Here is a 57,671-nt window from a genome sequence, read left to right on the forward strand (position 1 = left end):
GTTCTTCTCTCTTAGTTTTATGAGTGTGTTTAAAAAACCTTCAATATTATTATGAAATTCATATTCTTTTATCTTTTTACCAAAATAAATACCAATAAAAATAGGAAAAATTGATACAATAATTCCTGCAACGATTTCAACAATGTAGTTATCTAAATTTGTTTTTGCTTCGGTATGTAAATATTTACATAAATTCTCACGGTAGTATATCACAAGACATAGACAACCAATTATAAAAGCAATGAATATAACTTTCCTGTGTTTTAGTAAATGACGCATATTCACTAATAAATAATTTAAAAATGAGGATACTGGTTATGTAACAAATGACCGTCTAACTTTTCAACTTGGCCCAGTTAGGCAGATTTACTCTGTCAGCCGAAACCCGGAAATGACAGGGTAAATCTGCCTAACTGGGACGTTTCTCGTGTCGCATAGAACCCCGAAATGTAAGCCTAAAGTTACCTTTTCGGGGTGTTTAAACTGTCCTACGGAACCCGCCACGCAAGCACATCTTGGCCGGTTCACCCAACACCCCTGAGTGTTGATGGATGAGCACGCTACATGCCTGAGCAAAACCAACCCGAAACCTTTACACACTCAGTAAGATGTACTGCTACTTTTTAACTTATTGATAACCAGCGCACTAAAAAGTAGCAGTTTTCGGGGGTTTGTTCGTGCGCGAACACGGTGGTGGTTGGGCTATCCACTTTCCTCCGGGACGGGCAACCTGTCGACGGATGACTAAGATTTATAAACAATTAGAGTATTCATTATGAGGTCAAAAAAGAGCGAATACATCTCTTTATACTTTGCCAAATCTATCTTATCTTTATTTATTTGAAAATTTACAATTAAATTATAATGTTTATCAGTAATAAAATAATGCTTACAATAAAAGTTAATATTAAACCCCATTCTCTCATATTCATCTTCATATTCTAAAACCAAGCCATGACATCTATCAATAATGATACGTTTATCACTAATTTTTTTTACTTTTTCTGTTGCAATTTTTTCAAGTAAAAAATCTGGTTGCAGTTGAAGATCAGCTATTTCTTTTGTTGTGGATTTTGTCCACTCATCATCGGGTATGTTCAAGTCTAGTACAACTGTATTTAACACAACCGTAAAAGCAGCCATAACGCTTTGATGAAAATTTTGAACGAACCATAAAACATGTGGTCGCTTACCTTCTCTGATAGACCAGCTTAGAGGAATTTCTATTTCAAATCCAAAACCTTGTGATTTTGTATTCTCTAAAGAATAGAGAGTTCTTTTAAAGCCTCGCCTGTATTCCTCTAAGGGATTTGAATCAAATTCAGGTTTATAGGCTAATAAGATTTCTAACATAGGAGAGGGAATGAATCCTTTTGCTCTAAGTCCAATTTCAATAATAAATTCTTTAGATGTATCAAGTGTAAAATCATCTTCATTAATAAAAGTATCTAAATGCTCTATTAATATTTTATTATAATTATCCCATCCATCTGCCAAAGTTTTTTGTAATGTATTGATAATATTTTCAACTGATGAATTAAAAGAAAGCTTCCATTCTAGCCTAGCTAACAATATGTCCTTTTTTAATTCCTTATATCTCTTTTCAATTATATCAAGCGATCTCTCTTGACCAAAATAAAATCCATAAGTTCTCATTAGACCGCTAAACATCTCTCTGGTTATTACCTCGTCATTCTTGGAGAAATCGTTATCGACGCTATGCGATTTAACCAAAACCATTTGTCCTAATTCATGATCAGGGTTCTTAATTTCTCCGCCAATTGGCTGCTGATTTGAGATATTACCAGTTCTTCTTACCACTTCCGTGATTATTTCTAAAACAGATATATAGGTATTTTCATTTTCCTTAAGATAGTTGATTAGTGAATTTGTAAACGGACTACCTTGGCCAGGTTTTCCATCAGATACTGTTTCTATGCCCCCTGAAGCTAAATACCACCTAGACTTCCTCGAATCTAACTTACTATAGTTTTTTTCATTTATGTTGTCTCCCTTTGTTAAAAACGTTCCTGAGAAACAAGAATCGGATATTAAAAAAATATGCTTCGCCTTAATGTCTTCGATAATATCTTTTAAAATCACATTTGGAATGTAATCTATAGCTGAGTCAGTAGCGTCGAATGGAATCCATGAGCCTTTACCGGTAGTATGATTAATTTGCCCATGACCTGCATAATAAATAATTAAATTATCCTCATCCGTAGATAAATATTGGAGAGAAGTTAATTTTTCAAGAATATTTCTTCTTGTAGCTGATTCATTATAAATTGGATCTACAATCGTTTGAAAATTATAATTTTCTGTAAGTTCTCTAATAATATCTTCACAGCCTAAAACTGAATTGTTTAGATTGTTATATCTATCATCTTGATATCTATCTATACCAACAACTAAAAGGTAATTAACTCTATCGCCAAGCTTAGACATTCCTGTAAAAGTAAATTAATACTTAAACTCAACTTAAAGGATTTTCTACTTAGAATAAATATGTTCTTGTCGCACGCTACGTGGCAAACCCACCTGTTAAACTGGCTCAGTCAGGGTGTTTCTCGTGTCGACCGAAGCTTCAAAACGAGCCAAAGCCGCCTTGTCGCGGGACGTATCGCCTGTCGACCGAAGCCCGACCGCTACGTTGTTTCTTAGCTTGACTAGTTCGCCCAACGCCAACGGGTATTGATGGTGAGCACAAAACGCAACTGAACACACGTACCTAAACCTTTACACACCCGTTCGGTTGGGCTGCCCAACTTTCCTCCGGAACGAGCGGCCTGTCAACGGAGAGTTACTCCACGCGGAACGAATCAAAAACGCACGCATCCCTGCTTTTCAGATCCGCGCGAAGCCTAGATACTTTCCGCTTTATTGGGTTAGCCCATTACTAAGTATCTCTATCTCATGCCGACCGAGTTCGTTTAAAGCTTGTCAGCGCCTAAGTACCCCTTGTCGCTCGGAATACCAAAATCAAGCAATCGAATCATTGTATTACCCCAAGATTATTTATGTTCACCAAAATTAATCTCGAACTGCCCGATAGCTGCAATCTTCTCTCTCCTGAGTTGAGAGCTTTGATTTGTTGCTGCTAAATCCACACCTCTTATAATTTCCTGCACAGTTAAAACTCTATTTTGGGTAACTTTAATGATTCCAGATTCATCAATTTGCCTGTTTTGCTGAAGTACACATCTTATCGCTGTTCCATTTATAAATTCAATTTTTTTATCAAGTACGTCGTTTTTGAACTGTTTATCAGACATTTCAAAACTTATTACTTTGCCGTTATACAAGCCCTTCCAATTGAAATTTCCTTTCTTCAAAACAGGAGATATAATTTCAATAATAGCATTGTCATCTATTAAAGAAGCAACATTATCACTATGCAAGATAAAATAAGCGAATGCAGACTTTTCTATTGTTTTGGCTTCTTCGACAGGTTTGTTATTGGAGTTTAATCGTTGAACTGATAATTTATCTATTTTGGAATACGTAACCAACCGCTTGTAAAAATTAGACCGTCGCCAGTTTACTTTATAATCTTCGTCAAGAATATCAAGTGCATTTTGCAGTGTGTCCTCTGAAACTAATTTATCATTACGTATTGTATCTCTTATTTTTCTAAGTTCTTCACGTTTCAATTCATTATCAAGTGTCAAATTTTCAATCTGAAGACGAGTTAGTTCTTTATTTTCAACAGGCATCCTCGCAATAAAGATGCCTATCAAAGTAATTAAAATTGTAATTTGATTTGAATTTTTTCCGATAAATTTCCAGACTTCTTTTAAACCACCTTCGTCAAAAGCTTCACTTTCTACTTCTACATCTATGTCGAAAATTGATGTTATTTCTTTATATATAGATAATAATTCTTTTTCACACTGGTTCCTTATAAAGGCATTCATCGAGTGTGAATTATCACGGAAGTAATAATGCAACTCTAATTTGTTCGCTTGCTCCGCCACTTTTAAACTATTTACTAAATATTTAGTTAAGCACTCGCACTATTTTAATTCACTATACTACCCTCTGCTAGGTAATAGAGTTCAGAATTGGGCTGCCAAGTTTCCTTATCTGCAAGCCCACTGTCACTATCATAGTGACAGCGCGAAGTGCAAAAATACCAATCGGATTCAAGACCAATCCGAAACCTTTCACCACATGATAAACCCGTCTTGTCGATCCTTAAAAACAGAGACGCTTACTTTGGCGGACCCAACCCACCTGATTCACTAAAGCTAAATCAGTGAGGCATTTACCCTGTCGCACGAACACCGACCATCTAATTAAACACTACTTGGCATGACGATTCTCATATCGTCAGGAGCGACCTAACGAGCCTAAAGTTAATCTGTCAGTACGTTTCTCGTGTCGCACGGAAGCCCAGCACTACTTTTCTGGCTGTTAGCACCACCCAACATAATATTGTACGTAAACTCAATTAATGACAAAGTGCTGGTGATCAAACAATTGACGTTAATTGCATGAACAGAAAACTCTTCCTTTTTGTAATTATCTTTACCACAACAGCAATCTGGTATAATAATAGACACATCGTGTGTACCGATCACTAACAAGAAGCCAGAAAACCAGACTCGTTGTGGTCGAATTTATTATCCGGTAGTAAAACGGGGATGGGCTGCCAGACTGGTTCTGGGCAACGGGGGCGGCAGATTTGTAAAAAAACGTTAGCCGGGTTTTGTATCTTGCCCGAAACTGCCCATTCATTCCTATGCGTCAACGGATCTACCTGTTACTCTGTTTCTGGCTGCCCCTGGCCGCGGCTGCCCAACCCACTACCATCCTGCCCGAACGCGAACGGGCCCGAATTGTCGATGAGATTCTCGAAGACCGGTTCAACAACCTGCTCCCGCAGCTGATGCGTCGCGAAGGGCTGGATATGTGGATCATTATCTCCCGCGAATACAACGAAGACCCGGTGCTTCGGACCATGTTGCCCAGCACCTGGCTCTCGGCCCGCCGACGGACAATCATGGTCTTTTACGACACGGGCAAGGAAGTAGAAAAGCTGGCCATTGCCCGCTACGATGTCGGCAACCTGCTCAAAGGCGCCTGGGATATCGATGTGCGGCCCAACCAGTGGGAAGCCCTGGCCAAAATCATCGAGGACCGTAAGCCGAAAAAGATTGGCCTCAACACCTCCACCAACTACGCCCATGCCGATGGCCTGTCGTCGACCGAACAACGGGAGTTTCTGGAAAAGCTGCCCGCCGATTACCGCAAACGCATCGTGTCGGCCGAGAAGGTAGCCGTGGGCTGGCTCGAAACCCGCACCGAGAAAGAAATGGCGATCTACCCCATGATCTGCCGGCTGTCGCACCAGATCATTCAGGAAGGGTTTTCGGAGAGCGTGATCCAGCCGGGCGTCACCACCACCGACGATGTGGTCTGGTGGTTCCGGCAGCGTATCACGTCGCTGGGACTCGACACCTGGTTTCACCCAACGGTGGATGTGCAGCGGGCCGACAGCCAGGATTTCGAGCACCTGCGTACGTTTTCGAAGCGGCCCGATAAGCAGGTGATCATGCCCGGCGATCTGCTCCACGTCGATTTCGGCATCACCTATCTGCGCCTGAACACCGATCAGCAGCAACACGCCTACGTACTGCGCCCCGGCGAAACGGATGTTCCCGATGCGATCAAAGCCGCGTTCAAACAGGGTAATCGCCTGCAGGATATCCTGACCGACCAGTTTAAGGCCGGCAAGACGGGGAACCAGATGCTGCTGGCCGCCCTGGATCAGGCGCAGAAAGAAGGCATCAAAGGCACCATCTACTCGCACCCCATTGGCGTGCATGGCCACGCGGCCGGCCCTACCATCGGCCTCTGGGACCAGCAGAAGGGTGTTCCCGGCACGGGCGATTACCCGCTGCTGGCCAACACGGCCTACTCCATCGAGCTGAACGCGGCCGTCGAGCTGCCGGCCTGGAAGAAAACAATCCGGATCATGCTCGAAGAAGACGGCTTCTTCGATGGACAGTCGTTCCGCTACATCGACGGACGGCAAACGGAGATCTACACCATTCCCCGCCAGCTGGGGTATGTGAAGTAGGGGCTAAACCAGAACGGGTGCCTGCCATAGACTGAGCGATGAAGCAGCAGGTCTACGGCAGGCACCCGTTCGTTTACCGGTATGGCTTAGGCCAGGCGGTTGATGCAGTTCAGATCTTCGAACGCGATTTTCAGGCGCGACACCATGCTTTCTTCTCCTTTGCGGAGCCATACGCGCGGGTCGTAGTATTTCTTGTTCGGCGAGTCGGCTCCTTCGGGGTTACCGAGCTGGCTTTGCAGGTAGCCTTCTTTCGCTTTGTAGTAATTCAATACCCCTTCCCACATGGCCCACTGCATGTCGGTGTCGATGTTCATCTTCACGGCGCCGTAGCGGATAGCCTCCCGAATTTCTTCCCGGCTCGATCCTGATCCGCCGTGGAATACGAAGTTTACCGGCAGCGGCCCCGTTCCGAATTTCTCCTGGATGTAGTTCTGGGAGTTGTTCAGGATGATCGGCGACAGTTTCACATTACCGGGCTTGTATACCCCATGAACGTTACCGAAAGCCGCAGCAATGGTGAAGTTCGGCGATATTTTGCTCAGCTCTTCGTACGCATACGCCACTTCCGACGGCTGGGTGTACAGCTTGCTGTCGTCAACGTCCGAGTTGTCGACGCCGTCTTCTTCGCCACCCGTTACGCCCAGCTCGATTTCGAGGGTCATGCCGATTTTGGCCATCCGCTCGAAGTATTTGGCGCAGATCTCGATATTCTCTTCGATCGGCTCTTCCGACAGGTCGAGCATGTGCGAGGAGAACAGCGGCTTACCGGTCTGGTCGAAATGTTTTTCGCCCGCCGTCAGCAGCCCGTCGATCCAGGGCAGCAGTTTTTTGGCGCAGTGGTCGGTATGCAGAATGACCGGAACGCCATACAGCTCGGCCACCTGATGAACATGGGTAGCGCCCGAAATCGACCCGGCAATCGCGGCCTGTTGTTTGTCGTTTGGCAACGCTTTTCCCGCGTAGAAAATGCCGCCCCCGTTCGAGAACTGAATGATCACGGGCGAGTTAACGACCTTGGCCGTTTCCAGTACGGCGTTGACGGAGTCGGTGCCAACAACATTGACAGCCGGCAGGGCGTAATCATTCTCGTTAGCATGCCGAAAAATTTCGGAGACAGCGTCACCGGTCACGACGCCGGGTGCAAATCGAGTGGCTACATCGCTCATAAGAAGGGTATTTTTGGATTCGTTCAAGATATAATTTGCCGGAAAGCAGATTTCCGCCTGTCACGGCCAACGGGGGGTAAAATTGCGGATAATCCGGAAATAATACTACTTCAGCCACCGCGGTTCCGCGCCCAGGCCCGTCTTATTAGTCGACCAAAGCGTCTGATCCGGTTTTATTTCTCCGGAACAACCCGCCTGATTTACAGCCAGTCGCTCCGGTAGTGCACCCTTGTTATCTGTTGCTATCAGTAGGCAATCGGGGCCGACGGGTTTGTCTGGTATAGCTTTTTCGCTCTACCTTGCATCCATTCGCTAAACCCAGACTCGTATGAAAACCGTATTCTTTTGCCCGATGTGGGGCATGGAAAGCCTGTCCTATCCTGAAGCCGCCAAACGGGTAAAAGCCGCTGGCTACGACGGCATGGAAATATCGGCCGGACCCGGCAAACGCAAAGAAGCCGTTCAGGTTATGCGCGACCAGGGCCTGGAGGTGATTCTGATGGCCTTTGGCGGAGGCAGCAACTTTACCGAGCATAAACAGAAATACCGCGATGACCTGCTCGATATTGCGGCCAACAAACCGCTCTTCATCAACGCGCATACCGGTCATGACTACTTCACCTTCGAGCAGAACGCCGAACTGATCCAGACCGCTCTCGACGTGCAGAAGCAGACCGGGGTCCGTATCCTGCACGAAACCCACCGGGGACGGTTCAGCTACAGCGCCCCGGCTATTCAGTACTACCTGCTCAAACTACCCGATATGCGCCTGACGGCCGACTATTCGCACTGGGTCAACGTGGCCGAGTCGTACCTGGCCGACCAGGCCGAGAACGTAACCCGGGCTATTGCCGTCAGCGACCATATCCACTGCCGGGTTGGCCAACCCGAAGCCCCGCAGGTGTCGGACCCGCGCGCCCCCGAATGGCAGGCCGCGCTGGAAAGCCACGCCAAATGGTGGGACGCCATCCGGGCCCGGCTCCAGAAAGCCAACGCCCCTACCCTGACCGTTACCTGCGAGTTCGGGCCGGCGCCGGGCTACCTGCCCACCCTGCCCTACACCAACCAGCCCGTAGCGAGCCAGTGGGACATCAACGTCTTCATGAAAGACTACCTAAAAAAGCGCTGGCAGGAAAATTGATACATCCATTCCGAATAGCGCAATATGCGTTGGCAAACGAGCTGAATCCTACGGCGTTATTTGTAACTTTACTTCATGCTCCGCTCTCTCTTCATCGCTTGTGTGTTTCTCTGCGTTTCCCTGCCACCGGCGCAGGCGCAACTGGCGCAATCGCTGCGGATTGAGATCCCCTCAGACCCCAACGAACCCGAAGCCTTCGACGTTGTTCCGCTGGCCGACCGGGGGGTACTGATGACCGTACGAACGGGCGGTTTTTTCGACAACAGCCCGGCCGAATTCACGTTTCAGAAGTTCGACACCAACCTGAAATCGCTGTGGAGCGTTCGGTTCAAACAGGACATCAAGTACAGACCGCTGCTGTCGTATAATGATCAGCAGTACATGTATCACCTCTTTCGGGAGTACGATACGAACCGGTTTCAGTTTCTGCGACTCCACCTCGACGATGGCGTTGTTGAAACGATTGACGGTGTGCTGCTCGACCAGTTCGACATTCAGCAGTTCAAGGTGATGGGGAGTCAGGCCTACGTGGGTGGCTACCGCCATCAGCGCCCGGTGGTGATGGCATTTTCCTTTTTCGACGGTTCAGCCAAAGTCCTGCCCGGTTTGTACGTGAACCATATGGACATCAGCAGCCTCGAGCTCGACGAAACCCGACGGGAGATCAATGTGCTGGTTCACTCCACCCGGCGCCGGTGCCGGTTCTCGATACGCACCTACAGTTACGACAGCAAACTCATTCGCGTAGTCGATTTCGACGGGGCTAAAAACAGCCTGATTTCCGGCAAGTTGCTGCCCGTCAACGAGCACGAATCCCTGCTGGTCGGTAACTACTCGGCCGATTGTACGCCTTATTCGCAGGGTATCTACGTGACGCGCGTACGGCACCCCGAGCCGGGCGAATCCATGGCCGAGGTCACCGCCGACGCCGTAGGGGCGATTCAGTACATCGAGTTTTCGGAACTACAGAACTTTTTCAACTACCTCAAACCCCACCGCCAGCAAAAACTCAGGGCCCGGGCACAGAAGAAAAAAGAAGAAGGCAAGGATTACAAGTTCCGCTACCGGCTGCTGGTGCATGACCTGCAACCCACCCCAACCGGCCTCACCCTCGTTGCGGAGGTCTACTATCCGCAATACCGGACCAGCACCCTGGGCTACAGCGGTTACCTCCGCGGAGCCGACCGGTACGACGGGTTTCGCTATACCCACGCCTTTGTTTGCGGCTTCGACAAACAGGGAAAACTGTTGTGGGACAACTGTCTGCCCATCAAAGAGCTGCTCAATGCCGAGCTAACCGAAATGGTACAGGTCTCCCAGCAGGGCGACCGGATGGTGCTGGCCTACCCGAACGACGGCGAAATAACGACCGAAGTGATACAGGGCAACAAAGTGCTTAAGGAAACGGAAAAGATAAAAATACAGACCAGCGATACCGACGAACGCGTCACCTACTCGGCGCAGGAAAACCTGATGGCCTGGTACGACCGCCACTTTCTGGCCTGTGGCTTCCAGAAGATTGCAGCTTCTAAAGCATTTCCGAACCCGCGCGAGGTCTTTTACCTGAACAAACTCACCTACGATCCCGATGCCCGCCCCGCCAGTACGGCTAGCCAAAAAACCGCCGGATCAGGGCGATGATCAGGTTCAGCAGCACACTGACCACCAGACAGGTGACGATAGGAAAGTAAAAGCCTCCCCCGTTTTTGCCCATAATCCGGATGTCGCCGGGAAGGCGGCCCAGCCAGCTGAGCCGATCGCCCAGGACATAAATAACGAGCCCGACCAGCAGCAGGGCTGCCCCCGCCAGCATGATGTATTTACCAACCGTTGCGTTCATATAAATAAGCGTCCCTTCCCGTCAACGAAAGCCCCCGCGGTTGCGGTTCAGTCAGGCTTATAAAATCAGGTCGTCCGGATTCTGAATCTCGCGCAGGTCGGTGGTCACCTCAAAGCGGCCCGCTCCGGCGCGGTGCAGCGGATCATGACTAAAGTAAGGGCTGAAGTCAAGCTCCGTCAGCGCCTGAATCTGCGACAGCGGCACCTGGTACGTCCGAAACGCCCCAAATCCGTCTTCGGCTATTCCTTCGCGCAGATCGACCAGCAGGCTTTTCTGACTCAAGAGATAACCCGTCATGGAGAGTTCACCATCTTTTTTGATCACGGCGGCTACTTTCCAGAACTGGAGCGGCAGCAACACCCCCCGGTAGGGTATATCGGCCTCGCCGAAAACCGGCCCCGTAAACACCGACACCTTCAGCTGGGCCAGCTTCGTATTGTTCAGGATATAATCTTCCAGGTCGGCCCAGGCTTTCTGGTTCAGGCCCGCATGTTGTGGGCACGAGTTCGTGTAATGAAAGGTGTCGTCATTGGCCTGCTGGGCCTGCGCGCCCCAGACCGGATCGAGCCGCCGAACCATGTGACCCCGGTCCAGGTCGTTGTTGGCATATACCTCCGGCCCGGTCTGGTAGGTTTCGCTCAGGCGCGGGTCCAGAATCCAAACGTCGGAGCGGCCCATCGACTGGGTTCGCTGACCGTCGATGTTCACCGCCGTGGCTACAGACAGTCGCCGGATCCGGTGCATCGCCACGCTGAAATTTCGATAGGCCAACACGGTTTTCTGGTCGATTGTCAGAGCCAGCCGGTCCGTGATCGGGGCCAGCAGCGACTCGAACGAAATGGACGTTCCGGTCAGAAAAGCCGGGTCGTAGCCGTTGCGGTCTGTGTAGGTCCGGGGTGCTGGCTTGCGCGTCTCGAACCCAACGGCTACCGGACCGAAGCCGACCGAGACAGCCTGTTCCACCCCGGCTGCGCCCAGCTCGATACGGATCCGGAGCGGAACGGTAAACTGAATAGTTCGTACCGTTGCATCGGTCGATACGGGTATAGCGGCCGCTACTGACGAAGATGTGTTGTTGTCTGACATGGCTGACGGAACGGTTTAGGGGCAGACGCTGACCGAATCGGACAGGGCGAACTGGGTGAGTGATAAAGTTAATGTACAATTTTGGGGTATAGGTCGACTGGGTTCACAAGCGGCTAACTAGCTTATTTAACGGCCGTTAGATTAACGTATGTCGTACAGCAGCAACCAGACGAATACAATTTATTTACGAACATCTCTTGACTTTGATAGATAATTTCTCTACTTTTGCACCAGATTTTACAAGCGGCATCCGTCGCGTCTCTGTTCTCTCACTATTTACACGCTGAGTTAGGTCTGACAGAGTCCGGTATGGACATACCACAGTACGGATGTACAGATGGGTTTTCTGGGTGGACGTCCCGCCGTGAGCGGGACATTTGCGCGTGGGCTAATCGGTCAATTTTCATTGTCTTCTCCCCTATTGACAGGCTGGGGGTTTGGTGGTCCTTGTTGGGTCGTTGGGCAATCGTTCGTTGGGCAATTCTCGCATTATCGCGCCGTTCACTGGCACATACTCGTCTTCGCTTGGAAAGTTTAAACAAAACTTTCTAAGAGTAATGAAAACGAAAAAAAGTAACACAGATGAGCAGGATCTTCTGCTCACACAGGATCAGCCTACTACCGACGTTGCCGCCGTTGACGTCCCCAAGGCTAAAGTTCCCCGCAAAAAAGCAGCTAAACCGGAAGAGGCTCCTGTAGCCGCAGCCCCGGTCGCTGATGACAATGACGCCGAAACGCCCGTTGCCAACACCGAGGTAGAACAGGCCGTTGCCGAGGTTATTACGGTTGATGAAACAACGCCGGCCGCAGCCCCGGCGCAACCCGTTGTTGATCCCAACCAGGTGCTTTTCTCGCAGCTGGATATTTCTGACGAGATTTTACAGGCCGTTACGGACATGGGCTTCATTAGCCCGTCGCCCATCCAGGCCGAAGCCATTCCGCCCATTCTGGCGGGTCGTGACGTAATTGGTCAGGCCCAGACAGGTACGGGTAAAACGGCCGCGTTTGGTATTCCTACCCTCGATCTGATCGACACCCAGGACCGCTCGGTACAGGCGCTGATTCTCTGCCCCACCCGCGAACTGGCCCTTCAGGTAGCCGACGAAATTCGTAAGCTGGCCAAATACAAACGCGGTGTACGCATCGAAGCCATTTATGGTGGCGACTCGATCGAACGCCAGATCCGGTCGCTGAAGAGCGGGGTGCATATCGTAATCGGTACGCCCGGCCGCGTTATGGACCACATGGAGCGCAACACGCTCAAACTCGACAACGTTAAGATGATGATTCTGGACGAAGCCGATGAGATGCTCGACATGGGCTTCCGCGAGGATATCGAAAGCATTCTGGAAGATATGCCCCAGGAGCGCCAGACGATTCTGTTCTCGGCTACGATGTCGAAACCGATCATGCAGATTACCCAGAAGTTCCAGAAAGATCCGGTGCTGGTGAAGGTCGTGAAGAAAGAGCTGACCAACGTCAACATCGAGCAGGTCTACTTCGAGGTGAAACCCAAGGCGAAAGTCGAGGTGATGTGCCGCCTGATCGATATGTATGACCTGAAACTGCTGCTGGTTTTCTGTAACACCAAGCGCAAGGTCGACGAGATCGTTGAAGACCTGCAAATCCGGGGCTACCAGGCCGAAGGGCTGCACGGTGACCTGCGGCAGGCGCAGCGCAACAACGTAATGGGCAAGTTCCGCTCGGGTACCACCAGCATTCTGGTCGCGACCGACGTAGCCGCCCGCGGTATCGACGTAGACGATGTCGACGCCGTGATCAATTTTGATATTCCCCTCGACGAAGAGTATTACGTACACCGTATCGGCCGGACCGGCCGCGCGGGTAAGTCGGGCCGGGCGTTCTCGATGGTCGGTCGCGATGAGAAATATCGCTTCCGCGAAATCCAGAACTACACGAAAGTACGGGTCGAGAAAGGCGTTATTCCGTCCTTCGAAGACATTGTCGGTATTCGTAAAGCCCGCTTTATCGAACAGATTCAGCAGACCATTCAGGACAGCAAAGACCTGAACCTGTACGAAGATACGCTGACCCAGCTTCACCACGCGGGCTTCTCGACCGAGCAGATCGTAGCCGCCCTGGTAAAACGCAGCATGGGTCTGGAGAAAAACGAATTTGCCGATCAGAACCTGGCCCTCGAAGACGATCGCCGTCGTGAGGATCGGGGCGGACGGGGCGACCGGTTCGAGCGCGGCCCGGGTCGGTTCGACGACCGGCGTGGCGGTTCACGCTTCGGCGACCGCGAGGATCGGGGCGGCTCACGCTTCGGTAACCGCGACGATCGGGGTGGTTCGCGCTTTGGCGACCGCGACGACCGCGGTGGCTCACGCTTCGGCAACCGCGACGATCGGGGTGGCGACCGGAAGCAATACTTCGAGCGCGATGACAAACGGGCGCCCCGCGAGCGCGAAGCGAACATGACCCGCCTGATGGTTACCATCGGTCGTAAGGATTACGTTCGGCCGGGCGATATCGTAGGCGCTATTGCCGGTGAAGCCAACATTCCGGGCAACACCATCGGCAGCATCGATATTTTCGACAAGTACACCTACGTTGATGTGCCTAAAGACGTAGCTAACCGGGTCGTTGATGCCATGGAAGGCAACACGATCAAAGGCCGTCGGGTCAACATCGAGATTGCCCGCTAAGCGCGAGCAACTCATCTATACACCAAAACGCCGGACGGTTTCGATCGTCCGGCGTTTTGTGTTATACGGGTTAGTCACCCTGCTGCGTCATGCCATACTCGAAGATCTTCTCCCGGACCTGACGGGCGCGGGCTTCGTCGGTTTTCTGCCTGAAGCGCTCGACTTCGTCGCACCACCGACGAGGCTCTTCGCTATCTCGACCAGTGCGATGGGCAGGCAGGAGTCCTTTCTAAGCTGGTGTTGCTGAAGCTGTACCTGCCCGATGCTGAACAAGCGTGGCGGTTTCTGACCCAGGGGAACGATCGTTCGTGGAAGCGCTCATTGTCTATTTTGGTACTCAGCCTGTAGAGTTCGCCCGCCGATGTAATTCAGGCCTACGAACTGGGCGCCAATTCATACATTATCAAGCCCGTTAACCTGGCATACCTATTTTTCCTCGCTGCGTCTGTACTGGTGGGAAACGGTTACGCTGCCCGTGGTAAGCCCCGCACCAAAGCCGTGAGAGCTACGGCAATTCGTAGTAATACCCGAAGATAATTCCCATTTCATCCTCACTGGTCAGGCCGAAACCAACGGCCTTGCTGGTGGTATTGTTGTAGGTAATTTCGGAAGTAAGCCCTTCGCCGGCCTTCAGGTCGATGGGTGTTTTGAAGGTAATAATGTCCGGATGCTCCCAGTCGGTCGAGGTATAGATAATCTCGCCGTCGCGGGTGCCGCCCTTGATCCGGATCACGAACTTTTCGCCCAGCTTGTGCATGTGCGACGTCAGCGTCAGAATACGACGCGGTTTGTTGAAGGTGAACGATCGGGTGGCGGTGGTGCGCTGATTGGGCGGCAGGTTCAGGCTGCTGTTGCCCAGATCGAGCGTCTGCACGACCTGTTTGACCTGCGCGGGGTCTATGCTGTAGAGATTGAACTGCGCTTCGCCCTTCATAACGCCATCGGTCTTGTTGACGTAATGCGAGTTCAGATCGAGCGACGCGCCGGCGGGCAGCAGCAAGGCCATGCCTTCAGGAAACGTGTAATCGATATACTGCGCCTGCGATCCGGCCAGGTACACGTGGTTCGACATGGTCAGGGCCGTCGCGAAGTTCAGCGAGTTGTCGGGGTTACGCAGATCGCGGATGTCGTTCAGGTTCGGCAGCAGGCTTTTGTTCCGAAAGTCGTAGGCTACAAAGTGATGGCTGCCGCTGCGCATCTTGATCTCGTAGCGGTTTACGTACATGGGGGCCGTGTTGCCCACCAGCTGACGGGTAAATAGCTCGCGTTCAAACTTCGGCTGGATATCGAAAGCCGCAATCCGCATCTGTATCCCCCGCCCGCTGGCCGGTGCCGCCAGGGGTTCGTAGGTGGCTCCGGTAGTCGTTTTATCATCCAGCAGAGCCGCATCGGCCACACTCCCCGTTTTTGGAGCGCCCGCTTCGATCCAGCGCCGAACAAACTCGACCTGACCATCGGGCAGTTGCGCACTCCCCAGCGGCATCAGGTTACCGTACTGACGGCCGCTATGGTGACCGGCGCTGGCGTTGAGTTTATGGTAAAGCAGGCTCTCCAGCGACGCAAACGCCTTTACCCGCTTCAGCCCGTCGGCTTTGGCTGAACTGTTTTTGGGGTCAACGCCCACCAGGTTCTGATACGCCAGCCCCGCAGCCAGTACCAGGCCGTGCTGCGCAAACGAAGGGTCTTTCTCCGACGCGTGGCAACCCGCCGTAGCACAGGAGGGGGTCAGAATTTTCTGCTGCATCAGGTCGAACGACGATACCGCCGTGGGGTCGTCGGTCGCGTCGGTGGCGGCATTCTGGCACGAAGCCATGGCCAGCAGCAAACAGGCAACTCCAATTCCTGAGGGCAAGAGCGTAGACGTCAGACGGTTCATACAGGTTTGGGAGGAAATGCGTTCGTTCTGATAACGAAAAAACAGCGGCTGTAATACCGCACAAGTTACCTGTTTTTTTGTTGCGATGGGCAGCTAATTCCCTGATTCAGAAACGGAGAACAAAGTCCTGCCGGGGCTGTTCGGTACGCATAAATACGAGCCCTACCCAGTACAGATCAACCGTTACGCGCACCGCCGGGTGGTTCTTTATGTACGCCCAGGCCTGCTCCATCTCCTCCGACCAGTGAATGTCGTCGAATACAAACACCGTATCGTTATGGGCGTGAGGCAGGCAGGTTTCGAAATAACGGACTGTAGGCTCGTAGCGATGGTTGGCATCGAAAAATACCAGATCGAGCGCGTCGAGGGAGGCAAGCCGGGCCGGCAGGGTTTCGTCGAGGTTGCCCACCACAACGGTTGTATTGTCAATATTGAGCTGCTCGAAGTGCTGACGGGCCAGCGCAGCCGTTTGCGGACAACCTTCAAACGTCCACACCTGCCCCTGGTTGAGCCGGGCGGCTTCGGCCAGATACGCCGTTGTCAGCCCCAGCGAAGTACCCAGATCGAGCACCGTTCGCGCCCGGAAGCGCCGAATCAGCCGGTAAAGCAACCGACCAAAGCGGGCGGGCTTCTGCGAATGCCGGGCAATATCGGCCACGCTGCGCTGCCGCGAGCCATTTACTTTCGAGCCTGCCCCGAAGTCGGTAATATCGATCCGGTTTTTGTTCCGACGTACTTCGTGTCGAAGCGAGCGGATTGGCGCAAAAGCCGGTTCACGCCGGTTGTCGGCCTGGATAACTTGGGTATACAGGGCAAATAAAAAGGGCGAATGCAGCGAGTGCTCGTCGCGAGCGCGGCCGAGGTAGCGGAAATAAGAACGAACCAACGGAGAAAGTAATGACTAATTTAAGCGGAATGGCACGACCATCGTAAACTCGGGAATATTTACCTGGAGCCGTTTTCCGTCAATAATGCGCTCGACCAGATAGGTGCCGGCCATCTTGCCCATACTCGACCGGAGGTTACAACCCGACACGTATTCGTGTACCTCACCCGGCTCCAGAACGGGTTGCAGACCAACTACGCCCTCGCCTTCGACCTCTCGGACGGTGCCGTTCGAATCGTAGATGAGCCAGTGCCGGCGAAGCAGCTGGATGGTGTAGTCGCTCGCGTTTTCGATCGTGATTCGGTAGGTAAATACGTAGTGTGCCTGAAGCGGGCTGGAGTAGTCCGATTGATACTCAGTCTTCACGCTCACTTTTACGCCTTCAGTGACTGACGATACCATAATTATCCTGTCGTTTGGCAACCTTACAACGAAAATACGGTTGATAAGTTATTTTACGCAAGAACCCATCTTAAAAATTTTCGGGGTATAGGTTCCAGCGGTTTTGGCCTATAATTCCCATTCACCCGTATCAGTTCCCGCAAATGAAAGTTTCCATAGCCGAATCCTGGCAACCTTACCTGCAACCTGAATTCGACGCGCCCTATTTTCAGCAACTGGCCGAATTTCTTAGACAGGAATACAGCACCCAGCGCATTTTCCCGCCGGGAAAACTGATTTTCAACGCATTCGACAAATGTTCGTTCGACGACGCCCGGGTCGTTATTCTGGGGCAGGACCCTTACCACGGCGAAGGGCAGGCCAACGGACTGGCGTTTTCGGTAGCCGACGGTATACAGAAGCCCCCCTCCCTGGTCAATATCTTCAAAGAAATTCAGGATGACCTGGGCAAGCCCGTTCCTAAATCGGGGAACCTCGAACGCTGGGCCAGTCAGGGGGTTATGCTGCTCAACGCTACGCTGACCGTTCGCGCCGGGCAGGCGGGGTCGCACCAGGGCAAAGGCTGGGAAACATTTACCGACTCGGTAATCAAACTGATTTCCGACCAGAAACAACACGTGGTCTTCATGCTCTGGGGAGCCTACGCCCAGAAGAAAGGGGCCGTGATCGATAGTAAGAAGCACCTGGTTCTGAAATCGAAACACCCCTCCCCCATGGCAGCCCAGTGGGGCGGCTGGTTCGGTAACAAACACTTTAGCCAGGCCAACGACTACCTCCAGAGCAAAGGCCTGCCTCCCATCGAGTGGTAAGACGTTTTTGTCATCCCTTCTGCCGCACCGGCGGACCGGTCGGGATGACAAAAAACGCGGGATAACAAAACGCCCTTATCAGGAGCTGGACCAGGCCCTGCCACCAGTCTCATCAATCCGAACAGCCGAAGGGGCAGGAACGGGAGAAGCGGATAGGTTTAGTATCCAGCTTTTTCCATTCCTGCCCCTTCGGCCGTTTTTCGGCTGTTTTCTTAATCGATCGTTCTGAACAGACGATTCCAGCGGATTTTGTTATACCACTTGTCCGGGTTCGGATCGAGCGACATCCAGACGAACACGGCTTTGCCGACAATATGATCGGCCGGCACGAAGCCCCAGAAGCGCGAATCCAGCGAGTTGTCGCGGTTGTCGCCCATCATGAAATAATAGTCCTGCTTAAACGTGTATGAGGTGATTGGTTTGCCGCCAATCTTGATACCGGTTGGACTAGACACTACGTTTTCGTTGCCTTCGTACAGTTCGATGACCGGGCCGTAGAGCGCTATGGTCTGCGCATTGATCGGAATCGTTACGCCCTGTTTTGGTACGGTAATCGGGCCAAAGTTGTCGTGGTTCCACTTGAACGTCGGGGTACCGTAGATACCCGGCGACATTTCGCCCGGCTTATCGCTCATCGGCTCGATTCCTTTCACCCAGTCGAACCCCTTCAGCTGATTGGTAACGGTTTCGGTCGTGTTGATGCTGTACCCCACCATGGTCGAACTCTTGGTCGAGTCGTTATACTGCTCCAGGGGCTTCCAGTTTTCGGTCGGCTGGCCCGGATCACGGTAGTCGTTCACGATGTCGTACTTACGGAAGAAGGCCGCGTCCAGCACCTCGGCTGTTTTCAGGAAATATTTCTGCTCCGAGCGGGGCGGCTTGGGCAGCAGGGTGCCGTTGACATACACTTCCCGCTGCCGTACTTCGAGCACATCGCCCGGGATACCGACGCAGCGCTTGATGTAATTCGTTTTCAGATCGACCGGGTAGTCGATGTTGTCGTTCAGGTATTTGGGTGGTACGTTGAACACGACGACATCGCCATTTTTCACACTCGTGAAGCCGGGCAACCGGTACGAGGGCAGCTGAATGGCCGTGCTGTACGACGGAATGTTGGTTCCCCAGATTTTCTGGTGAGTCAAAGGGACCTGGAGGGGTGTTGTGGTAGTACGGGTACCGTAATGGAGCTTGCTCACGAACAGAAAATCGCCCACCATCAGGCTGTTTTCCATCGATGGCGTCGGAATCGTGAAGGCTTCCATAAACAGCCACCGGATGAGGGTAGCTGCCACAACGGCGAACAGAATCGAATCGAACCATTCGCGGAGAGGTGATTTTTTGGCTTTAGCCGGTTTACGGTCGGCGCGGGTTTTAACTTCAGACACGTCCTATAACAATTAATGATGAATGATTACCGATGAATGATGGTCGATGAAAGGCAGCGCGGGCTCATCATTGATCATTCGTACCCAACAGGTCGTCCATCCCGAAAATGCCCTCGCGGCCAATGATCCATTCGGCCGCGACAACAGCTCCCAGCGCAAACCCCTGTCGGCTGTGGGCAATATGGGTAATTTCAATCCGGTCAACGTCAGAATCGTAGCGAACCGTATGCGTTCCGGGTACGGATCCTTCACGAAGCGACTCAATTTCAACCGCTTCGGTCGAATTGATCTGCGAATTGGTACTATCGGTCTCTTTACTGGCCCAACGGCGTTTGGTCGGCAAGTGTTCCAGAACCCCCTCAGCCAGCGTAATTGCCGTGCCACTGGGCGCATCTTTCTTTTCGGCATGGTGAATTTCGGTCATCGACACCTGATACGATGGGTAATTACGCATGAACTGCGCCAGCGTTTTGTTTAGCCTAAAAAACAGGTTGACGCCAATGCTGTAGTTCGACGCGTAAAAGAAAGCCCCGTTTTTCCGGCGGCAAACGGCCTCGATGGTCTGCCGCTGGCTCAGCCAGCCCGTTGTGCCACAAACGACTGGCCAGCCCCGTTCCAGACAATAGGTAATATTTTCGGCAGCCGACTCGGGTGAGCTGAACTCAATAACCACATCAACAGCCTCGTTGGGCAGGGTATCGAAATCGGCGCGGTTGTCGGCGTCTATGCGACCGGCAATCTGGTGGCCCCGTTCGAGCGCCAGCTGCTCGATGGCTTTCCCCATTTTACCGTAGCCAAGCAAAAGAATGTTCATGTTTTTTTCGGTGTTGTCAGCGACGGGTTCCGTTACTTGAATGTAAGGGCCAGGCGTATCCCCGGCACGGGCCCGGTGCCCGGCAAAGGTAGTACGGTTGGCTCAACACGCATGGAAATATCGTCGGATAGATCGAAGGTTTTCAGGTGGGCCGCTACGTTGGCCTCCACGGCGCTTACGGCGTAGAGCACAATAGACAAGAGTATATTCAGGTCCCGATAGCGCCGGTAGAAGTCGTACGCATTTTTGGCACCCGCCGTCGACCGGAAAATATTATCGCCAATCTGCACCTCCTCCACTTTCTCAATCACGGCCGGTACGGGAATCGGCTGGCTGATCAGCTGGGGTATGTTGGTGAGTTCGACCTGCGTTGGGCCAACTATCTGGCGCCCGTACAGAAGGAGTCGGTAGCCATCTTCGGCTTCGTTAGCCAGCCGCCGGTAGCGCAGGAAGTAGTAGCCAATAGCGGCATATCCGCCGTAGATAAACGGTATTTTGTAGTACTGCCGGTTATAGGCCTGCCCCAGGCCGGGCAGAATCAGCGACCGGATGGTAGCCTGTCGGGGAATAATTTTTCGGATTTCGGCCTGCTGACGGGCTCCTACCCGAATGGTATCCGCCAGCGACTGCACCAGCGAGTCGCCCTCCGGGGTCAGTTCCGACGAACCCACCCGAATCGGGCGACCTCCGTTGTTGGGCAACGTAGCCGGAATGGTGTCGGCGACCGACCGGATCTGCCGCGTCGAGTCAACGGCTGCCGGTGTCCTGGCGGGCACAATAGCGGGTTGTTGTGCAAACAGGCGTTGAACGGGTACGTTGAACAGCAGAACGGCTACAAATAGGACAATAAGCTGTTTCATGCTTACACAACGCTCAAAGTCGGTTGGTTGACCGGGCGCTGTATCCGTTTACGATAATTTAACACCACTAGGTTTGGGAATTGAGAACCTCCAGAATCTTGGTCAGCTCTTCCTGCGACGTGAACGGGATCTTGATCTCACCCTTATGCTTCTCATCGGCTTTGATCGATACCTTGGTCCCGAACAGCGACGAGAGCTTGAACTGCAGACTCCGCATTTCCTGTTTGGGCAGCGTCACGCGCCGGGTGGCGGTTAGCAGATCGTCATCGTCTGACAGGTTCCGTACGGCTTCTTCAACTTTTCGCACCGACCATTCTTCATCGACAGCCCGGTTAAAGAGCCGGATCTGCGAATCGGGGTTTTCGATGTTGATAATAGCCCGGGCGTGCCCCATCGATATTTTGTTGTCGCGCAGAGCTGCCTGAATAACGGGGGGCAGCTTCAGCAGCCGGATGTAGTTGTTGACCGTGGTGCGGTTCTTACCCACCCGTTCGCCCAGTTCTTCCTGCTTCAGGCTACATTCCGTAATAAGCCGCTGATAGCTCAGGGCAATTTCTATGGAATTGAGGTTCTCGCGCTGGATGTTCTCGATCAGCGCCATTTCCAGCATCTGCTGGTCGTTGGCCGTCCGGACATAGGCGGGAATGGTTGTCAGTCCAATCAGCTTGGAGGCCTGAAGGCGCCGTTCGCCGGAGATCAGCTGGTAGCGGTCTTTGCCTAACTGACGAACCGTAATGGGCTGAATAATACCCTGTACCCGGATCGACTCCGCCAGTTCCTGAAGCGCTTCCTCATCGAACCGGGTTCGGGGCTGAAACGGGTTTGTCTCGATCAGCGAGAGGCTGATCTCGGTCATGGTACTGATCGACTCAAACGGCGAGGTTTTGGTCTGGCGGTTTACCGCGTCACTGTCATGCAGCAGCGCACCTAATCCACGGCCCAGTCCAATCATCTTCTTATTCGGTGCTTTGGTGTTCGCGTTCTCCATACCTTGGATACGAGCCGAAGCCCGTTATGTTGGTAGAAATCACGGGGGTTGGCCCGTAGTACTAGGCTTCCTGCGGCATCATGCCGTTCTTGATCAGAATTTCGCGGGCCAGGTTCAGGTAACTGACGGCTCCTTTACTGTCGGCATCCTGAGCCAGGGCGGGTACGCCAAAACTGGGCGATTCGCTCAACCGGATGTTGCGGGGAATAATGGTGCTGAATACCATTTGCTGGAAATGGGTCGTCACTTCCCCTACTACCTGGTTCGAAAGCCGAACGCGCAGGTCGTACATCGTTAGCAGAATACCTTCAATGGATAGCCGGGTGTTGAGCCGTGACTGAATAATCTTGATGGTATTGAGCAGTTTACCCAGTCCTTCGAGCGCGAAGTACTCGCACTGGACCGGGATAATCACCGAGTCAGCCGCGGTCAGACTGTTGATTGTGATCAGACCGAGCGATGGAGAACAGTCGATAATAACAAAGTCGTACTCATCGCGGATGCTGTCGAGCGCGTTCTTCATCTTGTCTTCGCGGTTCTGAAGATTGATCATCTCAATCTCGGCTCCGACCAGATCAATATGTGACGGCAGCAGATCCAGATTTGGAAACTCCGTTTGTATGATCGCATCGTGAGGACGTACGCCCTCCACCATGCATTCATAAATGCTGTTCTCGATTTCTTTCGGATTGTAGCCCAGTCCCGAGGTCGAATTGGCCTGCGGATCTGCGTCAACAATGAGCGTCTGGAATTCGAGGGCGGCCAGGCTGGCGGCCAGATTTATTGTCGTTGTAGTTTTACCGACGCCCCCTTTTTGGTTGGCGATAGCAATGACTTTACCCATGGGTCTGTGCGTTGCAGTCCCAAATATGCCGGATAGTTTTCACGAATCCAAGCTATGTTCCACGACTGTTTCACAAAAAGTCGTGAAACAGCCTCAGCGGGTCAACAGGCCCGCATCCAGCACGAACTGCGAACCAGTGATGTAACGGGCTCCGTCAGAAACCAGATAGAGCACCATAGCCGACACGTCTTCGGGCTCTACCCAGGGTACGGGCAACAGGTTCCCCGCCGACCGTTCGGCTATTTCCTGCGTGGTGGTTCCCTCCAGCGCGGCCAGACCATCGTTCATGGGGGTGTTCACGCCGGTGGGGTGAATGGAGTTGACCCGGATGTTATAAGGCGCCAGTTCAATGGCCCAGGATTTGGTCAGCCCCACCAGTCCCCATTTAGACGCGGCATAATGGCTCAGCCGGTTCATGCCCCGCAGACCGGCAATGCTGGAGTTGTTGATAATAACGCCCGACTGCTGCTCCATCATAACGGGTATGACCCGACGGGCTACCAGCCAGGCCCCTTTGAGGTTAATATCGAGCATATCGTCCCAGGCGGCTTCGGTCAGCTCGTGGGCCAGCCCATACGCACAGATACCCGCGTTGTTGAACAGGATATCGATTTGGCCAAAGTGGGTCATGGTCTGCTCCACGGCCGCCGTGATATCGTCGTCGCGCCGGACATCGCCCTGCCAGATCAGGCAACGCGTACCGATAGCGTTGATTTCGCGCTGCAGCGAGTCGAGTTCGTTCTCAGACCCGAACGTATAGGCCGGATAGGTGAGATTGCGGGCTACATCGAACGCAACGATGTCGGCCCCTGTCTGCGCCAGTGCCAGCGCGACAGCCCGCCCCTGCCCGTGGGCTGCGCCCGTGATAAAAGCCGTTTTGCCGGTTAGACTGGCCATACTGAAGGTTATTTTGACGGCTTATGCAGCCTTGTCAGGTTGGGTTGGTTACAGGATAATACGGAGCCAGGTACGGATCGACCTCCACCTCCAGCGCATTGTTGAACACGTTGGTAGCGATCATCTGCCCGGCAAAAGCGACGAGTATAACGAGTTCTGCCGCCGTATGTCGCCGGGCCACGGCCTGGTACAGATCAGCAGGCACTTCACCCTTGTTTCGGGCCATCTCACTCCCGAACCGGAGCAGCGTCTGCTCGTCGTCGGTCAGGACAAGCGCTTCGGGCTTCTCGCCATGGTCGATTATGATCTTCCGGAAGAACATGGTGCAGAGCGGGCAGTCTGATCCGTCGGAGATGGCATGCGCAAACAGGTAAGCCAGCCGGTTACCCACCAGCCCGATGACCGCCTGATACAGCGGATACCACTGCATATATACGTCGAACGCCAGGGGCGAATGACTCAGGGTAGCCTTCATGTTCGTGATGCGCGAACCGGGGTAGTCAGCGATGTGCCGGGCCCAGGCCGCTTTCAGGTCGTCTGACGCCTGACTCTCCGGTAGTGGATCGATGCGAGACACAGATTGAGTGATGAGTGATGAATGATGAGCGATGAATGATGCGGGTAAGGGAACGGGGTAGTAGTTGCTTAGTCGTTCCTTCGTCGGAATGACAAAAATAGCGGCATGATAAACCTGATTCGTGGCAAACCAGCGTAGTGATTGGCGTCGGACTGGCGAGCCGGGCGAGACGGAGCGGGCGCTGGATAATGGGCGCGTTACATGGTCCTGCTCCACTGGGCTATTTTTTCGCCGGCCCGGCGGAGGGTTTCGTCATCTTTGGCAAAGCAGAACCGGAGTATGTGGTAGTCGTTCCGCTGGTCGTAAAAGACCGATACCGGAATGGAGGCTACACCGATCTCTTTCGTTAGCCGAACCGCCAGATCGTAGTCGGGCTCGTCGGTTATAGCCGCGTAGGACACGTTCTGAAAGAAAGTGCCTTCGGTGGGCGTAAACGCAAACCGCGACCCGGCCAGCGCCTGTAGAAACAGGTCGCGCTTTTGCTCGTAGAACCCGGCCAGTGACAGATAGCGGTCGGGCTCGCTGAGATACCCGGCCAGCGCCACCTGCATCGGGGTCGATACGCTGAAGGTCAGGAACTGGTGTACTTTCCGAAACTCGACGGTCAGCTCGCGCGGGGCCAGGCAGTACCCGACCTTCCAGCCCGTTACGTGAAACGTTTTCCCAAACGACCCCACCACAAACGTTCGCTCCTGCAGAACAGGGTGCTGCATCAGCGAGCGGTGTGGCCGCTGGTCGAAGGTAATATGTTCGTAAACCTCATCGCTGATTATAAACAGGTCGCGCTCCTGCACCAGATTAGCCAGATGGTTCAGATCATCGGCGGTCCAGACGCGGCCGGTCGGGTTATGGGGGGTGTTGACCATGATCAGCCGGGTCCGATCGGTTACTTTCGTGGCTACCTCTGCCCAGTCGATGGCGTAGTCGGGTGGGGTCAGGCTAACGAATACCGGAACGCCCCCGGCCAGTTCGATGGCGGGTACATAGCTGTCATAGGCCGGTTCGAATACAATGACTTCATCGCCAGCCTGCACCACGGCCGTAACGGCGGCATAGAGCGCTTCGGTAGCACCCGAAGTAATCGTAATCTCGCTGTCCGGGTCGTAGGTCGTACCGTATACATCGGCGGTTTTCTGCGCAATGGCTTCGCGCAGCACCGGCATGCCCGCCATGGGCGCATACTGGTTATGATTGTTGCGCATGGCTTTCGTGACCAGCTCCAGCAGGGCCGGGTCGGCCGGAAAGCTCGGAAACCCCTGCGACAGGTTCAGCGCTCCCAGGTCAGCCGCCAGTTTCGACATGACGGTAAAGATCGTGGTGCCGACGCGGGGCAGTTTAGAAGCAAGCGTTTGCGTAGGTTGCATGCAGAGAGGTCAACTACTGAAACAGAAAATAAGCCACCACCAGCGTAATGATAATGTTGAAGCCCTGTGCCAGCAGAAACGCGTAAAGTGGTCGGCGGTTGTCGGCATTGAACAGATCGGCAAACCGGGTTTCGAGCCCGATGCTTACAAAGGCCAGCGCGAACCAGAGGCCCTGCAGGCTTTTCAGGCTTCCCTTTACCGTATCGATCGTTTCGGCCGACAGCGCAAAGGAGAACAGCAGCGATGCACCCAGAAAACCCAGAATGAACTTCGGAAACCGCTCCCAGATCACGCCCAGCGTGGGTTTTTCGGCCTGTACACCGTCTTTACCCGAGTAGGTCCAGTAAACGCTGATGGCAAAAGCCGCCAGTCCGAGGAGAACGTTCTGCGAGAACTTGACGATGGTACTGATTTTCAGCGCGGCCTCGCCCGCAAGTGAACCCGACGCCACCACCGCGCCGGTGGTATCGATCGTACCGCCGAGCCAGGCGCCCGTCACTTCGGGCGTAAGTCCCATGGCCTGAGCCGCGTAGGGCATCAGCAGCATCATCGGAATAGCCGTAATCAGCACCAGCGAGATCACGTACGACAGTTTTTTGCTGTCGCCGTGGATAGCGCCCGCCGTGGCAATGGCGGCCGACACCCCGCAGATAGACACCGCCGACGCCAGCATCATGGTCATTTCATCGTCAATTTTCAGCCGCTTGCTGATCCAGTACGCCACGTACCAGACCGATAACACCACCACCAGCGCCTGAATCAGCCCCAGCGAGCCCGCCTTCAGAATATCGCCGAAGATGACGGTCGTACCCAGCAGCACCAGCCCGATTTTCACGAACAGCTCGGTAGCCAGAGAAGCCCGCAGCCAGTCGGGGAGCCGCATCGTATTACCAATGGCCAGGCCGATCATCAGGCTGAAAATAACGGCTTCGAGGTTGAGGTCCTTGAGGGTTTTGTTCCCCGCCAGAATAAGAGCCAGCACCGTTAGGCCGAAGATAACCGGAAAGCCCAGCGCGGTAGCCCGAACGGAACGACCTGTCAGCCAGGCGCCGGCCAGCGCCACCACGTAGGTAAACGCAAACTGCGCGGCTATGGCCACCAGATTTTTCGCCGAGAATACGGTGCCTGCCAGATCGCTGCTGTCTTTCCAGCCAAAAGCCGGGGCGGCAATGACCAGTCCGGTCAGCGAAAGGCCAATGATAGCCAGCCCCAGCACCACAACGGTCCAGTCTTCGTTCAGGATCGATGTAGCGGGCGGGATAGCGGGCTGCGTCGCTGCGGTTGTCTTCTTACTCGTACTTTCCATTCGTTTGTGCGTTGTTTGTCTTCCTTACAATATGAAATCTATCGGTTCGTCAAAACTACCGGTGTAGCCAGGCCAAAACTATCGCGCAGTACCACCCGGGCGGCCTGGTAGCCACACATTCCGTGTACCCCACCGCCGGGTGGCGTGGCCGACGAGCAGATGAACAGCCCCGGTTCCGACGTCCGGTAAGGCGTCAGGCTCAGGGATGGCCGCGTATACAATTGCCCGATATCGATGATCCCCCCGTTGATGTCGCCCCCAACGTAATTAGGGTTCCAGGCTTCTACCTGGGCGGTGTTCATCGTAGCGCGGGCCAGAATCCGATCCCGAAAACCCGGCGCAAACCGCTCAACCTGCCGTTCTATGCGGTCGGTCATGTCGACGGTCGAGCCGTTCGGTACGTGGCAGTAGGCCCAGGCGGTATGCTTTCCGGCCGGAGCGCGACTGGCGTCGAAGCGGCTTTGCTGGGCCAGAAGCACATACGGCCGGTCGGGATGCTGCCCGTCATAGGTCTGCTGCTCAGCCATTACGATCTCTTCCAGGGTGCCGCCGAGGTGAATCGTGCTGGCGCGGTCACAGTCGGCAGCGGCAAACGGAATAGGACCGTCGAGCGCCCAGTCGACTTTAAAAATACCGGGTCCGTAGCGGTAGCGCTCCAGCTGTTTTCGATAGAACGCTGAAAACCGATCACCCGCGATAGACAGCAGCTGCTTCGGGGTAAGATCGAACAGCACGGCCCGGGTTTTGGGCAGGTCGGCCAGCGTTCTGACGGGGCGGTCTACCTCAATCCGGCCACCCAGCGATCGAAAATACGACGCGAGGGCATTGGCGATCTGCTGCGACCCACCTTTGGGCATCGGCCAGCCACGCTGGTGGCCCACCGTCATCAGCACCAGCGCAATAGCCGCCGTTGTCAGGTTGGTCAGGGGCTGAATAGCGTGGGCGGCCATACCCGCCAGCAGGCCCCGCGCTTCGGTGGTTTTAAAACGCCGGGCCAGCTGGGTTGCCGGCAGCAGGGCGTTCAGGCCAAATTGCGCCAGATCGATCGGGTGATCCGGAAATCGCAGCGGTCCCAGCACATCGGGGGCCAGCCCGGGCCAGTGCCGCACCAGCGGTTCAAACAACCGCCGGTATGTTTCTTCATCAGCGCCAAGCGTCCGGGCCGTATCGGCTACGGACCCAGCCAAAATAGCAGCCGTCCCTCCGTCGAACGGATGCGCGGCTGCTACGGGCGGGTAAATAAATTCCAGCCCATGCTCGGCCAGGGGCAAACTCTGAAACAGGGGCGATCCAGCGGCCATTGGATGAATGGCCGACCCCATGTCATGCATAAAACCGGGCAGGGTTAGCTCGGCCGATCGGGTACCGCCCCCAATGACTGATCGCGCTTCCAGCACCAGCACCGACAGGCCTGCCTGCGCCAGCACGATAGCCGCGCTCAGCCCGTTGGGGCCGGCCCCAACAACCACCGCATCATAGTCAGACTTACTCATACGTCGATTGGGTTTGCGGGCGAACCCGGGTTTGATTGGGTGGTTTGATCCAGTACGTTGCTCCGCCCACCACGACTATCCCCAGCCCGATCAGGCTTTCGACGGGTCGGTCGCTGATGATAAAGGCCAGCACGAAAAGGCTGAAGCCAATGTAGGCCCATTGCAGATACGGGCGAAACGGACTCGGAAAGTCGTCGGTCCGGCGCGGGGTGCGGAGCAGACTCGCCACCGCCAGCGTACCCATCAGCTGCAGCACGAACGATGTGCAGAGCAGTACCTGCTCGAGGGTTCCGGAGAAGAGCAGCAGCAGGGTAACCCCCACCTGCAGCCAGATGGCCCGAACCGGAACCTGCTGCGGAGAGACCACCGAAAAATACCGCCAGAGCGGGAAGTCGGCAGCCATACGGCTCGTTACCCGCGCCCCTACCCAGACGTATGAACTCATGGTAGCCAGCAGTTGAACGGCAATACCAACGCTGATCCATTTGCCGGCCGTCGGCCCGAAACCATGCTGAAAAGCCAGCACGGCCACATCAGCCTGGTTCCGGAGCTGATCCAGACTGGCAAACCGCAGAAAAACCAGCTGCAGCGCCACGTATAGCACCGTCACCACCCCCGTACCCAGCAACAGCGCCCGGGGCAGGTTATGGCGGGGATTACGGATTTCGGCGACGATATAGGCCGCGGCATTCCAGCCGGTATAGGCGTAGGTTACATACAGCAGCGATACGGCAAAGCCCGACGTAAACACCTCGTCCGACACCCCCGCCCTGAACCGCAGCGCATTGGGCTCCGACGGCGCTACGGCAAACCCAACGGCCAGCAATACCGCCACAAACGCTATTTTCAGCAAGGTCGTGGCGTTCTGAAATACGCTGCTATGGCGCAGACTGACCGAGTGTATCAGCCCGATCAGCAGCACGAGGGCCACGGTGAGCCAGCGGCTGTTGGCCGTTCCGAGCCAGGTCTGATCGAACGGGCTCAGGTAGGCTTCCATGGCTTTGCCGGCAATGGCTACCGGAGCCGCGAATCCACCCACCAGCGATACCCAGGCCGACAGGTAACCCAGAAACGGGTGCAGCCCGCGCGATATGAAGATGTAGTCGCCCCCGTTCTCGCTGCGGTAGTGGGTACCGAGTTCGGCCATGGTAAAGGCACCAATCAGCGCCAGCCCTCCGCCCAGCACCCATAGCAGCACGATTGACCAGGTGTTCTGCACCGTGGCCAGCTGAAAGCCCAGACTCGTGAACACACCCGTACCGACCATGTTGGCAATGACCAGTGAGGTGGCCGTCCGCCAGCCTATTTTATGGGTTTCACTCATAATCGCGCCAAAAATGCTGAACGAGCCGGTAGGCCAGCCCTCCCCGCAAGTTAGCCGTTCGCCCGTAAACACCGATGTTCCCGTATAGCAAATACTCATTTTCAGATGCACAACCTGTTTGACTCAACTGCCCATCAGCGACCGTAGTCGGGCTGATAGAGTACCCGCCCGTCGGGTTTGATCAGCCAGGCCGTAACCGGGTTCATGTGGTAGCCGCCCGTATCGGGGCCGCGTGCGTCGAGGAGTTGCTTCAGCGTAGGTTGCACATAGCCCGTCTCGTCAACCACACGACTCATAATTAGCGTCTCGCTACCCTCCCACCGCCAGAGGTGTCGAAAAACGGTATGGGCCTTGTCGAGGACCGGCGCCTGCAGCTCGGCCACCTGCCAGTGTTTTCCGGCGTCGGTGCTGACTTCGACCCGGCTTACCTTTCCGCGGCCACTCCAGGCCAGCCCCCGAACCTCGACCCAACCGCGCTCAATCTGGGCTGGGTACGTCGGAAACGTAATGATGCTCCGGGCGTCGATGTCGAAACTGAACTGCCGGATGCGGCCATCCTTAATAGTTTCGGTGTATTTCGATGTTTCTTCGCGGGTGTGCCAGGGCGCGTCGCCCAGTTCGATCCGACGAAGCCATTTCACGCTGGTGTTACCTTCCCAGCCCGGCAGAAACAGCCGAACCGGATAACCCTGCTCCGGCCGGATGGCCTCGCCGTTCTGCGCATAGGCAACGATGGCGTCGTCCCAGCCTTTACGAACGGGGATGCTCCGCGTCATCAGGGCCGCGTCGCCCCCTTCGGCCAAAAACCAGCTGGCTTTCTCCCGCACGCCCACCTCCCGGAACAAGGTCGACAGCCGAACACCGGACCATTCACTCTGGCTGGTCAGGCCGCAAATATCCTGGGGCGTCATGGTCTCTTTGCCCGTCCGGAAATTACCCGAACACTCCAGAAACGCGATGCGCGACACCGACGGGAAGCGTTTCAGATCGGCCAGCGTAAACACCGTTGGCCGATCAACCAGCCCATGAATCGTGAGGCTGTAGGTAGCCGGGTCGATCGTCGGCACGCCGTTGTGGTGCCGCTCGAAATGCAGATCCGACGGGGTGATCATGCCGGTAAATTCCTGCAACGGCGACCGCGACGAAATATCCGACGGGGCTTTTGCCAGCGTCTCGAACCGCGACCGCGACCCCAGCTTTCCGGGTGGAGTGCCCATCTGTTTGGTCGGGTCGTCGGGCATACCGACCTGTAGTCCGTTGGCCAGCGCGGTTTGCACGACCGTTACGGCCATCACTCCGCCCAGCAGGCTGCGTCGGGTGATATTGGGGTTATTGTTCATGGGGTTGGATCAGGGCAGGGGTATACCGGCCGGCTCAGCGTATTTCCGGACCGCCGGTTCGGTCGTCGGGCACGTAACGGGGTTGAGCGGGCATACGGATAGCGGGTACTGTTTTCGCGTTCAGGACCGTTTTCTCGCCGATGAGTTTGTTGCCATGCAGCAGAAAAGCCGTCAGCGCATACACCTCGTCGTTCGTCAGCGAACCTGGCTCGTTAAAAGGCATGGCTCTGCGGATGTAATCAAATACAGTTGTCGCGTAAGGCCAGTAGTTACCGATGACTTTGGCAGGCCGCTTTCCGGGGGTCGCATCCGTGATGACCAGTGCGCCGTTGGGGCCACCCGTACCGCCAGCCCCATGACAAGCCGAGCATTTAGCCGCGAAAATTACCGCCCCGGCCGCTACCGTTCCCGAACCGGCAGGCAGCCCCGTACCGTCCGGTCTGACGTCGATGTCAAGGGTCGCCACCTGCGCGGGTTCGGCTGGCCTGCCGAACCCAAACGCCCCCGGCCCAAACCGCTCGGGCAGGGTATCGGTTTTGACAGCACTGGCCCCGGTGGGCGCTTCGGCTCTAAACCAATGCATCGATACGGCTTCCCAGCCATACCAATGCATCAGAAACACGGGTATCAGCCACCAGGGGTTAGTCATATCGACCGGCTTTGAGGGTGCTTTCGGTTAGAGCATAGGGCCGCGTAATCCGGTCCAGCACCACGTAGATGGAATCTTTCCGCTCGTCGATACCCGTCAGCACCACGCGCTGCCCGTCGGTGGTCTGGTAGCGAAGTATCATCCGTTTCCGCTCGGCGGGCTTGCTTTCTTCGACCAGTCCCCGCCGGCGCCGGGTAGTCTGTACCAGCGGGTGCACCTTCGTAAACTCATCGCCGATGGTAGCCCGCGCCGGCGCCGGAATCCACTGCTTCTCCGAAATCGCGTTAGGATTTTTTGCTCTTTCTTTCCGTCGCGTTCCACTCTCGCCGGGATTGCCCGCACCGGGCGCATCGTCGCGGGGGCCGTTCAGACGCACCTTGTCCTGCAAATACAGCGTCTGATTCAGCGTATCGGCATCGTAGTAGAACACGCGCTGTCCGCCCGCCACGCCCGTTACCTCGAACGTTCGGTTCAGATCGCGCATGGGGGCTCCTCCCCCATTGCTAAGGTCCAGCCGCGCGGGTCGGTTGACTTTAAAGGTCAGGGTGCTCCAGTTTTCGAAAGTGGCCTCCTGCCAGCGCGTGGAGTCGGTCAGGCTGTAGGGTATGGGCTGGCCGTTCAGCCGGAACTCGGTTACGGCGTAGTTGCCCCGCAGGGCCCGGATACCGCGCTGGGCAGGCTGCTTATACGGGTCGTAGATAAAGTTGACAACCTGCAAGTAGAAGAGCACCCCAATAAACAGGAACAGGGTAATCGCTTTGAGGCCGTAACGGGTCCAGCGCTGCCAGGCTTTGGAGAGATCAGGGTAATGGTAAACGGGCACCGTAAAGCGTTCGCGTACGAACAGGTTCCAGGCAAACGGCACATCGTACCACAGCAGAAAAGCCGACAGCAGCACGAAATACGAACTGTATACATGCACGCCCCCGTCGTAGGCCAGGTTGACATAGACGATGTCGGCCAGGGCACCGAACAGCAGGGCTGCGCCCAGAAACGTTGTTTTTCGGAAAAACAGCAGCGCCCCGGCCACCACTTCGACCACGCCCGTAAAGACTTCGTACCAGGGAACGATACCGATGGACAACCAGTAGAGCTTCTGCCCGGTCAGATCGCCGAAGTTGGTGTTCATCAGCCCCAGCGACGGATAGGGCAACTGCGTCGGCAGCAGTTTGGTGAAGCCAAATCCGATGATGCCTATCCCCGCCCGGTACCGCACCACCACGCGCAGCCAGTAATAGAGCAGGTTGTAATCAGCCGGATCGGCTTTCCGGAGTCGAACCAGGGCGGTCCAGACCAGCCCTCCTGCGCAGGCCACCAGCAGGGTGATGATCCAGGGAGCATAGCCGAGCAGCGAGCTACCGAACAGCGTATTCCCGAAGAATGTCAGCCCCGATCCGAACCGGGCAATGTCATACACATCCCGGTAGTGCAGATTCGTCCAGTCGAGGGCCAGCACATCGCGGTACCAGCTCAGGTTGTTGGGTAGCGACATGGCCAGGAAGAAAATGAACGCGATGCGGAACGCAATCTTCTGGGTCTGTGTCCAGCTACGCGGCCGGAACGACTTTGGATGGGGCCGCTCTGGATGGGGCCGCTGCGGCCGAAGCGACTCCGTCCGGGGCGACGATTCTACCCGGTTCAGCCCGCCCGAGGGTTGGTTGCTAATCATAAGCGAATGTTGTTAGTAGTCATCAGGGCGAAGGGTACTCTCGGTTTTATAAGGTTAATCCTTTCCGCCGACCCACTTTGGCGGCTTCGTACAGCAGGTATTTCTTATCGACACGCTCCAGCACGGCATAGACCGAGTCGCGCCGGGCGTTGATGCCCGCCAGCACCAGCGTGCTGGAGTCCGGGCGTTCGTAGCGAAGCTGAAAGGTGTCGTCAGGGCGCTGCGGATTTCGGAGCTGCACGATCGGCACCGTCTGCCCCGGTGGGCTGGCTACGGGTTCGTAGCGGTAATAATGCCGACCGATCTGCCCCGACCACTCGAAATGGCGCGCTGAATCGGGCCCGGCGATGTCTTCTGCGTTATGGCGGGTTAGCGGGGCCGCCCCCGGGCGACGGATGCTGATGGTGTTCCATTTCTCGACCACGACGTTATGCCAGCGTACCGAATCGGTCGGAGAAGGCGGCAGGCGCTGCCCGTTCAGGCTAAACTCGCGCACCGTATACAGCCCGGCCGCATCGGACAAACGGGCCCTTTCGGTAAGGCTCGGATACTGATGCCCACCCTGTCGCAGCGCTCCGTAGGCCGACAGCCCATACGCGCCAATCACCAGCACGACCAGTGCCTTGCCGGCCAGCCGGACCGACTGCTGCCAGCCCGGGTCGAACCGGAGCCGGTACCGGGCGGGTGCCGTGGGTTTGCCCAGCACCAGCAGGGTATAGAACCGCCACCCATCGTACGCGAGCAGATACAGCGCCAGTGTGATCAGAAACAGGCTGTACACGTACTCGCCCCCGTCGTAGGCGATGTTCGACACGAAGACGTTGCCCGTGAAAAAAATCGTGATAAACGCGCCGATGGTAGCCGACCGGCGCGTGAGCAGCAGCAGCCCGGCAACGGTTTCGATCAGACCCAGAAAGGCCTGATACGAGGGCACTACGCCCAGCGTGAGCGCGAAAAGTTTCCACTCGGTCAGTTCGCCGTAGGGCGTGTTCAGCTGGCTCAGCGAAGGCTCCGGCGCCTGCAGGGGAAAGAGCTTGATAAGCCCGAACGCCAGCAGGCCAGCCGCCAGCCGATAACGAATCAGAATCCGCAGCCAGGCGTTTAGCTGACCATAATCAGGCAGCGCCCGACCCGACTGGGCCCGCTGCCGCTCCCAGGCCGACCAGCCCACGGCGCCCAGGCCAGCCAGTGCGGCTGCGATCCCCCAGTTCAGGAGCGAATCGGCATCTCCCACAAAGCGGGGTGTATACTTGGCCAGCTGAAACAGCGGCTGGTACAAACTGGACCGCCAGTCGGCCGTAACCAGCGTACGCCAGAAAGACGGGCCTACCGGTGTGATCTGAATCAGGAAGTAGAGCGCAAAGAACCGGAACAGCCATTTTTCGTAGGGTCGCCATTCCGTCAGCGCGGGCAATCCAAACCGCCGGTCTTCCCAGGCCGGATGGGGTTCGTCCTGAAAGGGTGTCATAGGCATGGGTTATTTAGCGGGTTCGTTGGGCCGGGGCGCGGGCTGGTTGATCACCTTCCGGGCCTGCAGATCGAACTGCTGCCCCTTACCGAGAAAGTAAAACGGCCCACCCGTACTGTTCTGTCCCGAGGGGTATTTCTGGCTGCTGTTGATCTGGTTGATGTCGTAGATACCCACGAACGAGTTTCCGATGACCTCGAAGGTGTTCTTCTGCACCACAACGGCCGTGCTTTCGTCGATACCGATGCCGAGCAGATCAGGCCGGGCTTTGATGACGTCGATCAGGTCGAACTGACGATTCCGGCGCAGCACGTGCTGATCGATGGTTAGGTTACGCGCAAAGGCCAGCCCTTCGGTATGATCGCCGACCATGATGCTGTTTCCTTTGGTATCGCCCCGTACCATGAACGACCCCAGGATCGTGGCCCCTGCCGATGTTCCGCCGATGACCCCGCCCCGGTTCAGCAGGGCGTTAAACTCGTTATGCGCCAGCGTATTCAGGTACGAATCGGCCAGCCGCCAGTGCCGCCCGCCTTCAAACCAGACCGCCGTTGCCGTTTTGAGGGGCGCTACGAACGACGCCTGGTTGGCCTGTTTCGGATCGCGGGTGTGCAGTAGGGTCACGTTGGCAACGCCCAGCTCGGTAAGCCGTTTCTGGGTGCGCTGCCCGCTGGCGTTGAGCGTCGAGTCGTCGCCCGCCGTCGGGATCACCACGATCCGGGCGTTGGCCGCGCCCCCCGCCAGGTCGATAAAGCGGCTCCAGATATCGGGCGGAATAGCTCCCCCTCCCACAATAACCAGCGCCCCTTTGTCGGGACCGGTGGTTTGGGCAGCCGCCGTCTGGGTCAGGCTCCAGCTGGTCACAACGGCCAGCAACAGGGCCGTAAGTACTTGTTTCGTGTTCATGACGGATACGTTTGGGTGATGGCTGGTTAATAGCCCTGGTTTTGTGTCAGCGACTTATCGGCCAGTATTTCGCTGGTCGGGATGGGTAATACGTATTTGTTGGGATCGGAGATACCCAGCACCGGCGCCACCCGACCCGTACGGATCAGGTCGAACCAGCGGTCGGTCTCGAAGGCAAACTCCAGTCGGCGTTCGTTTTCGATAGCCAGCAGTATAGCTTCGGTGGTAGGCGTCGTGGCTGTGGTCAGCGCAGCCAGATCGGCGCGGCTCCGCACAGCGTTCAGATCGGCCAGAGCGTCAGCGGGCTTGTTCAGCCGGGCGCGCGCTTCGGCCCGGATCAGGTACAGCTCGGCAATACGGATCAGGTAGGCCGGGTCGGTGCCGGTGGGCGTCCGGTAATAGAGCCGCCCGTACCAGAGGTTGCCCGGCGGGGCCGTCTGCGCAATCACCGCCGACCGATTACCGCCGATGGCCGGGTTATTCAGCAGCGATACCAGTTGGGCATTAGGCGCCCATTCGCGCCGGCCGCTGAGCGCGGGTGGCAGCCACCAGTTGAAGTGACCGTTTTTGAACGAGTTCGAATACGCCAGTTCAAATACCGACTCGGTGGTATTGACGGCATTGTTGGCGAAGAACGCGCTGTAGGGCTTCACCAGCCGGTAGTTGGTTGCATCGTCGATCAGCCGGGTCGCGTAGGATTCGGCCTCGGCCCACTCCTGCCGGTAGAGGTGGTAACGCGCCCGCAGGGCCCATACCGTTTTGCGGGTTACGCGGTTGCGGTTGGTCGTAGCCGCCAGCAGGGGCTCAGCGGCCGTCAGGTCTTTCAGCACCTGGGCGTAGGTATCGGCGGCACTGCTGCGCTGAATACCGGTATTGTCGCTGGGCGTACGGGTCGGCTTCAGGATGAGCTGCACCCCACCCCAGCCCCGCGCCAGGTCGAAGTACGACAAGGCCCGAATGGCCAGGGCCTCCCCCCGGATCTGATTCTTGCGAGCTTCGGTCAGTTGCGGATCTGTCAGCGCCGGTACCGTTTCGAGCAGGTAGTTGGCCGCCAGGATGGTCCGGTAGATAGCGCCCCAGGCCGAGCCTACGTAGCCGTTGTCGGCTGTCAGTTTGCGGGCCGTAATCTCCTGCGGAGCCCCCTGCGAACCAGTCCACTGGATATCGCCCCCGGAGAGGTAAGACAGAGCCGAAAAGTTGGACCCGTAATAGCCATCGTTGCCCAGCCGGTTGTAGAGGCCGTTCAGGGCTACTTCTGCCGTGGCTGCATTGGTAATGGCGCGTTGTTCATCGACCTGGAGTTCAGGCTGTACCTCCAGAAATTGGCTGCATCCCGAGAGCAGGACCAGCAGGGGTAGTATCAGTTTCAGCTTATTCATACTATCAGATGTCGTTGCTTATAAGGTTAGGTTCAGCCCAAACTGAGCGGTTCTCGGGATGGGGGGCGTACCCAGATCCTGCGCCTGGGTGCTCTGGTTGGCCGTTACGTTTACCTCCGGATCGGGACCCTGGTAGTTGCTCAGCAGCCACAGGTTCGATCCGTTATAGTACACCCGCGCCGAGCTGATACCCACCCGACGCAACAGCGATTTGGGCAGCGTATAGCCAACTACCAGACTGCTGAGCCGCACAAACGACCCGTCTTCGAGGAAACGGCTGCTGGGGTTCAGGTTGTAGTTATTACCCAGGGTGGTGATACGTGGCACATCGGTGATGTCGCCGGGTTTCTGCCAGCGGTTGAGCTGGTTTTTGTTGATGGCCCGGCGGTCGTCGCGGGTGCCCCCCGACTCGTGGAAGAACCGGTTGTTGTTGTTGACCAGATTACCCGAGGTGAAGTTGAAAAACACCGACAGGTCGAAGCCCCGGTAGGTGACGGTGTTGTTCAGCCCCCCCACGAACCGCGGCAGGGCCGTTCCGACGTACTGCCGGTCGGCCGCCGTGATAGCCCCGTCTTTATTAAAATCGTCGTAGATCGCATCGCCGGTTTCGGGATTCACACCCAGCTGCCTGTATACGAAGTAGGCATGGTAGGGGTAGCCCTGCACCAGCCGCTGTACGTTGTAGCTGGCGTCGACCGGAATCGATAGTTTCTCGATGCGGTTGCGGTTAGAGGAAATGTTGAAGCTCGTATTCCAGGTCAGATTTTTGGTCTGTATGTTGATGGTATTCAGCCCAAACTCCAGCCCGCGGTTGCTGATCTCGCCGTCGTTACGGAAGATGCTCGAAAAGCCGGTACTCTGGGCCAGCGGCACCTGAATCAGCAGATCGTAGGTGTACTTCTCGTAGGCGTTGATCTCCAGACCGATGCGGTTGTTGTACAGCCCGATGTTCAGCCCGGCGTTGATCTGGCGAGTCGTTTCCCATTTCAGATCCGGATTGGCCAGCTGCGTCGGGAACGAGCCGGGGTTGTCCTGGTAGTTGAACCCACCGCCCCACAGGCCCCGCGACGCAAAATCGTTGATGCCGTTCTGGTTACCGGTCCAGCCTATGCTGGCGCGCAGTTTGAGGTCGCTGATAGCGCCTACATCCTGCAGGAAACGCTCCTGCTTGATCTGCCAGGCTACCCCCGCCGACGGGAAATACCCCCAGCGATTATTGGCCCCGAACCGGCTCGATGCGTCGGCCCGCAGGCTGGCTTCAATGAAATACTTGCGCGCAAAGTTGTAGTCGACCCGCCCGAAGAACGACGTCAGCCGGTTCTGGCTCCGGTTCGACGACGAGGTAGTCACCGAGGCCGAGGCAATCTGTTTGAAGTCGTCGGAGGGGAAGTTGGTACCCTGCGCCAGCGTCTGCTTGGTCACGTTCCCCTGCACGCTATTTCCGAGCAGGGCGCCAAACGAGTGCTGACTGCCGAACGTTTTGCGGTATTGCAGGGTCTGTTCGTTAATCCAGACGGTGTTCTGGCTGATGCTCGATGTGGCCAGCCCTTTGTTGGCAATGCCCCGGTTGGTCAGGGTGTTCCAGTATTCGTATTCGTCATAGAGGTTATAATCGAGGCTCCAGCTGCTACGAAGTTTCAGGCCGGGCAGGATGTCGTACTCGCCGTAGAGGTTACCGATGTAGCGCGTACTGACCGATTGCATATCGGTGTTGTTGATCAGCACATCAAGGTTATCAAAACCCGCCCATTTGGCGTAGGTACCATCGGTGTTGAACTTGGGCAGGTAGGTCGGTGTATGCAGAGCCGCCTGCAGAACACCACCCTGGGGCCCGTCGCCGACGCGGGCGTTGGTCCGGTTCGACTGCGAAAAGATGTTGCTGGTTCCGATCCGGATCCGGTCGGTCAGCTCATGGTCGAGGTTCAGTTTAAAGCTGGCCCGCGCAAAGTCGTTGGTGCGCAGGGTAGCCTGTTGGCTGGTATACCCGCCACCCAGGTAAAAGCGGGTTTGCTGGTTCCCACCCGACACGTTGAGGTCATAGTTCTGCAGGGCGCCCGTCCGGAAAATATCGCCCAGCCGGTCGTAGGTCTGCTGTTCTTCGGGCAGGCCCCGCCCGCCTTCGGAAACGGGCCGGAAAGGGCGGGTGGCAACCGGCTTACCGTCGTTTACCCAGGCTTCGTTGATGATGGTAGCGTGTTCGGGCCCGGTCACCAGATCCCAGAGTTTGGGCGCCCAGGCCTGCCCCACCGAGGTGTTCAGCGACACTTTGGTTTTCGCGTTGTACGAACCCCGCTTGGTTGTGATCACCACCACCCCGTTGGCGGCCCGCGCGCCGTAAATAGCCGTGGCTTCGGCATCTTTCAGAATCGAAATAGACTCGATATCGGCCGGATTGATGTCGGCCAGCGGATTGTTGGCCTGCCCCTGGGTAGAGATTCTCTGAAGACTGCTGTTATTAATGAATACGCCGTCGACCACGTAGAGTGGGTCGTTGCTGGCGTTAATTGACGTGCTGCCCCGAATCCGGAAATACAGCCCGTCGCCCGGTACGCCCGTGTTGGCCGACACCTGTACGCCCGCCACCCGGCCCTGCAGCTGCTGCTCGAAACTGGCAACGGGGCGGGTTTTTATCTCGTCGGCGTTGATCTGGGTTACGGCGCCAATCAGGTTCTTACGCTCCTGGGTGCCGTAACCCACCACAACAACTTCGCCCAGCTGGGCCGGGGCCTCCTGTAGCGTAACGTCAAGCCGGGTGGAGCCGCCCACGTCAGGGACGCGCACTTCTGTGGTTTTGTAGCCGATGGCCGAGATGACCAGCACCTGGCCGGCTCCCGCCTGGATGGAGTAGCGCCCCGTCCCATCGGTGCTGGCGCCTTTGTTCTGCCCCTTCAGCACGACGTTCGCACCGGGGAGCGGTTCCTGGTTGTCGGAACGCACGGTTCCGGAGATAGTAGCCGTTTGTGCCAGCAAACGACTACCAAGTAGCAGATAGACTACTACCAGTCCAATAAATTTTTGCATTATTGTAGTGGTTACGTGAAAATGAGGTCTGCCAGGACCTTGTTGTGTACCGACCGGGACGGTTGCCGCCGTTCCGGTTTTTTTATACCCCCACCCTGGTTGCCGCCAGTTAGGTGCCTGCCTTCGCCATCAATCGACAGCGGGGCCTCCGCTTGCTACCCTTTTGGTATCGACTCGCCCAGGTCCGGTCTGGCGCGGGCGGGTGGACGCTGTTTATTCGTTTTTGTCATCGTGTGTGTATATGAGAGTTGGGAGACTGAGCCTGACTGAACGTAAGTAGCGGAGGTTGCCTTATTAGTCCTGAAACCGTTTGGCAAACCGGTGGTAGAAGGGCGTCTTACTGGCTGCGTGCTTGGGCAGATAATCGCCGGTAATGATAGGGATGTACATGACCCGCCGACGGCTGGCAGCGCCCATATGGGGCGACTGCTCGACCCGGTGCCACAAGCTGCCGTTATGAATGGTCAGGTCACCGGCTTCAATGTCGAATCCAACTTCGCGCGGATCGGGCCGGTGATCGACAAACTGCCGTTTCCGGAACAGCGTCAACAACGTATTCTGCCGGTGCGTACCGGGCAGTACACGTAAGCCTCCGTTCTGCTGCGGGCAGTCGTCCAGGTGTAACCCTACGTTCAGCATCGGCCGGATACGGTGGCCCAGAAACAGATCGCGTGGGCTGTCGGTATGCCAGCCCATGCGCGAAAAATTGCTTTGGGGAGTTCTGACATAGTGATTTACGACCAGACCGTCTTTTTCTTCAGGACTGATACGACCTTCGTAAGGAGCCAGGAGCTGGGTTAACTCCTGTAACCGCGCGTCGGTCAAAAACTGTTGCAGTACTGGACTAAAGGCCGACGTAAACGCAAAGCGCTGCACAATGCGCCGTCCGTTTTCATCGTGTCCGAACTTGATAGGTGTTCCATTGACTTTATCTACTTTTTCGGCAAACCAAAGCGATTCGATGCGCTGGATCTCGTACAGAAATGTCTGGATAGTGGCTCGGTCTACGAAATGCTTCAGCTGGATAAAGCCGTTTTGATGAAAGAAATTGGTTTGTTCAGCCGTCAGTACGGGGGCGTTTTGAACAGGGATGTCGTTAGCAGGTGTTGGCATTGGATACTCTCGGTTAAGCTGCCTTCGGAAACAGGCGAACGTAATACGTATAAACCAGGCAACCCGCGCAGAATCCGGCTACGGATTCGAGGGTTGCGAAAACGGCCAGCACAGCAGCCGGAATCAGGGTCGGAATCCCCAGCAGCTGGAGAATCGAGATAAGCAGGCCGAAAGCCAGACCAATCCGGGCGGCAAACCGCTTGGGTGCCTGGTCGGTCCCTTTATACGGCAAGCGCCCCAGCTTAACCAGTTGGTCGGCCAGGTTGCCCAGAGGACTGTATCTGCCCCGGTCGAAGCCGCGCAGGCCAAAGTCAGCCGCCAGCAGCAACGGCAATGCCAGCCAGCCCGTAATCAGGTAAAGCGCCGTTACCTGCAGGACAAGGCCCGCTACCAGCCGGACTTTTGTTTCGTTGATTTGCACGCCATCGGTCGGGCAGATCAGGTCATTGGTGAGTGCCATGTTCGTTATGGTTTTGGTATACAGACCCGGCAAGCCACTCGGGCACGGGGCTGCAACAGGTGTTAATGGTCGCCGTAGCGCTTCTCTCCCGCCGGGATGGCTACGGCCAGCTTGTTCTGCTTCGGAGGCAGCGGACAGGTAGCATAGGGGGTGAACGCACAGGGCGGATTGATACTTTTATTGAAATCGAGGGTTGTCAGTCCGTCGGCACCGGGCATATCGGCGTACAGAAAACGGCCCGATCCGTAGGTGTCATGGCTGTTGGTTTCGTCGCCGAAGAGCAGAAAGAGCCTGCCGCCTTCCCCCACCGCATCGAGCCGATGCGTTTTGCCCTCGAGCTCAAACACCAGCGTACCGATCAGTGGCTGCTGGTTGGTCTGCCCCGTAATATCCAGAATAGGAATGGTGCGTGGTTTGTCGGGGCGCTCGACCCGGGCCTTAACCCGATACACTTCGTTGACCGGAAAGCGCTCGATGCCCGTAAACTCTTTCAGAAACGGACTCTCCAGATCGCGAAGCCGAATGGCGTAGCGGTTTCCCCGTTTGATCACGAACCAGCGCAGCGAGCCATGGCTCAGCACAACCGGTTTCGTCTGGCTGGCGGCAAAAATCGTCTTTGTCGCCAGTACGGGCTGCCCGTCGACCTGCACCACCTGGCCCGGTGCGGCCTCAAAGGTAACCTCGCCCCCCGCCAGGCGGAACGTACCGAGCTGATCGGGCGCTTTACCACCCGGAAACATTAGGTCGTTGCCCGGATCGGCACCGACGGCGTTGACTCCTTCTTTCAGCCAGTACAGACCCGCCAGGTTCAGCCAGCCGTTTTCGCTCCGGAGCGACTCGAGCCGCTGCTGGTGCCATTCTTCGATCTGCTCCCGGTAGGTGGGTTCTTTAGCCAGCCGAAATCCTGACGCGATAATCACCGCCAGCAGCCAGAGCAGCATGAACCAGCGGGCATAGGGATTCAGCGGTTCATTGATCGATTCATTCTTTGTCATGATCTGTCTCATTACAATACAGTGTCGATTCGTACGATTCCTTTTACAGACTGCAACTGCTGATCGATGCGCCCGGTCGAGCAGGCCATCGGCAATCGCAGGGCCAGTTCACCAATAGCACGAATTCCATCGGCTTCGAAGTGTACACTCACCAGCTGGCAGGCCTCCGTTTGCGGTACGGCCTGAAGCACATCGCTCACAAAACAGGGCCGGTCAAAACCAACGATCCGGTAGTTGACTTCTTGCCATCCTGCATTCCCTGTTGCTGCCGCCATGTGTTTATTCAGTTAAGCAAACTGGACCTGCTGACGGGGATACGGCAGCGCCACCACCGCGTCGACAACCGCTTCCCGGTTAAACGGTCCGTTGAAATCCTCGTCCAGAAAGTGATAAGACACCCGCCGGTCAGCGCCCACCACGTACAAGGCTGGCGTGAACACTTCTTCCGAAATGCCCGACACCCGATCCCAGATTGGATTCTCTTCCGAATAGACGCCGAACGTACGCGCTACCGAAAAATCGGCGTCGTAGACAACGGTAAAGTCGATGGGTCCGATCTGACGCGCCAGGGAGGGCGACGACTCATTCGAGAAAACGACCAGATCGGCACCAGCGGCCCGCAGCTCACCGGCCAGCGCCACCAGCGCATCGAGGTACGGCCGCGCGTAGGCTCCCCAGCAGGGGCAGTAGAAACTGATCACCAGCGGCCGCTGCTCAACGAGTTCGAGCACCGAGGTGGTCTGGCCAGCCGCCGAGCGGTCTGACGTAACGGCCTGCCACCCCTGCAGCGCGCCCCCCACGCTGAAGAAAGGAACGGTATCGCCGGTTTGTAAGGGCCGCACATAACTGATTCGTGGCGAGAAACGCTCTTTCACCGTTAGCGGGCGGATTTCACCGTGTTCATTCACAAATTCAAGTGTCATCGTACTGGTTGTTTAGGTGATTATTTGATGCCGTAGATAAGTTGATAATAATGCCGTTTCACCGTGGCAAAATAGGCCCAGAGCGACAGTGAGCCGATGTAGGCCAATACGATAAGCAGTTTGTAGCCCGACAGCGCGTACAGCGTCATCCATAACACCCCCACCCGGGCTATTTCCAGGTAAAGCACCCACTGCCGCTGTTCCAGCACCGCCCCCATGTTCACGACCGTCAGGAGGATGAAGCCCGCTGCCAGCCACTGGTATACGGCCGGGATGTGCTGTTCGTACAAGAGCAGCCCGAAGAGCAGCGCCAGCGTCAGCACCATCTGCCCGACCACGTAGCCCCGGAAGCGGTAAGTACTGGCCGTCGAGGTGCGGGACCGGGTTGGGGCATCGGCCCAAAGAAAGCGGTCTTCGAGCCGATCGCGCCAGATCGGATCAACCGCGTCGGGCCGGCCGAACAGCAGCCGCAGTTTAGCCCGAAAGCCGGGCGTCTGCCGAACCGACACCAACAGCTCCAGCAGGAAATGAAAATGCTGCCACAGAAAACTATGGCTGTTGAGCGGTTTGGTCAGGCCGTATACCGGCTCTTCGTCTTCTTCAGCGAACGTACCAAAGAGCTTATCCCAGATGATGAGCACATCGCCGTAGTTTTTATCGAGGTAGGCCGGATTGCTGGCGTGGTGGACGCGGTGGTGCGAGGGAGTTACGAGCACGTATTCCAGCCAGCCCAGTTTGCCGATAGTACGCGTATGAATGAAGAATGGGTACAGCCCATGCAGCAACAGCAGACTCGTGATCATCTCGGCCGGGAAGCCTACGATGGGCAGCACCGACCAGAACCCGGTTCGCAGGATGGCCTGAAAAATGGTGATCCGGGCCGACACGGTATAGTTGAACTCATCGCTCTGGTGATGTACGATATGAGCGGCCCAGAACAGGTTGATCTCGTGCGCCAGCCGGTGATACCAGTACCAGACAAAATCCGTAGCCAGAAAAAGAACAATCCAGGTCCAGATGCCTGGTTGTACATCGAACAGGGCGTAGTGCCGATGCAACGAATCGTAAACGAAATAAAAGGCCCCAACGGTAAAACTATCCAGCAGCCGCTCAATGATCCCCACGTTGAGATTGGCCACCGAGCTGCTGAACGTAAAGTAATCTTTACGCTGCCAGCGGCTCACGAGGTACTCCAGCCCCATGAGCAGGAGAAAAAACGGAACCGCAAATGCTAGCCAATTGATTTCCATACTGTAACCTGACAATCGTTTCGGGCTTTATCAGCCTGGTTGACTCTTTCCTTTTGTACTTATATCCTATAGATATTATAGGATAATATAGTTTACGTTGATGCCAGGTTGTAGCTGGCTTGGTAGCAACCGGCCTGAATCGGGTAGCCGACGAGACGGGTTGCAGAAAATGGGTTAGTTAGGGTAACGTGAGGAAGACCTGTTCAACAACAGCACATTCGCATACACAGCAGAGCCGGGAGCGGGTTCTGTGCGTGAGGTAAACCGGTATATAAAGCAACTGGAGCTTTCATAACAGGAGCGTGCCGCTAAGGATCTTGTAGATTGGTAGGCAAAGGTGAAATACCAATTTTAAAAATCCAAGCAATACGCTAAAAATTTGATAGACAAGTTGTTATGAAATAGTCTATCGGTTTTAAGGAGTAATAAATTTCCTATTCGCTACCTCGTAGCGCCGACCCGTTGTAGACGCCTGATTTTCATCAGGCTAGGTAATTGCCGATGCCCACAATAACCGACGACAGCACGACCGTCAGTATGCCCAGCTTGATGGTTCGCAGGGTCGACTGATTGGCTCCGCGCCACTCGTGCAGGTATAAGCCCCACAAACTGCTGAAGGCGATGATGAACGCCATATGGAGTGTCCAGCCCGAAAAGCGGTACTCGCCCATCTGGCTGTCGCCCATGCCGTAGAAGAAGAACTGGAAGTACCAGGTAACCCCGGCCATGGCGCAGAAGAGGATATTCCGCAGAATGGGAGCCGACAGGTTGGTGTAGTCAGAAAAGGTCTGGTTTCGAAAGTTGAGGTAGATCGTCCAGACGGCGTTGGTCGTCAGGCCACCGAGCAGAATAATCACCAGGGCTGCGTTGTTCATGTAGAGCGGATCGGCTCCGTAGCGGACGGCCCGTTCGGCAATGGACTGCCCGGCCGTTAAACCGAATGAGAAACAGGCGCTCATCACGCCGGAAAATACCGCAACCAGAAAGCCTTTGCGCAGATCGAACTCGGCAATGGCCGCTTTCTTCTCGGCTTCGGGCTGCGATTTTTCTTTCATCATCCCCGCTACACCACAAATGCTGATCCCGACTACGCATACCGCCAGCCCCAGCACGATTACCTGGCCGGAGGTGGTGTTGATCAGACCGGCAAACTGCCCTCCCCAGATCGGTGGCACGAGCGTACCGAACACGGCACAGAGGCCCAGCACCACCGCCATACCGAGCGAGAGCCCCAGGTAGCGCATGGCGAGGCCGAAGGTTAGTCCGCCGAATCCCCAGAGTACGCCCCAGAAATAGGTCCAGAACAGCGTTTCAGAATCGGTCTCCTGCAATACCTGCAACAGGTTCGGTACGGTGAGCAGCCCCAGCACCCAGGGCGCAATCAGCCAGGAGAACAGCCCGCCCACGAGCCAGTAGCTTTCCCAGGCCCACCCCTGTACGCGCTTGTATGGTAGATAAAAACTCCCCGAAGCAAACCCGCCGAGTGCGTGCAGAACAACTCCCCAAATAACCGCCATAGTGCCAGTGACTGATAATAGATGATCAGCAAAAGAAAGACGCAGGCCATACCGAACTTACCTACACACTCCTACCAAATAGCAGTTTTCGGCCAAAAAATTGATTTATGTCGAGCAGCGCATCGCCGATACTACACCGCTCCGCTCACGGACGCGCCCGGCCAGCAGCGTTTGAGCGCTATCAGGTTTGTTGGGATAGGCTGCGGGTTCCAGTGCGGATGAATAGCCAGGGCAGCCCCCAGCGCGGTAGCCTGCGCCACCGATGCGGCCCATACTTCAACCCGTGGAAACGCTTCGGCCAGCAACCCCATGTAGATCGGGTTGTGGCTGAACCCGCCATCGACAAAAAGTCGGCGAACGGGCGGTCGATTGCCCGGCCGCTGATGCAGCACCAGTTCGGTCGAGATCAGCTGCTGGGCCACGATGTCGAGCATGAGCTGATGATACGCCAGCTCATAGGTGGGGAATAGCGTCAGATCCCGGTCGGCAAAGGTGATGGGATTCATCGACACCTGCGGCCGGGTGCCGGATCGGGGTTGGCGGGTGGGCAACGGGTCGGCCTGCAACTGCCGGATCAGGTCCGGATCGTACGCGACCCGCCTGTAGATGTCGGTCGCTACGCCGAAGTGAGCGGCTAGTCGGCGTACCTGCTGCTCGTGTTCGTGGCCGGCAAACAGGCGCGACGCTTTTACGGGTTTTCCCTGGTAAGTCAGGTAGCACAGACAGTCATATTGCAATTCTTCGGCCGTGAGCGGATCGGTGTTGAACGGGTTCAGGCTGATACACCAGGTGCCGGTCGAGATCAACACAAACGGTTCGTCAAAACTGGCCAGGTACGGAATCAGAGCCGCCGACGAGTCGTGCAGGCCCGTGCCGACGTACAGCGCGGCATCGCCCCGGTTTACCCGACTCACCGTATCGGCCGTTACAATGGGGGCCTGCAGTTCATCCAGTTTTTCCTGAACGACCCAGCCATGGTAACGCTGCTGCCGGAAATCCCACAAGAGCGTATGACAGCCAAGGCTGGTCAGGTCGGCCCGGGGCTGGCCGGTAATCAGGTAGCTCAGGTACTGGGGCAGGTGAAGGGCGTAGCGAATCTGGGCATACAGGGTCGGCTTATCGTATTTGACCCGGTATAGCATCAGCCCCACGTTCAGGCTGCCGAGGGCTGGCGAGGCCGTCTGCACCGACAGCTCATCCGGGGGGCCATATCGCTCATAAAATTGCTTTTTTATTGGGTCGGGCAGCGATTTAAGGTAGTTATAAAGACAACCCACCGGTTTGCTGTCGGCTCCGATATACACATAACTGGCCCCGTAAGCCGAGAAGTTTACGGCCTGCACCTCAAACTGCGGTAAAGCCAGCACCTCCGCCAGCGCCGTTTCCAGCCAGCGACTCAGGTGGTCGAGGTCTTCGCAGGGGTCGCCGTCGTCGTCCGTTGCTTCGTCGAACCGCTCCGTCCGCTCCCAAACGACCGCATACTGCCGATCGAACAGGAACAGCTTCTTGTTCGTCTTCCCCACGTCGAAAATGGCAACAACCGGCGTCTTATTCATGGAGTGAATTAGTGATGGCGTGATTTGTGGCTGAGTGACGACTCTTCATAGGCGTTGCATTTACCGCTCAATCACTCAATCACCAATTCTCTTAGAGTCCCGTGGCTACGGTTTTGAGGCCGCGTTCGCGGATGAGCTGGGTGCGGGTGTCGAGAGTGCGGTACAGGGTGAGCGGTTGCAGGGCCCCGCCCGCCCGGAGCCGGGCTTCGGCCACGATGGGGCGAACGTCGGTCCGGAAAGCGTCCTGCAGAATCTCCTGCGCCCGGACCACGTCGTTTGCTTCGCGCGCTTCTTCGAGCGCTGTCCGATCAACGAGCAGGGCCTGCGCGTAGGCGATCTGGATGGCCTCTACGCTCTGGAGGAGATCTTCGAGCGGGTCTTTCACGTTATGACTGGCATCGATCATCCAGCCCAGATCGGTGGCGTGATTCATGTTGCGGGCGTCCATCCCATCAACGAGTTCGTTGAAGATCAGAAAGAGCTGGTACGGTTTGATACTGCCCGCCGTCAGGTCGTCGTCGCCGTATTTGGAGTCGTTGAAGTGGAAGCCACCCAGTTTCTCTTCCATGAGCAGCGTAGCCACGATCTGTTCGATGTTAGCGTTGGGCAGGTGATGGCCCAGGTCGACCAGGGTATAGGCCTGCGGACCGAGTTTGCTGGCGTAGAGGAAGCTGCTACCCCAGTCGCCAACGGTCATCGAATAAAAGTTGGGCTCGAAGGCTTTGTACTCGACAAACAGTTTCCAGTCCGAAGGCAGGGCTGCGTAGATGTCCTGAAGGCTCTCCAGCGTGCGCGAAAACGCCTTGCGGAAGTTCAGCTGCCCCGGAAAACACGACCCGTCCGACAGCCAGACCGTCAGCGCCTTCGACCCCAGCGCCACACCGTGCCGGATCACCTCGATGTTATGCTCGATAGCCTGCCGGCGCACCGCCGGATCGACGTGTTGCAGCGACCCGAATTTATAGCTCAGCGCCTGATCTGGCTGGTCCTGAAACGTATTGGAATTGACCGCATCGAAGCGCAGCCCGTAGTGGGCCGCCGTTTGTCGGGTGGCGTCGGCATCCTGCGGAATATCCCACGGTATGTGCAGCGAGATAGCCCCGCTGGCCCGGTTGAGCGCGTGCAGCAAACCAACATCGGCCATTTTCTCGTCGAGGGTACGGGGTTCGCCCCCACCCCCGAACCGCCCGAAGCGCGTGCCGCCCGTACCCAGCGCCCAGCTCGGAATAGCGATCTGAAAGTCGATCAGTTTCTGAATAATCCGCTCGGCGTCGGCTACGGCATCGGTCCAGTAGGCGAGTTTTCGGCGATGAGCGTCGAGCAGCCGCTGGTTATGATCGGCGAGTTGAAACGATTCAAGGTTCATAGGGTTCAGGAGGTTAATCCGTGATCGGTCTAGCGGACAAACGCCATGGCGACACCACCATCTACATTCAGCACATTGCCGGTCGATTTGTTGAGCAGCCCGCCCACAAAGGCGAAACACGCATTGGCAATATCGTCGGGCAGGATGATTTCATTGAGCAGCGTCCGTTTGGCATAATAGGCGGGCAACTCTTCGACCGGTACGCCATAGGCTTTGGCACGCCCTTCGGCCCAGGCCCCGGCCCATATTTTACTATCGGCAATGACGGCATCCGGATTGACCACGTTCACCCGAATATGGTCTTTACCCAGCTCAGCCGCGTTCAGCCGACTCAGGTGCAGCTGGGCCGCTTTAGCCGATCCGTAGCCGGCATTGTTAGGGCCGGACACCAGCGCATTTTTCGAGACTATGTTCAGCACGTCGCCCCCAATGCCCTGCTGGCGCATGATGTCGACCCCGGCCTGGGTAACCAGGAACTGCCCTTTTACGAGAATGTCGTACAGCAGGTCCCAGTCTTTCTCCGTGTGTTCTTCGATGGGTTTTGAAATAGAAATACCGGCGCAGTTGACAACGATATCGACGCCCCCGAACGCCAGGCTGGCGGTATCGAAGGCATCACGGATAGTAGACGCCACCGTTACGTCCAGAAGGGCCCGGGCGTGGGTGTCGCGACCGTACTGGCTGCTGAACTCGGCGTCGGCACCGGCCAGCCGGTCGGCATCGTTATCGTTCAGCACCACGCAGGCTCCCTCGTCGGCAAAGCGTTTGGCAATCGCCTTCCCGATACCGCCCGCACTGCCCGTAATCAGCGCCACCCGGCCCGTCAGCGGTCTGGGCTTGGGCATCCGCTGCAGCTTGGCTTCTTCCAGCAGCCAGTATTCGATGTTGAAGGCTTCCTGCCGGGGCAGCGAGGTGTACGACGAGATGGCTTCTGCCCCCCGCATTACGTTGATGGCGTTGATGTAAAATTCAGCCGCCACCCGAGCCGTCTGTTTGTCTTTGGCGAAGGTGAACATACCCACCCCCGGCAACAGAATCACCACCGGGTTCCGGTCACGAATGGCCGGACTGTCGGGATGTTTACAGGCTTCATAATAGGCAGTATAATCGGCGCGGTACTGCTCGAACTGACCGGTCAGATAGGTACGTAGGTCATCGGCCGGGCGCTGCGACAATGATTCGACCGCTTCCAGCACCAGCGGCTTGATCTTGGTCCGCAGAAAATGGTCGGGGCAGCTGGTTCCCATCGGCGCCAGCCGGGCCAGATCGGTCGAGTTGATGAACGTCAGCACCCGCTCATCGTCGGTGAAGTGCCCCACCATGGGGCGTTCAGTCGAGCACAGCCCCCGCAGCAACGGAGCCAGCTGAGCCGCCTGCTGCTGACGCTGATCGGCAGGCAGTGACTCACGAATGGCCCCGCCAAAAGCGGGTCTGGTACTTTTTTCGTCCAGGTAGTTGGCACAGCGCTCGATGATCTCGAGCGTGTTGACATAACTGTCGTAAGCCGTGTCGCCCCAGGTAAACAGGCCATGTGACCCCAGCATGATGCCGCGTAGGTTCGGATTTTCGGCTACGCAGGCCGCCAGTTTCATCCCCAGATCGAAGCCCGGACGCTGCCAGTCGACCCAGCCGATTTCCCCGTTGAACAGTTCCTGAGTAATGGCTCGACCGTCGGCCGCGGCCGCAATGGCAATGGCTGCGTCGGGGTGCAGGTGGTCGATGTGGTTGAAAGGCAGAAAAGCGTGCAGGGGCGTATCGATCGATGGCGCTTTCGACGCCAGGTCGTAGATACAGTGGTTGAACAGCTCAACCATCTCGTCTTCATGAGCCAGGCCGCGGTATATCGTTTTCAGGGCATGGAGCCGATGCATATACAGAGCCGCCAGCCCGCTTTTCTTCAGCGTGCCGATGTCGCCCCCCGACCCTTTCACCCACATCACCTCCGTCGACTGGCCGGTCAGCGGATCGGGGGCCATGGCTTTGCAGGAGGTGTTCCCTCCGCCGTAGTTGGTCAGCCGCAGGTCGGCCCCCAGCAGGTTAGAGCGATAAATGAGCAGCGCCACTTCCCGGTCGGGCTGGGGTAACGCATCGAACTGAGCGGCCCTGGTCTCATCCCAGAGGTAACTGACGTGGCGAAATGTATTCGGGGTTGCAATCATGAGTTCAATAAGTTGGCCCGACAAAGTAGCTGGGTTCGGGCGGGGTCACTTTCCTATACATGCCTACCACCTGACAAAGCAGGCCGGGTTCTTTAGACAGCCTCAACGGAGGGCTTACTTCCCTACAGCGACTGACGAACAATGAGCTGAAACGGGTTCTCGACCTGACGGCAGCTGTTCTCCAGAATCAGCTGGGCGGCTGTTCGGCCCATCTGCGCAAAATCAGTAGACATCACGGTGATCCCATCCAGCAGGATTTCTTTCAGGGGCGTTTCGTTATACGAAAGAATACCGACCTCCTGCCCTACCGAATACGAGGTAGCCTTTATTTTCTTGATCAGCGTGACCAGATCATCTTCCATGATGTTGATATAGGCATTTCCACCCGTAATAACTTCGTTATCAATATCGTGTATGACGTGGGCCGTAAAGTCATGTTCGTAACAGAACCGGTAAAAACCGTTCAGGATGGCGCGCGGGTGGTAACTATGGGCCGGAAACAGCAGGTTCAGCGTCGTGTATTTACGCAACAGCGGCAGGGCTTCGGTCAGCGCCTGCATAAGGTCTTTCTCGAAGTTCTGCACCACGGCGGCATACTGACCCGATAGCCCGTCGATCTGTTTGTCGAGCACCAGCAGTTTATGTTTGGGCAACTGGTCGATAAGCAGCCGGGCCTGTTCGTCGCCGTTGAAAAAATGGCCGATGATAACATAATGCGTATGCCGGGCACCTTCTTTCTCGAGCAGGGCTTTGAAAAGCCGGAAGTCGTTGTTATAAATGTAAAAGTCGATGGTAACGTCGGGCCCGACGGTCTCCACGAACGAATCGTAGATGATCTTCTTGTGAGCGCTTAACTTATTGAACAGCAGGAATATTTTCAGATTACGACCCACCGGCGAGTGGTTGATGTAATAACCTTTCCCCTTCACGGCCACAATGATTTCCTGTTCTTTCAGCCGGTCGTAGGCCCGCTCAACGGTTCGCTTGGCCACGTTGAACTCGGCGCTGATCTCGTGGATCGACGGTAGCTTATCGCCCGGCCGACTGTCGCCATGCTCGATGCCTTCCACCACCGATTCATAGATCTGCTGGTATTTGGGGGTACTCGACTGGTCGTTGATCCGGATAAGCGATACGGTATTCATGGCGCTAAATTTACTCATTCCAACAAAAAGTTTGGTTTTTATAGGAATGAGTAGGTAAGTTGACCGGCAGCAGCCCTACACATTTGGTCCGACTGCTACCGATCTGTAAACGATTGACTTTACGTACTTATGAGACCTGCTGTATTGCTTGTTGTACTTAGTTTATGGCTTCATTCGCCCGTTCGGGCCCAACTCAGCCCCGTTGCGTTAACCTGCGAACACCGCACCAATCCGCTGGGCCTCGACGAGGCAAAGCCCCGCCTAAGCTGGCAGCTGACCGGTAGCGGACGCAACCTACGCCAAACCGCGTATCAAATCCAGACCTCGGACGCGCCGACCTTCAAAAAACTGGGCTGGGACTCCGGCAAGATACCGTCCGATGCCTCGGTACTGCTTCCTTACGAAGGTCCGGCCCTGCGCTCGGGTCAGCGGGTCTACTGGCGAGTACGCGCCTACGACCAGGCTGGCAGGGTCGGTTCGTGGAGTCCGGCTGCCTACTGGGAAATGGGGCTGCTGTCTCCTGCCGACTGGCGAGCCACCTGGATCGAGCCCAATGATACCGTTAAAACGGGTGCCCCGGCTATTATGCTCCGAAAACCGTTCACGATCACGAAGAAAGTAGCGTCGGCCCGCGCCTATGCTACCGCCCACGGCATGTACGAACTCCGGCTCAACGGCCAGCGCGTCAGCGATGAACTGCTGGCCCCAGGCTGGACGGTCTATCCCAAACGGCTTCAGTACCAGGTATACGACATAACCAGCCAGCTCCGCACCGGCGCCAATGTAGTAGGAGCGCAGATTGGCGAAGGCTGGTATGCCGGGGTGATCGGGTTTACGAATAACGCGAAGTACTACGGCAACAGACTCGGCTTACTGGCTCAGCTGGTTATCCGGTATACCGATGGCACCACCGACGTGATCGGCACCGATGGCAGCTGGCAGTACAGCACCAACGGCCCCATCCGGCAGTCGGAACTGTACGACGGTGAAACCTACGACGCCCGCCTGAGCCGGGCAGGCTGGGATGCACCGGGAACGGGTTCGGGAGGGGCTGACTGGTCGGCGGTACGCGTTGCCAGCTATCCGCTTACCAACCTGCGGGCTACCGTCAGCGAGCCCGTTCGGCGGCAGGAAGAGCTGAAACCCCAGCGTATTTTCCGGACACCATCGGGCACACTAGTGGCAGACTTTGGCCAGAACATGACCGGCTGGATTCGGTTGCGGGTGAGCGGCCCGGCCGGCACAACGGTACGCATCCGCCATGCCGAAGTGCTCGACAAGAAAGGTGAGTTTTACACCACTAACCTGCGCGAGGCCAAACAGGAACTGGCCTACACCCTCAGCGGCAACGGCAACGAAGTCTACGAGCCTCATTTTACCTTTATGGGATTCCGGTACGTAGCCGTCGACGGATTCCCGGGCGAGCTGAAACCGGAGCACCTGACCGGCGTCGTGATCCATACCGACATGCCACTCACGGGCCGGTTCGAGTGCTCCAGTGCGCTGATCAATCAGCTGCAACGCAATATCGAATGGGGACAGAAAGGCAACTTCGTCGACGTACCGACGGACTGTCCGCAGCGCGACGAACGACTCGGCTGGACTGGCGATGCGCAGGCTTTCTGCCGCACGGCGGGATTCAACCGGGGGGTGGCGGCTCTGTTTACCCGCTGGCTGGCCGACGTGGCCGCCGATCAAAGTGCCGAAGGCGCCGTGCCGTTTGTGGTGCCCGACATCCTGAGCCGGGTCGATCCGAAGACGGGCAACCGCGAGGTAGCCACCTCGGCAGGCTGGGGCGACATCGCCACCATTGGCCCCTGGACCATGTACAACCTCTACGGCGACCGGCGGCTGCTCGAAACCCAGTACCCCAGCATGAAAGCGTATGTCGACTACATCCGGAAGAAAGCCGGGGCCGCCAACATCTGGAAGAGCGGCAGCGTCTTCGGCGACTGGCTGTTCTACAAACCACACATGTACAGTCATACCGAACCCGACGGCTATACCAATGGCGATATGATTGCCACCGCGTTCTATGCCTACTCGACCGATCTGCTCCGCAAGGCGGCTACGGTACTGGGCAAGACCGACGACGCCCGGCAGTATGGCGAACTGTTCGAGTCGATCAAAGCCACCTTTCAGCGGGAGTACGTCACGCCCTCGGGTCGTATCGCGTCGGACTCGCAAACGGCTTACGTGCTGGCGCTGAACTTCAACCTGCTGGCCGACGAGCTGCGGCCGCTGGCCACCCAGCACCTCGTCAACGACATCAAAAGCCGCAAAAATCACCTCTCGACCGGCTTCCTGGGTACGCCCTATCTCTGCCACGTTCTGTCGGACAATGGGTTTACCGATGTGGGCTACGATCTGCTGCTGCAGGAAACCTATCCTTCCTGGCTGTATCCCGTTCGGATGGGGGCAACAACGATCTGGGAGCGCTGGGACGGCATTAAGCCCGACAGCACCTTTCAGGATGAGGGCATGAACTCGTTCAACCACTACGCCTACGGTGCTATCGGCGACTGGATGTACCGCGTTGTGACGGGGATTGAACTTGGCCAGCCGGGCTATAAGCAAATCCGGATTCAGCCACAGCCAACCGACCGGCTGACCTTTGCCAAAGCGGCCATGAAGAGTTCTTACGGCGACATCGAGTCGGGCTGGGAGCGGAAAGACGGTCAGCTGGTGATTCGGATCAGGGTACCGGCCAACACGACAGCCCTGATCCGGCTACCCCGCGCCGAAGCCGCCACCGTTACCGAGAGTGGCAAACCGCTTGCCCAGGTTCCCGACTGCCGAAACGTCACGCCCGACAAAGGGTCGCTGGCGATGGAAGTCGGATCGGGTGAGTACACGTTCACCTATCCCGAGAAATAACCCATCCGGTGCTGTAGGTGTGGTATGTATAGCAACATTGATGCGTAACATCGTCAAGCGCCGTAGGTGCGGCATGGGTATGGATGTGCATCGACGCGGTTATGAACATGCCGTACCTACGGCGCCGGGCTGGCATGTGGAGTTGCCGGGCGCGGCTAATGCATTGGCTTGACTGCGTAACTGCTGCTAATCGGCCCAGACCTTTGTTCCTTCGGTGCAATTGCGGCACATCTCGATGTCGGAACGGGACCGGAGCAGCGTTTGCCGGAAATCGTGGTAGGCCGGACCGTGCCAGAGATCGGCAAACGATTCGATTTGGAGATCACCCAGCCGGTGGTGCGCATCTTTATCGAAGCAACAGGGTACCACCAGCCCATCCCAGGTGATGACGCACGAATGCCACATCTTCCAGCAATGGTCGCCAAAGCCGTTTTTGATGCGGTACGTTCCGTCGGCCTGTGCCGCATACCGGCTGTACTGGTCCAGCGTCGGAATCAGGTCCGACCCCTGTTCGTAGTCGTAGATCTGCGCGGTTTTGAGGCCCACCTCGTCGACGCCCAGTTCGCGGGCCAGCTTCTTCACCTCCGCAATCTGGTGCTCGTTGGGCTTCACAACCAGGAACTGGAATACGACATGGGGCGTGCGAGACTTCAGCTCTTTCTTCCAGCGCAGGATATTCTTCGTGCCTTCGAGTACCTTTTCCAGCCGGCCGCCCACCCGATACTGCTGGTATACCTCCTGGGTTGTACCATCGATGCTGATGATCAGCCGATCCAGGCCCGACTCCACCGTTTTACGGGCGTTCGCGTCGGTCAGGTAGTGAGCATTGGTACTCGTAGCCGTGTAGATTTTACGGTCGGTAGCGTACCGGACCAGCTCCAGAAACTGCGGATGCAGATACGGCTCGCCCTGAAAATAGAAGATCAGATACAACAGCGTTTCATGCAGCTCGTCGATCGTTCGTTTATAGAGGTCCTCGCCGAGCATACCCGTAGGCCGCGTGAAAGAACGGAGGCCGCTGGGGCATTCGGGGCAGCGCAGGTTGCAGGAGGTAGTTGGCTCAAACGACACCGACATAGGCAGTCCTCTGTGTACAGACTGCCCCGTTTGCCGCGATCGGTAATAACTCGACACCACCTTCAGCGCGTTCGCTACGCGTTTGGGCGTCAGTTTGGACGCAAAATTAAGGCCGTCGAGTACGTTGCGATTCATCAGGTAAAGGTACGTGCTGAACGGTTCTTAACCCACCATTCTCCCGGCTATTCGCCCGCTTCAAGCCGCCAGACCCGGCAGCCGGCCTCGTCGAAAACAACATCACCGGGGGGCAGGCCCGTCAGATCCGTCTCCGTTAGCTGGCCGGTCATGCTGGCGGCAAAGGCATAGTCGCTATCCTCAACGTGCGTCCAGGCAATGTAAGACTGACCGTCAGCCGGCCCCACGAGCCAGCGCGTGTCCCGGCCCTGAATAGCCGGCCACACCCGTTCGGCAAACTGACGGATACGGGTAATGGCGGCAAACTGATCGGCATTTTCGCCCCAGACAAACGGGCCGTGTGTCACCTTATCGGGTTCGCGGTCATCCTCGATCCGGAACACGTAGAGCTTGGTATATTCTTCGTTGGCTCCGCGCTCGTCGTGCTGGTTACGCACTTCAAAACCCAGCCCCGTATAGCTAGGCCAGTCGGTCAGGAACAGCGCCGTAAAGTAGCGGAACAGATTGCCCGTCCGGTAAAATGCATCGAAGCGCGGGTCGTCCTTATCGGCGGTCATTACAGTAAAATTCGGCGCAAACCGGCGCACCTGACGGTACTGATCATACAAAGCAAACTGCCCCACGAACGCATCGGAACCAACGACCAGCGACTGAAGATCGCCCAGGGTCGAGTCGGCTTCGATGGCATCGAGGTGGTCGAGTTCGTCACCGTAGCCCATCACATCGGGCGGGGCCAGGAACGTTTCTGCGAAGAACGCGAAATACGGAACGCCGTTGCCCCGAACGTATCGTTTGATGGACCGGAGCGGGTCGTAATAATGCCCGATCATGTCGGGTACGCCATCCGGCCGCAT

General features: G+C 56.2%; 47 protein-coding genes (2 of these 47 only partly in view). 7 read left to right on the plus strand and 40 right to left on the minus strand.

Annotated elements, in window-relative coordinates; all coding sequences use genetic code 11:
* The 3 genes from B1C80_RS06920 to B1C80_RS06930 form a co-directional block, all read right to left on the minus strand.
* A protein-coding gene (locus B1C80_RS06920) for a hypothetical protein (protein ID WP_077920337.1) crosses the window boundary here: on the minus strand, nt 1-279 show its 5' portion. Its footprint begins 270 nt before the window's first position; the window shows 279 of its 549 coding nt (coding positions 1-279); the start codon lies at nt 277-279; the stop codon falls past the left edge of the window.
* Between the two features lie 465 nt (nt 280-744).
* Nucleotides 745-2,448 (minus strand): caspase family protein, encoded by a 1,704-nt coding sequence (locus B1C80_RS06925; RefSeq protein ID WP_077920338.1) that lies wholly within the window; start codon nt 2,446-2,448, stop codon nt 745-747.
* Between the two features lie 566 nt (nt 2,449-3,014).
* On the minus strand, nt 3,015-3,917 hold the full coding sequence (locus B1C80_RS06930; RefSeq protein ID WP_139361600.1) for a hypothetical protein: 903 nt from the start codon (nt 3,915-3,917) through the stop codon (nt 3,015-3,017).
* Between the two features lie 827 nt (nt 3,918-4,744).
* On the opposite strand from B1C80_RS06930, the gene B1C80_RS06935 reads away from it, so the two are divergent.
* Entirely contained in the window at nt 4,745-6,085 is a 1,341-nt protein-coding gene (locus B1C80_RS06935) for a M24 family metallopeptidase (protein WP_077920340.1), read from the plus strand.
* Nucleotides 6,086-6,171: 86 nt separating this feature from the next.
* Here the strand turns inward: B1C80_RS06935 and fbaA are convergent, their stop codons facing one another.
* Nucleotides 6,172-7,251 (minus strand): class II fructose-bisphosphate aldolase, encoded by a 1,080-nt coding sequence (gene fbaA, locus B1C80_RS06940; protein WP_077920341.1) that lies wholly within the window; start codon nt 7,249-7,251, stop codon nt 6,172-6,174.
* A gap of 328 nt (nt 7,252-7,579) precedes the next feature.
* On the opposite strand from fbaA, the gene B1C80_RS06945 reads away from it, so the two are divergent.
* On the plus strand, nt 7,580-8,392 hold the full coding sequence (locus tag B1C80_RS06945; protein WP_236648662.1) for a sugar phosphate isomerase/epimerase: 813 nt from the start codon (nt 7,580-7,582) through the stop codon (nt 8,390-8,392).
* 75 nt (nt 8,393-8,467) lie between these two features.
* Nucleotides 8,468-10,033: a hypothetical protein gene (locus tag B1C80_RS06950; RefSeq protein WP_077920343.1), complete on the plus strand. Its 1,566-nt coding sequence runs from the start codon at nt 8,468-8,470 to the stop codon at nt 10,031-10,033.
* Here B1C80_RS06950 and B1C80_RS06955 read toward each other — a convergent pair.
* Both B1C80_RS06955 and B1C80_RS06960 read right to left on the minus strand, forming a co-directional pair.
* The gene (locus B1C80_RS06955; protein ID WP_077920344.1) at nt 10,002-10,232 is read right to left on the minus strand and encodes a DUF2905 domain-containing protein; all 231 of its coding nucleotides are present in this window, start codon (nt 10,230-10,232) and stop codon (nt 10,002-10,004) included. The genes B1C80_RS06950 and B1C80_RS06955 overlap by 32 nt on opposite strands.
* A 57-nt stretch (nt 10,233-10,289) precedes the next feature.
* Nucleotides 10,290-11,318, minus strand: coding sequence for a DNA/RNA non-specific endonuclease (locus B1C80_RS06960; RefSeq protein ID WP_077920345.1), 1,029 nt, complete (start codon nt 11,316-11,318; stop codon nt 10,290-10,292).
* Between the two features lie 557 nt (nt 11,319-11,875).
* Between B1C80_RS06960 and B1C80_RS06965 the strand changes: the two genes are divergently transcribed.
* Nucleotides 11,876-13,987, plus strand: coding sequence for a DEAD/DEAH box helicase (locus B1C80_RS06965; protein ID WP_077920346.1), 2,112 nt, complete (start codon nt 11,876-11,878; stop codon nt 13,985-13,987).
* Between the two features lie 505 nt (nt 13,988-14,492).
* On the opposite strand, the gene B1C80_RS06975 is transcribed toward B1C80_RS06965, so the two are convergent.
* The 3 genes from B1C80_RS06975 to apaG all read right to left on the minus strand — a co-directional run bounded on the left by B1C80_RS06975 (nt 14,493) and on the right by apaG (nt 17,151).
* On the minus strand, nt 14,493-15,863 hold the full coding sequence (locus tag B1C80_RS06975; protein WP_077920348.1) for a hypothetical protein: 1,371 nt from the start codon (nt 15,861-15,863) through the stop codon (nt 14,493-14,495).
* Between the two features lie 106 nt (nt 15,864-15,969).
* Nucleotides 15,970-16,749: an O-methyltransferase gene (locus B1C80_RS06980; RefSeq protein ID WP_077920349.1), complete on the minus strand. Its 780-nt coding sequence runs from the start codon at nt 16,747-16,749 to the stop codon at nt 15,970-15,972.
* A 15-nt stretch (nt 16,750-16,764) separates the two neighbouring features.
* Nucleotides 16,765-17,151, minus strand: a complete 387-nt coding sequence (gene apaG / locus B1C80_RS06985; RefSeq protein WP_077920350.1) for a Co2+/Mg2+ efflux protein ApaG — start codon at nt 17,149-17,151, stop codon at nt 16,765-16,767.
* 143 nt (nt 17,152-17,294) lie between these two features.
* On the opposite strand from apaG, the gene ung reads away from it, so the two are divergent.
* Entirely contained in the window at nt 17,295-17,960 is a 666-nt protein-coding gene (ung, locus tag B1C80_RS06990; protein WP_077920351.1) for a uracil-DNA glycosylase, read from the plus strand.
* Nucleotides 17,961-18,172: 212 nt separating this feature from the next.
* On the opposite strand, the gene lepB is transcribed toward ung, so the two are convergent.
* The 29 genes from lepB to B1C80_RS07135 all read right to left on the minus strand — a co-directional run bounded on the left by lepB (nt 18,173) and on the right by B1C80_RS07135 (nt 52,746).
* Entirely contained in the window at nt 18,173-19,345 is a 1,173-nt protein-coding gene (lepB, locus tag B1C80_RS06995) for a signal peptidase I (RefSeq protein WP_077920352.1), read from the minus strand.
* 67 nt (nt 19,346-19,412) lie between these two features.
* Nucleotides 19,413-20,159, minus strand: a complete 747-nt coding sequence (gene dapB, locus B1C80_RS07000) for a 4-hydroxy-tetrahydrodipicolinate reductase (protein ID WP_077920353.1) — start codon at nt 20,157-20,159, stop codon at nt 19,413-19,415.
* A 32-nt stretch (nt 20,160-20,191) separates the two neighbouring features.
* On the minus strand, nt 20,192-21,019 hold the full coding sequence (locus B1C80_RS07005) for a DUF5683 domain-containing protein (protein WP_077920354.1): 828 nt from the start codon (nt 21,017-21,019) through the stop codon (nt 20,192-20,194).
* Nucleotides 21,020-21,086: 67 nt separating this feature from the next.
* Entirely contained in the window at nt 21,087-22,007 is a 921-nt protein-coding gene (locus B1C80_RS07010; RefSeq protein WP_077920355.1) for a ParB/RepB/Spo0J family partition protein, read from the minus strand.
* 61 nt (nt 22,008-22,068) lie between these two features.
* Nucleotides 22,069-22,851 carry a ParA family protein gene (locus tag B1C80_RS07015; protein WP_077920356.1) on the minus strand — a complete coding sequence of 261 codons (783 nt, stop codon included), beginning with the start codon at nt 22,849-22,851 and terminating at the stop codon, nt 22,069-22,071.
* A gap of 93 nt (nt 22,852-22,944) precedes the next feature.
* Complete coding sequence (locus B1C80_RS07020; RefSeq protein WP_077920357.1) at nt 22,945-23,748, minus strand: mycofactocin-coupled SDR family oxidoreductase; 804 nt, start codon at nt 23,746-23,748, stop codon at nt 22,945-22,947.
* A gap of 34 nt (nt 23,749-23,782) precedes the next feature.
* Nucleotides 23,783-24,541, minus strand: a complete 759-nt coding sequence (locus B1C80_RS07025) for a carboxymuconolactone decarboxylase family protein (protein WP_236648663.1) — start codon at nt 24,539-24,541, stop codon at nt 23,783-23,785.
* Complete coding sequence (locus B1C80_RS07030) at nt 24,523-25,689, minus strand: methionine aminotransferase (RefSeq protein WP_077920359.1); 1,167 nt, start codon at nt 25,687-25,689, stop codon at nt 24,523-24,525. Before B1C80_RS07030 ends, B1C80_RS07025 begins: the two co-directional genes overlap by 19 nt.
* A 13-nt stretch (nt 25,690-25,702) precedes the next feature.
* Entirely contained in the window at nt 25,703-26,995 is a 1,293-nt protein-coding gene (locus tag B1C80_RS07035; protein ID WP_077920360.1) for a YeiH family protein, read from the minus strand.
* A 38-nt stretch (nt 26,996-27,033) separates the two neighbouring features.
* Nucleotides 27,034-28,488, minus strand: a complete 1,455-nt coding sequence (locus B1C80_RS07040; protein WP_077920361.1) for an NAD(P)/FAD-dependent oxidoreductase — start codon at nt 28,486-28,488, stop codon at nt 27,034-27,036.
* Nucleotides 28,481-29,911, minus strand: a complete 1,431-nt coding sequence (locus tag B1C80_RS07045; protein WP_236648665.1) for an APC family permease — start codon at nt 29,909-29,911, stop codon at nt 28,481-28,483. Before B1C80_RS07045 ends, B1C80_RS07040 begins: the two co-directional genes overlap by 8 nt.
* 35 nt (nt 29,912-29,946) lie before the next feature.
* Nucleotides 29,947-31,152 (minus strand): sulfite dehydrogenase, encoded by a 1,206-nt coding sequence (gene soxC, locus B1C80_RS07050; RefSeq protein ID WP_077920362.1) that lies wholly within the window; start codon nt 31,150-31,152, stop codon nt 29,947-29,949.
* A 34-nt stretch (nt 31,153-31,186) separates the two neighbouring features.
* Nucleotides 31,187-31,801 (minus strand): c-type cytochrome, encoded by a 615-nt coding sequence (locus B1C80_RS07055; protein WP_236648666.1) that lies wholly within the window; start codon nt 31,799-31,801, stop codon nt 31,187-31,189.
* Complete coding sequence (locus B1C80_RS07060; protein WP_236648668.1) at nt 31,794-33,470, minus strand: hypothetical protein; 1,677 nt, start codon at nt 33,468-33,470, stop codon at nt 31,794-31,796. The genes B1C80_RS07055 and B1C80_RS07060 overlap by 8 nt, the downstream gene beginning before the upstream one ends.
* Nucleotides 33,471-33,516: 46 nt before the next feature.
* On the minus strand, nt 33,517-34,938 hold the full coding sequence (locus B1C80_RS07065) for a DoxX family protein (protein WP_236648669.1): 1,422 nt from the start codon (nt 34,936-34,938) through the stop codon (nt 33,517-33,519).
* A gap of 9 nt (nt 34,939-34,947) precedes the next feature.
* Entirely contained in the window at nt 34,948-35,844 is an 897-nt protein-coding gene (locus B1C80_RS07070) for a cyanophycinase (protein WP_077920363.1), read from the minus strand.
* Between the two features lie 26 nt (nt 35,845-35,870).
* Nucleotides 35,871-37,223: a RagB/SusD family nutrient uptake outer membrane protein gene (locus tag B1C80_RS07075; protein ID WP_077920364.1), complete on the minus strand. Its 1,353-nt coding sequence runs from the start codon at nt 37,221-37,223 to the stop codon at nt 35,871-35,873.
* An 18-nt stretch (nt 37,224-37,241) separates the two neighbouring features.
* On the minus strand, nt 37,242-40,244 hold the full coding sequence (locus B1C80_RS07080; protein WP_077920365.1) for a TonB-dependent receptor: 3,003 nt from the start codon (nt 40,242-40,244) through the stop codon (nt 37,242-37,244).
* Between the two features lie 294 nt (nt 40,245-40,538).
* On the minus strand, nt 40,539-41,357 hold the full coding sequence (locus B1C80_RS07085) for a phytanoyl-CoA dioxygenase family protein (protein ID WP_077920366.1): 819 nt from the start codon (nt 41,355-41,357) through the stop codon (nt 40,539-40,541).
* Between the two features lie 13 nt (nt 41,358-41,370).
* Nucleotides 41,371-41,817, minus strand: a complete 447-nt coding sequence (locus tag B1C80_RS07090; RefSeq protein WP_077920518.1) for a DUF4395 domain-containing protein — start codon at nt 41,815-41,817, stop codon at nt 41,371-41,373.
* Between the two features lie 62 nt (nt 41,818-41,879).
* Nucleotides 41,880-42,812: a DUF1684 domain-containing protein gene (locus tag B1C80_RS07095; RefSeq protein ID WP_077920519.1), complete on the minus strand. Its 933-nt coding sequence runs from the start codon at nt 42,810-42,812 to the stop codon at nt 41,880-41,882.
* Nucleotides 42,813-42,823: 11 nt separating this feature from the next.
* Nucleotides 42,824-43,087, minus strand: a complete 264-nt coding sequence (locus B1C80_RS07100) for a hypothetical protein (protein ID WP_077920367.1) — start codon at nt 43,085-43,087, stop codon at nt 42,824-42,826.
* Nucleotides 43,088-43,099: 12 nt separating this feature from the next.
* On the minus strand, nt 43,100-43,735 hold the full coding sequence (locus B1C80_RS07105) for a peroxiredoxin (protein WP_077920368.1): 636 nt from the start codon (nt 43,733-43,735) through the stop codon (nt 43,100-43,102).
* A 20-nt stretch (nt 43,736-43,755) separates the two neighbouring features.
* Nucleotides 43,756-44,985 (minus strand): sterol desaturase family protein, encoded by a 1,230-nt coding sequence (locus B1C80_RS07110; RefSeq protein WP_077920369.1) that lies wholly within the window; start codon nt 44,983-44,985, stop codon nt 43,756-43,758.
* Nucleotides 44,986-45,467: 482 nt separating this feature from the next.
* Nucleotides 45,468-46,502 carry an L-rhamnose/proton symporter RhaT gene (rhaT, locus tag B1C80_RS07115; protein WP_077920370.1) on the minus strand — a complete coding sequence of 345 codons (1,035 nt, stop codon included), beginning with the start codon at nt 46,500-46,502 and terminating at the stop codon, nt 45,468-45,470.
* Nucleotides 46,503-46,633: 131 nt separating this feature from the next.
* Entirely contained in the window at nt 46,634-48,058 is a 1,425-nt protein-coding gene (locus tag B1C80_RS07120) for an FGGY-family carbohydrate kinase (protein WP_077920371.1), read from the minus strand.
* Between the two features lie 91 nt (nt 48,059-48,149).
* The gene (locus B1C80_RS07125) at nt 48,150-49,424 is read right to left on the minus strand and encodes a sugar isomerase (RefSeq protein ID WP_077920372.1); all 1,275 of its coding nucleotides are present in this window, start codon (nt 49,422-49,424) and stop codon (nt 48,150-48,152) included.
* A 29-nt stretch (nt 49,425-49,453) separates the two neighbouring features.
* Entirely contained in the window at nt 49,454-51,583 is a 2,130-nt protein-coding gene (locus B1C80_RS07130) for a bifunctional aldolase/short-chain dehydrogenase (protein WP_077920373.1), read from the minus strand.
* A 122-nt stretch (nt 51,584-51,705) separates the two neighbouring features.
* Nucleotides 51,706-52,746 (minus strand): GntR family transcriptional regulator, encoded by a 1,041-nt coding sequence (locus B1C80_RS07135; RefSeq protein ID WP_236648672.1) that lies wholly within the window; start codon nt 52,744-52,746, stop codon nt 51,706-51,708.
* A gap of 111 nt (nt 52,747-52,857) precedes the next feature.
* Here B1C80_RS07135 and B1C80_RS07140 point away from each other — a divergent pair, with 111 nt between their 5' ends.
* Nucleotides 52,858-55,605: a glycoside hydrolase family 78 protein gene (locus B1C80_RS07140; protein ID WP_077920374.1), complete on the plus strand. Its 2,748-nt coding sequence runs from the start codon at nt 52,858-52,860 to the stop codon at nt 55,603-55,605.
* Nucleotides 55,606-55,645: 40 nt separating this feature from the next.
* Nucleotides 55,646-55,777 (plus strand): hypothetical protein, encoded by a 132-nt coding sequence (locus B1C80_RS28865; protein ID WP_255376565.1) that lies wholly within the window; start codon nt 55,646-55,648, stop codon nt 55,775-55,777.
* Nucleotides 55,778-55,791: 14 nt separating this feature from the next.
* Here B1C80_RS28865 and B1C80_RS07145 read toward each other — a convergent pair whose 3' ends face one another.
* Both B1C80_RS07145 and B1C80_RS07150 read right to left on the minus strand, forming a co-directional pair.
* A complete protein-coding gene (locus B1C80_RS07145; RefSeq protein ID WP_077920375.1) occupies nt 55,792-56,817 on the minus strand; it encodes an SPASM domain-containing protein in 1,026 nt (341 codons plus the stop codon).
* Between the two features lie 47 nt (nt 56,818-56,864).
* Nucleotides 56,865-57,671, minus strand: partial view of a hypothetical protein gene (locus B1C80_RS07150; protein WP_077920376.1) — the final stretch only. The gene runs 1,182 nt beyond the window's last position; only the last 807 of its 1,989 coding nucleotides appear in the window; the start codon falls outside the window, past its right edge; its stop codon occupies nt 56,865-56,867.

The sequence above is a fragment of the Spirosoma sp. 209 genome, assembly GCF_002006735.1.
GTDB lineage: Bacteria > Bacteroidota > Bacteroidia > Cytophagales > Spirosomataceae > Spirosoma > Spirosoma sordidisoli.

Excerpts from the sequence above, each read along its gene's own strand:
- B1C80_RS06945 (WP_236648662.1), top strand. The coding sequence starts at position 7,580 with ATGAAAACCGTATTCTTTTGCCCGATGTGGGGCATGGAAAGCCTGTCC.
- B1C80_RS07080 (WP_077920365.1), bottom strand. The coding sequence starts at position 40,244 with ATGCAAAAATTTATTGGACTGGTAGTAGTCTATCTGCTACTTGGTAGT.
- B1C80_RS07105 (WP_077920368.1), bottom strand. The coding sequence starts at position 43,735 with ATGACACTTGAATTTGTGAATGAACACGGTGAAATCCGCCCGCTAACG.
- B1C80_RS07055 (WP_236648666.1), bottom strand. The coding sequence starts at position 31,801 with ATGACTAACCCCTGGTGGCTGATACCCGTGTTTCTGATGCATTGGTAT.
- B1C80_RS07140 (WP_077920374.1), top strand. The coding sequence starts at position 52,858 with ATGAGACCTGCTGTATTGCTTGTTGTACTTAGTTTATGGCTTCATTCG.
- B1C80_RS07100 (WP_077920367.1), bottom strand. The coding sequence starts at position 43,087 with ATGGCGGCAGCAACAGGGAATGCAGGATGGCAAGAAGTCAACTACCGG.
- B1C80_RS07010 (WP_077920355.1), bottom strand. The coding sequence starts at position 22,007 with ATGGAGAACGCGAACACCAAAGCACCGAATAAGAAGATGATTGGACTG.
- B1C80_RS07110 (WP_077920369.1), bottom strand. The coding sequence starts at position 44,985 with ATGGAAATCAATTGGCTAGCATTTGCGGTTCCGTTTTTTCTCCTGCTC.
- rhaT (WP_077920370.1), bottom strand. The coding sequence starts at position 46,502 with ATGGCGGTTATTTGGGGAGTTGTTCTGCACGCACTCGGCGGGTTTGCT.
- B1C80_RS07125 (WP_077920372.1), bottom strand. The coding sequence starts at position 49,424 with ATGAACCTTGAATCGTTTCAACTCGCCGATCATAACCAGCGGCTGCTC.
- B1C80_RS07060 (WP_236648668.1), bottom strand. The coding sequence starts at position 33,470 with ATGATTAGCAACCAACCCTCGGGCGGGCTGAACCGGGTAGAATCGTCG.
- B1C80_RS07045 (WP_236648665.1), bottom strand. The coding sequence starts at position 29,911 with ATGAGTATTTGCTATACGGGAACATCGGTGTTTACGGGCGAACGGCTA.
- soxC (WP_077920362.1), bottom strand. The coding sequence starts at position 31,152 with ATGAACAATAACCCCAATATCACCCGACGCAGCCTGCTGGGCGGAGTG.
- B1C80_RS07020 (WP_077920357.1), bottom strand. The coding sequence starts at position 23,748 with ATGGCCAGTCTAACCGGCAAAACGGCTTTTATCACGGGCGCAGCCCAC.
- B1C80_RS28865 (WP_255376565.1), top strand. The coding sequence starts at position 55,646 with ATGCGTAACATCGTCAAGCGCCGTAGGTGCGGCATGGGTATGGATGTG.
- B1C80_RS06965 (WP_077920346.1), top strand. The coding sequence starts at position 11,876 with ATGAAAACGAAAAAAAGTAACACAGATGAGCAGGATCTTCTGCTCACA.
- B1C80_RS07095 (WP_077920519.1), bottom strand. The coding sequence starts at position 42,812 with ATGACAAAGAATGAATCGATCAATGAACCGCTGAATCCCTATGCCCGC.
- dapB (WP_077920353.1), bottom strand. The coding sequence starts at position 20,159 with ATGAACATTCTTTTGCTTGGCTACGGTAAAATGGGGAAAGCCATCGAG.
- B1C80_RS07035 (WP_077920360.1), bottom strand. The coding sequence starts at position 26,995 with ATGGAAAGTACGAGTAAGAAGACAACCGCAGCGACGCAGCCCGCTATC.
- B1C80_RS06950 (WP_077920343.1), top strand. The coding sequence starts at position 8,468 with ATGCTCCGCTCTCTCTTCATCGCTTGTGTGTTTCTCTGCGTTTCCCTG.
- B1C80_RS07130 (WP_077920373.1), bottom strand. The coding sequence starts at position 51,583 with ATGATTGCAACCCCGAATACATTTCGCCACGTCAGTTACCTCTGGGAT.
- B1C80_RS06930 (WP_139361600.1), bottom strand. The coding sequence starts at position 3,917 with ATGAATGCCTTTATAAGGAACCAGTGTGAAAAAGAATTATTATCTATA.
- B1C80_RS07145 (WP_077920375.1), bottom strand. The coding sequence starts at position 56,817 with ATGAATCGCAACGTACTCGACGGCCTTAATTTTGCGTCCAAACTGACG.
- B1C80_RS06960 (WP_077920345.1), bottom strand. The coding sequence starts at position 11,318 with ATGTCAGACAACAACACATCTTCGTCAGTAGCGGCCGCTATACCCGTA.
- B1C80_RS07120 (WP_077920371.1), bottom strand. The coding sequence starts at position 48,058 with ATGAATAAGACGCCGGTTGTTGCCATTTTCGACGTGGGGAAGACGAAC.
- B1C80_RS07030 (WP_077920359.1), bottom strand. The coding sequence starts at position 25,689 with ATGCAACCTACGCAAACGCTTGCTTCTAAACTGCCCCGCGTCGGCACC.
- B1C80_RS07015 (WP_077920356.1), bottom strand. The coding sequence starts at position 22,851 with ATGGGTAAAGTCATTGCTATCGCCAACCAAAAAGGGGGCGTCGGTAAA.
- ung (WP_077920351.1), top strand. The coding sequence starts at position 17,295 with ATGAAAGTTTCCATAGCCGAATCCTGGCAACCTTACCTGCAACCTGAA.
- B1C80_RS06975 (WP_077920348.1), bottom strand. The coding sequence starts at position 15,863 with ATGAACCGTCTGACGTCTACGCTCTTGCCCTCAGGAATTGGAGTTGCC.
- B1C80_RS07070 (WP_077920363.1), bottom strand. The coding sequence starts at position 35,844 with ATGAACACGAAACAAGTACTTACGGCCCTGTTGCTGGCCGTTGTGACC.
- B1C80_RS07085 (WP_077920366.1), bottom strand. The coding sequence starts at position 41,357 with ATGCCAACACCTGCTAACGACATCCCTGTTCAAAACGCCCCCGTACTG.
- B1C80_RS07075 (WP_077920364.1), bottom strand. The coding sequence starts at position 37,223 with ATGAATAAGCTGAAACTGATACTACCCCTGCTGGTCCTGCTCTCGGGA.
- B1C80_RS07090 (WP_077920518.1), bottom strand. The coding sequence starts at position 41,817 with ATGGCACTCACCAATGACCTGATCTGCCCGACCGATGGCGTGCAAATC.
- B1C80_RS07135 (WP_236648672.1), bottom strand. The coding sequence starts at position 52,746 with ATGAGTAAATTTAGCGCCATGAATACCGTATCGCTTATCCGGATCAAC.
- B1C80_RS06935 (WP_077920340.1), top strand. The coding sequence starts at position 4,745 with ATGCGTCAACGGATCTACCTGTTACTCTGTTTCTGGCTGCCCCTGGCC.
- B1C80_RS07065 (WP_236648669.1), bottom strand. The coding sequence starts at position 34,938 with ATGACACCCTTTCAGGACGAACCCCATCCGGCCTGGGAAGACCGGCGG.
- fbaA (WP_077920341.1), bottom strand. The coding sequence starts at position 7,251 with ATGAGCGATGTAGCCACTCGATTTGCACCCGGCGTCGTGACCGGTGAC.
- apaG (WP_077920350.1), bottom strand. The coding sequence starts at position 17,151 with ATGGTATCGTCAGTCACTGAAGGCGTAAAAGTGAGCGTGAAGACTGAG.
- B1C80_RS07005 (WP_077920354.1), bottom strand. The coding sequence starts at position 21,019 with ATGAAACAGCTTATTGTCCTATTTGTAGCCGTTCTGCTGTTCAACGTA.
- B1C80_RS07040 (WP_077920361.1), bottom strand. The coding sequence starts at position 28,488 with ATGAGTAAGTCTGACTATGATGCGGTGGTTGTTGGGGCCGGCCCCAAC.
- B1C80_RS06925 (WP_077920338.1), bottom strand. The coding sequence starts at position 2,448 with ATGTCTAAGCTTGGCGATAGAGTTAATTACCTTTTAGTTGTTGGTATA.
- B1C80_RS06955 (WP_077920344.1), bottom strand. The coding sequence starts at position 10,232 with ATGAACGCAACGGTTGGTAAATACATCATGCTGGCGGGGGCAGCCCTG.